This window comes from Dyadobacter sp. UC 10, from assembly GCF_008369915.1.
Classification (GTDB): domain Bacteria; phylum Bacteroidota; class Bacteroidia; order Cytophagales; family Spirosomataceae; genus Dyadobacter.
In genome coordinates this window covers 4,622,633-4,680,303 of the sequence record NZ_VSRN01000001.1, presented here as the reverse complement: position 1 = coordinate 4,680,303, position 57,671 = coordinate 4,622,633, and the positions used below count along the sequence as shown (strand labels likewise).

Below are 57,671 nucleotides of genomic sequence, written 5' to 3'. Positions count from 1 at the left end.
TGCGGAATGCGATTTTGAAGTAGTTTTGAAGCATAGGCTTTGACCATTGAGATTATTATCCAAAGTACCGTCTGTAAAAAATATACCATCGAACAAGACCATTGATTGACAGCATCTTAATACGAAAATCATTTTTTTATTTTGTTCAAAACTGAACGCGGCTGTCCACTTACAAGCCAGGCCAAACAGCTGTTTTATAGATCGAATCTCTATTAATTTTGACAATACCTGTAATTTTTTGCCTTTCCTCCGACTAATACATAAACTGTATTTAAATCACTTACATGGAAAAGCAATTCGTCAGTCTTCTCAACCAAAACCGGGCGGTCCTTTTCAAGATCTGTAAAATGTACTGTCCGGACGCAGAAGATCGCCGGGACCTTTTTCAGGAGATCGTTTTTCAGCTCTGGAAAGCATTTCCAACTTTTCGGCAGGAATCCAATGTAAATACCTGGGTGTACCGCGTGGGGATGAATACCGCCATTTCCAATTTTCGCAAAGAAAAAAGGCGACAGTCGCCCGCCGGATTTTCATTACCGGATATGGATTTCCCGGATTTTGAAGCAAACGAAAACGCCCCTTCCGAGACCGCATTGCTCTACCACGCGATCGACCAGCTTTCGGCCGTCGAAAAGGCGATGGTACTACTATACCTGGACGAAAAAAGCTACGACGAGATGGCCGGCATCCTGGGTATAAGCAAATCAAATGTGGGTGTAAAACTCAGCCGCATTAAAATGAAACTCGAAAAAATTATCAAATCTATTACACTTTAAACTATCAATACTATGAACCTGGACGACCTCAAAACCAGCTGGAACACCATCGACGCAAAACTGCAAAACTCCCAGCTGCTGAGCGAGCAGATGGTGCTTTCGATGATCAGGAGCCAATCCAACAGTACCGTTTCCCGCGCCACCCGGAAACTCAGGAATGTCACCTTGTTTTTTTCAGGGTTGCTGGTACTGTTTGGCGCAATTCTCTCGGGTAACCCGTTTGACTATACGCAGTGGTTTGAATATGTGCCCACGGCTTTGTATGCGCTCGTGGTTATTGCCGGCTTGAAAGTTGTGATATCCGCAAACAAAGCGATTACCGGCGTTCTCCTGGTGAAAAGTAACCTGCGGGAAAGCCTGCAAAAGGTCATTTACATTCAGCAGCGCTATCAGGATACGATGGATAACGTCTGGAAAATAAGTATGGTTGCCGGTTTTCTGATCGGCGTTTCCCTGCTGGTGCGCAATTTTGACAGTTACGGATTAACAAAATGGCTGCTGATCGTAGCGGCGCAGGCATTGACGGTACTGGTACTTTTCGGGATAGCGAAATTTATTTTCAGCCAGTTCCCCGACCGCACCTTGTCCGATCTTCAAATGCACCTGAGCGAGCTGGAAGAATTGGGCCAGTAACCGGCAAAAGCTTTTCCGTACGGATTTCAGGCAGTAGCCAGGCAGAGCTCAACGGCCGAAATGAATCAGTTTGAAGAGATGTACCAGAATCCGGCATTCATTGTCTTGTCTACCTACGCAGAAGTTTTGCCGATCGGCCTCGTGGTTGCCCTGATCAGCTCGCTGATTTTGAAAAGTAAGTCGGGACGCAGCGAGGTGGCGGCCAACTCCTGACCGGACGCTTCGAACCCTGTTTATTCTGAAATGTTTTTCAAAGCCCGGTTCAGGCTTCGGAGCGTAATTCCCAGGTAACTGGCCATATTCCCCTTCGATATTACAGTTTGCTGGCGTTCCTGGAATGCCAGCAATTTTTTTAATCCCTGCTCCAAAGTATACAGCTGCTGAGCGGACGACCGACTGCTGGTATTGATGATGCGCTCGGCCATTTCTTCCAAAAGTAACTGGTTAAACGCCGGATTTTGGGTTAATAAGTTCTTGAAATAGCCTACACTCAAAGAATAGGCCTGCACTTCGGTGATCGCTTCAATGTTGCAGAGGCAGGCAATCCCTTTAATCGCCTCAATCTCCCCGATGATCTCCCCTTCCGCCAGAAATTCAACGATATAATCCTTGCCGTTTTCCTCGCTGAAAAAACACTTTGTGATCCCGCTTTTTACCACAAAAACTTTCCTGCTTAACGCTCCGCGGCGCAGGATTGCCGTGCCTTTCGGAAACACTTCCAATGCCACCTCGCGTTCGTTCAATTGCTGCGCAAAAAGCGTTTCGGTAAAGGACAGAAAGGATAAATTGGTCCGTAGCATTTTTAAGTATTTGGGACAAATGTCCTTTTTCAGGGTAATGTTAAAAATGATTTTTGCGGGGTAAAATTAAAAATTCGAATGAAAAATCATATTAAAGTCATCGCCTTCGACGCCGACGACACTATGTGGGTCAACGAGCCATATTTCCAGGAGACGGAGGAAAAGTTCTGCCGGCTGCTCGAAGATTTTTTACCGCAGCATTCCGTTTCGCAGGAGCTTTACAAAACGCAGATCAAAAACCTGCCACTGTATGGTTATGGGGTCAAATGTTTTATGCTATGTATGGTTGAAACTGCTTACACGATCTCAAATGGCACTGCCAGCATGCATTTGATCAAGGAAATTATCGGGCTTGGGCAAGAGTTGCTCCAAAAACCGGTAGAGCTGCTGGAAGGTGTGGAGGAAGTTTTGAAAGCATTAAAGGGAAAATACCGCCTCGTAGTAGCAACCAAAGGGGATTTGCTCGACCAGGAAAGAAAGCTGCGCAAATCGGGTCTGCAGGAATATTTTCACCATATCGAGATCATGAGCGACAAGCAGACAGCCGATTACCGGAAACTGCTGAAACACCTGGACTGCCAGCCGGGGAATTTCCTGATGCTGGGCAATTCCATTAAATCCGACGTGCTGCCGGTCCTGGAACTGGAAGGTTACGCCGCACACATACCCTATCATGTCACCTGGCTGCACGAGCAGTACAGCCACACGCTCGAACACAACAATTTTATGCAATTGAACACCGTAGCCGATATTCTGGAATATTTGTGACGATACTTTTGCTTGATATTCCGGCCGCAACTTGCGTTCTTGGGCTCTCCAACGCAATCTGACCAACTTATTCCTATGATCCGGCAATATCTGTCCCTGAGCATTTGCTTTCTGCTTTCTCAATTTACTATTGCACAAAATACGCCCAAAGGCTTCACCGCCGATGCGATCAGTATTCTGAAAGTTTCCGATCACGTTTACCAGCATATTACCTACCTCAATACTGAGACTTTTGGAAAAGTACCCTGCAACGGGATGATCGTTTTTGATAAAGGCGAAGCAATTATTTTTGATACGCCCGTCAACGATTCTACCTCGGCAGTACTGATCGACTGGCTGGCCGACAGCCTGCATTGCAAGGTTAAAGCAGTGATTGCGACGCACTTTCATGAAGATTGTGTGGCCGGTCTAAATGAATTTCACCGCCGCGGCATTCCTTCTTACGGCAGCAATAAGACTATTGCGTCGGCGAAGGAGGCAAAATTTCCGGTACCTCAAAAGGGTTTTGACGGTACCCTGAGGCTCAAAGTCGGCAAGAGGAAAGTGCTCACCGGATTTTTCGGCGAAGGCCACACCAGGGATAATGTGATAGGCTATTTCCCAAGTGAAAAGGCCATGTTCGGCGGTTGTCTGATCAAGGAAGTTGATGCGACCAAAGGGTATCTCGGCGATGCGAATGTAGGTGCGTGGCCGGCTACGGTAGCCAAAATAAAAGCCAAATATCCCGATACCCAAATCGTGATCCCCGGCCACGGCGAAACGGGCGGTCCGGCTCTGCTCGATTATACCATCAGGCTTTTTGAGCAGAAATAAAACACGTATCTGCCTCGGACCACTAACCAATTGTTTAGCGGTTTCTCCGCACAGCGCACGCTTTTATTTTGTTTCAATAACGGACCGGCAACACAGCTTGCCGACCCGCTGTATAAACAAAATAAAGAGCCCGATTATGGAAACTACAATTTTGAAAAGAGAACTGATCAATATAAAAACAACTGTCGCCCACCAGGGATTTATGGGGCACGATCACACTGCCCGGTCGGTGATACAGGACGAATTCGCAAGCAGCGACCCTTTTATCCTGCTGATGGACGATTTTCTGGATAAAAAAGATACAGAGCCGGTTGGAGGTCCACATCCGCACGCGGGATTTGAAACGGTATCCCTGCTGCTGGAAGGCGAGATCGGTGATGAAACCCATATGATGCAGGCTGGTGATTTCCAGATTATGACGGCTGGAAGCGGCATTGTACATACCGAATCAATCGAAAAGAAGACGAAGCTACGCCTGTTGCAGATGTGGCTGAACCTGCCCAAAAAAGACAGGTGGGCTACACCGCGTGTGCAAGACCTGGCATTTGGCAGCGTTCCGAAAATCAGCGAAAATGGCTTGGAGCTCAGACTATATAGTGGAGAAATGGCTGGCCTGAAATCTCCGGTTCAAAACCACACGCCGCTGATCGTAGCAGAAATTCACCTTGAACCGGGCATTGTGACGCGCCAGCAACTGAATGCTTCCTACAATGCATTTCTTTACGTAGTCGACGGCAGTATTGAGGTGGGCGACTCACGGGAAATTCTAAACGAAAACCAGGTTGGCTGGCTTGGCCGATCTGCCGAAAAGGATGAAAGTGAACTCGTACTGACTGGCGGAAAATCCGGTGGGAAAGTGGTGTTATATGCCGCGGAGCCTCAAAATCACCCTATTGTATCGTACGGCCCTTTCATAGCGGATCAGGAAGAGGAGATCAAAGACCTGTACCGCGATTTTCGTCACGGTAAGATCGGGCATGTCTCCGCACTGCCGGCTGCGCAAAGATTCAGCTATTAATCTGAAATATGACAAAGCCCCTTGCCAGTATACGCAGGGGGCTTTCCATGTCAGGTCAGCGTGCTTTCAATAGCGCGTCCATTTCCTGCCATTCATAAATTTTCACTTTTCCGGAAGGGATTTTCGCAGCCGCAATCATCGCCCTGGCAATGTCCGCCCCCTCGATTCCCCTGAATTTCTTCATCGGACCAATCATGACCGGGTTAATGAGCGAAAAGAGTTTGATGAAGGATTTTTCCATCGGACGACTTTCTGTCCGGTTCCCCATGATCATCGACGGTCTGAAAATGTGGGTATGGTCAAGTCCAGCGGCAATAATATCCCGCTCGGTTTCACCTTTTGTCCTGATATAAAACACACCCGAGCCTGCGTCAGCACCAACGGCAGTGACAACAAAAACCGCCTTTGCTCCCCTCGCCCTGGCCAACTTTGCCGCCAGCACGGGATAATCGTGATCTACCTGGTAATAAACCTTTTGGTCGGGTGTATTTTTCTTTGTGGTACCCAGGGCGATGAACACTTCATCCGCCGCCAGATCCTCCTTCATAGCCGGCAGGGAATTGAAATCCCCTATCAGTGTTTTGAGCTTGGCATGACTGACGCCCAGATCTTTTCGGACCACAATGGTAACTTCTTGATAATCAGGATCACCTAAAAGTCCTTGAAGAAGATAAGATCCGATGAAACCGCTGGCTCCGAATAAAATGGCTTTTTTCTGTCCCATGAGGTTCAATAATCAGATCGATATCTGCGGTTACCGGTAATATTTATGACAGGCGAACAGAATACAGCGGCTTCATAATCCGTGGCCTTTTACCGGCCTTTTGCATGGAATTCGAAGTGCTGCTGCGCTGAAACGGATTCGTATTTTCCTCAAACAGATTTTGATCTTCAAAGAGGTCCTGGTGATTTTTTGCTGATGATTTCATGTCTGCTAATTGTTAGTTTTTGATGATATGTAACTGATGAGATAAAATCTGTGCCAGGGCGTGCGAAGACTGTTTTATTCCGCCTCCTTTTTCAACTGATCGTAGCGTGCCTGCATTTGCGCCAGTTTCTGTTTGTGTGCCGGATCTTTTGCCAGGTTGGTTGTCTCAAACCGGTCTTGCGCAGTATGATAAAGCTCCTCGTAATCATGTTCGATGTACTTCATATACTTAAAATCCGTCCCCACTACACCTTCCACTTTCGGCAGCCGCGGACTGCCCATAAAAGTATGCTCGTAGAAGAAATCCTTCCTCTGCGCTTCCTTTCCATTCAGCACACCCAGCAAATCTTTCCCCTGCATGGAGGCCGGTACCCTGGCACCGGCCAGCCTCAGCATAGTTGGCGCAACATCGACATTCAATGCAATCGCGTCCGACTTTTTACCTCTCAGGTTTTTCGGCAAAAGTGCCCCCGAGATAATCATCGGCACGCGTATGGATTCTTCAAAACCAAACCATTTCCCTTCCAGTCCGTGCTCGCCGAGGGAAAAACCATTGTCACCCATGAAAATGATGATCGTATTTTCCAGAATCCCCTCCTGTTTCAGCTGGGCTGTCAGGTTCCCAACTACTTCGTCTACGCCGGCGATCAGCCGGTAATAGTCGCGGGTAGTTTCCTGACGGAGTTCCTCCGTTGAAAAAAGTGGCTTCCAGCGCTCTCTGCCAATGTTTTTATCCGTTCTAAAAAAGTCAGGAAAGCTGTCCCAGTATTTCGGATCAGCTGTGACCGGTTTGGGGATGGCCACGCCACTGTACAGTTTTTTGAATCGCTCCTGAACAGGGTAAGTAGGCGGGTTACCGTCCAGCTCGTGCGGCGCTTTGAAACTAACCGACAGGCAAAAAGGACCTTTATCAGCAAACTGACCAATAAATTTTTTAATATCGGTATTCACACTGTCCGTGTGGTGCACCACTTTGCCGCTTTTATTGATCAGTTCATATTTCGGCTGGCCTTCTTTGGGGCTCGACCAATAGTCGAAAAGCGAGTCGGGCTGATTTTTTACATCAATACCCAGCTTACCGATAAACCCAAGTTTGTACCCTTCTTTTTTCAGCAATGCCGGATAAGTCTGCGCCAGTGCTTCGGCACTGAAATCGGTATTAAAATCATTGATTTTATGTCGGGATTCGTACTGGCCGCTCATAATACTGGCCCGGCTCACACAGCAGATCGCGGTGGTTACATAGGCTTTTTTGAAAAGAACCCCATTGGCTGCCAGCGCATCCAGATTCGGCGTTTTGATGATCTTATTGCCCGCCGCACCCAATGCATCCCACCGGTGATCGTCGGTAAGCAGGAAAATAATATTGGGCTTTGCTGCTTTGGGTTCGCTGTTTTCCGGCTTCCATGTGATCCACGCAGAAATGGCCGGAATAATGCCCAGCATAATCAGTATTGTCAGTACACGGGTTCTTTTCAAAAGTTGATAACGCATTGCTGTCGGTTCAGGATTGTTTCAAAATCAATTTTTCAGCTCGGCATAATAGGAAGCAGGACGCAGGCTATCCTTATTATCGTAATAATAATTCCACCGTTTCATATACACGTCGGCAGGCTGGAAATCGTCGCCTATCTCTTTGAGTTTTTCCGAAAGTCTGACTTCAAGCTCAGCCTGTATTTTCCTGTACTCAGGCTTGCCTATCAGGTTGTTCTGCTGGTAGGGATCGGCTTCATTATCATACAATAACCAGGGACCGTTGAGCCGCCTCGTATAGGTGTACCGCTCAGTTCGCAACCCTCTGTACTCTCTCCCGCCATTACTGAAATTGTATTCATGAAAAGGGACCGGCAGCATAATCAGCGCTGCATCAAGCGGGTATTTTTCGGGCTTCGTGATGTGAGCAGAAACGTCGGTACCCTGCACGCTGGCGGGTACTTTAATGCCGCTTAATCCGAGTAATGTCGGTAAAAGATCGGGGGTACCAATAGGCTTGGAGATCGTCAGCGCCTTTTTGCCCAGCTTTTCAGGGTACCGGATCAGCAGCGGCACCAGCGCCGATTCGTCCCAGGGCCGCTGCTTGCGGAATACACCGCGGGTCAGCAGCATATCACCGTGGTCGGACGTAAAAACGACGATGGTATTATCCGCAATACCTTGTTTATCAAGCGCTTCCATCAGGTTCCCCATCATATCGTCCAGTGCAGTGCAATGCGCGTAGTATTGTGCCAGCACTTTTCTGGCGCTGTCCTGCATTTCGGCCGGTACATTCGGGCGCACTTTCAATGTGGCGGGATCGTACATTTTTCGGTATTTCTCCGGAGCAGTCTCGTAAGGATTATGCGGCGGGCCCCACGAAAGCACAAGTAAAAACGGATTTTTGTCTGGTCTTTTGATAAAACCAATCGCACTATCCGTCTGCGGAAAAGCATCGTAGCCTTCCCAGAACACCTTTTTGTCGTTTTCGTCAAAATAAAACGATCCGTTGTAATCGTGCGTTACTTCGCGGGCTTTCCAGTAGTCAAAACCCTGCCTGCGCTCTCTCGGCACGGGCTTATCCCTCGCACTGAATGCTCCTTCGCCGTTTTTATGTCCATTCACATGCCATTTGCCAATATAGCCGGTCCGGTAGCCGTTTTCTTTGAAAATTTCCGCCATGGTGAGCGCTTCGTTTGCCAGCGGTTTATCATTGTAAAATAACCCGTGTTTCAAAGGATATTGGCCTGTCAGCAGCGAGGCGCGGTAGGGTGTACAAACCGGCATGGTCGAGACAGCTGTTTTAAAGTTTACGCTTTGGCCGGCCAGTCTGTCGATATGCGGCGTTTTCACATCTTTGTTACCTGCATAACCTACCGCCTCCGCCCGCCACTGATCGGCCAGGATGATGATTACATTGGGCTTGGCAGGCTTTTGCCGGCTCACACGTACCGCGAAAACCGAGGCAAATGCGATTGCAAGAAAGAAGCTTATCTGAATGATCTTTTTCATAAGGTCTGAAATTTAATACCCTGGATTTTGCTGGAGTTTGTTGATAAGGACCTGCTCTTCCGGTATCGGCGCGAGGAGTTTAAATGCACTCATTTCAAATGCAGCCGCGTACAGAAATGATTTTTTCGCCTTTTCCCGCGCACCGTGCGCAGTGAGTACTTCCAGGGCTTTCCCGGTCCGTTTCAGGTCGTACAACCGCTGGTTCTCGAAACAAAATTCCACCTGTCGCTCTTTGGCGATCTGGTCTGTTAATTGTGTTTTAGTCAAACCTGTAATTGCTTTCGTGAGTCCGGCCCGCGTGCGCACCTGCTGCACAAACGGGATTGCCTCGGTCGTTTTTCCTTGCTCGTTCAATGCCTCCGCGTACATCAGGAGAATATCGGAATAGCGGAGAATGGGAAAATTGTCGCCCGTACGGTCATCCGGCGCTGCCAGCGGCGCTTTGAATTTGTTGCAATAAGGAATTGAACGAATTGTCCCATCCCAATCTTTACCCGTCCAGAATGCAATTGAAACTTCTTTCCGTTTGTCACCCGCTTCGAATGCGGCCAGCAGATCATCGGTAGGCTGGTTCCAGCCGCCTCCCTGAAGTGTGATATTCGGTCGCTTTGTTACCTCCCCAGCCGACGACCAGGGCGCGAACCAGAACAGAAAACGGTTGGCCAGCTCCGCGGTGTTTTCCGAATATTGTACCGCAAAAATGGTTTCCTTAAAATCCTTTGCAGCAGGATTGAACACGTCGGCATAGGTGGGCAGCAAACTATACTTACCCAAATCAATCACTTCTTTCAACACACTGGCAGCCAATTCATATTGATGATTGGTAAGGTATACTTTACCCAAAAGCCCGAGAGCAGCCCCCTCGCCGGCCCTGCCGTTTTCCTCTACGTCCCGGGCAGCTTTAAAGTGGGTGACAGCCGCTTTGAGGTCGTCGATAATCGTACTGTAAATTTCTTCCTCGGTTGCCCTTTTAATGCCTACCGCTTCCTGGGCACTGATGGGTTTGAGCACCAGCGGCACGCCGCCGTACTGCCTTACCAAATTGAAATAATACAACGCACGCAAAAACTTCGCCTCGCCGGCAGTACGCTCCTTGTACGACATTTTAGCCCAGCTTACCTCGGGCCGGTCTATCTCGTTCAGCAGCTTATTTGTCCTGGTAATTCCGTTATAGGATGTATTCCAAAAATTTGCATATGCCACATTACTGGTAGACATAATGAACTGATCTATAACACCTTTCGACGCCTCTCCCGTCACCGTACTGTATTGAAAGCTCCCGTTGTCGGAAGGTAGTTCGGCCATTACCCAGTGTTCCACCCGTTCGAGATTGCGCAGCGGAACATAACAACCGTTGGCCAGTAGTATGAACTCCACTTCCGATTTATAAAAATTGCTTTCGTTCAATGTCGTTTCCGGATAAAGTTCCAGAAAATCGTTTTTGCAGCCTGTAACCAAAGCGAGCGTAAGCAGCAGGAATATCTTTTTCATTTCAATTGATTTTTAATCTTTTACAAAAATCCCCGTAACGTTAAAATGTCAGGTTAATACCCCCTGATACGGTCCTTGAAAGCGGGTATGCCGACATATCAATTCCCGGCGCGAGCGTATTGCTCACACTCGCATTCTGCGCCTCTGGATTTGCACCGCCATATTTGGTGAACATCGCCAGGTTTTGCACGGTCGCGTAAATGCGCGCACCTTTGATAAACCGCGTCGCTTTCATGAGCTGGTCGGGCAGCGAATAACCCAGCGTTACATTGCTGATCCGCAGGTAACTGGCATCTTCAACCCACAAGCTGGAAACACGGTGCCCCAGGCTCGGGGTAAGTTTCGGAATACCGTAATGCCTGCCGTCACCGGGATTTTCGGCGCTCTTCCATCGGTTGGTCCATTCCTGGCTCACATTGAAAAACCCCTGCAGGTTGTCTACCGTTTGCCTGAGCCCGTTCATCACCTGGCCGCCGCGCTGACCATTTACAATTACGTTCAGACTTAATCCTTTGTAAGAAAAACTGTTGGTAAAGCCGAAAATGAAGTCGGGCTGAGGATTGCCGATAATTGTGTAGTCCAGCATATCCGTAATTACCCCGTCGCCATTGATATCCCTGTAGCGGATATTTCCTTCGTAAACCTGCGGCGTTTTGATAATTTCCGGGTTAGCAATATCCTCGGCGGTATACAAGCCGTCGAACACATACCCAAAAAACTGGCCGATCGGCTTTCCGACCACCGTCACATTGGTTGCATTGTTGTCGTTGTTACCCGCCAAAATGCGGTCACCGTTGTCGTTGAGCGACAGTACCCTGTTGCGGTTGAAAGCGAGGTTCAGGTTCACATCCCAGTTGAAAGTGCCCGCCACCGGCGTGCCTCCCAGGGCAATCTCAATGCCCGTATTGCGGATATTTCCTTTGTTGACAGTTTGTGAATTGAAACCCGTAATCGCAGGGATCACATCGGGAAGCAGCATATTCATGCTTTTCCGGTAATAATAATCCACCGCGAGCGAAAGCCGGCTGTTGAACATTTCCAGGTCGGCACCTACGTCGATCTGGTTCGACTCTTCCCAGCCCAGGAAAGGATTTGAAAGCCCGACAGTAGCAGCCGTAACCTGATTATTACCAAATACATAAGCGCCCGCACTGATCGCGGCCAAATGGGAGTAGTTACCGATATTGTTATTTCCGCTTTTACCAAAACTGGCCCGCAGCTTGAGATTATTGATCAGCTTGTTCTCCTGAAAAAATGCCTCTTCCGACACGCGCCACGCGGCAGCGACTGAGGGAAAAAATGCAAACCGATTATTGGCCCCGAAGCGGGAAGAACCATCAGAACGGAATGTGGCGGTGAGCAAATAGCGGTTTTTAAACGCGTAGTTCAGTCTGCCCAGGTATGAGATCATGCTCCACTCGTTCACATCCTCCCCCCAGGCATTGATCGCCTGAGCCGCATTGATCGTCTGGATCAGGTCATTTGCGAACGGTTTGGCGGTAAGCGAAACACTTGTCCCCCTGAACTTCTGGGTAGTGTAGCCGAGCAGCGCATTGATGCGGTGGTCGCCGAATTCCTTTTCATAATTCAAGGTGTTTTCAACCAGCCAGTTAAAGCTTTGTCCGGTATTTTTTATGGCAGAACCTGTACCTGCCACCGGCGGTGTATTGGGCGAGCCGACCGTACTTGGAATGTATTGGCTGAATTTCGACGTTGACCAAATGGTATTGATAGAAGTTTTGAAACGCAGCTCTGGGGTAATGTCCCACTCCGCAAACGCAATGCCCAGATTTTGGAAGCTACGCTCCGACTGGACGGTTTCCCGCAAAACGAAAAGGGGGTTGGCAAAGCTCCACGCCGAATGGTACTTGCTTTGGGGTGAAACAATGTAGGGCACCAGCTCGCCATTTGCGTCATACGGCGACGTCACCGGATTGGCCCAGTTAGCAACCCCCAATATATCCCCCCGGTTGGAATTTGTCTGGGTTCTTTTCTGATTGATATAAGTTGGCTGCAGCGAAGCGCCGACTTTAAAGACCTTTCCGATTTTCGAATCAAACCCGATCCGGCTGCTGAAACGCTCCACGCCTGTGTATTTAACGGTGCCTTCCTGATTGAAGTAACCCAGGCTGAAAGACAACAGCGATTCTTTCGAGCCTTTCTGAATGCTCAGGTTATGATCCTGAACCGGAGCCGATTGCAGCAGCAGATCGTACCAGTCGGTACCGGGGCCTTGCAGTGCGTCGAGGTTGCGGTATGCTTCGGGATAGTCTTCAATAGTTGCCGCGCGGTTTTCCAGCCGCCTCACTGCAATCGCAATCCTGTCGCGCTGAAAGTCGGCAAATTCGCGCTGGTTCATCAGCTGCGGCCGGCCGCGTTGCGGTACGGTTTGCACCCCGCGCATGGACGAAAAACTTACATCTGTACGATCATAACCGGCTTTTTTGGTCGTGATCATAATCACCCCGTTCGCCCCGCGCGAACCGTAAATAGCAGTGGAAGATGCATCTTTCAGCACCGTCACCGACTCGATATCATTCGGATTAATAAAAAGAAGCGGGTTGGTATTGGCATTCAACCCCGAAGAATAAGGCATTCCGTCCACTACATAAAGCGGCTCGTTTCCAGCCCCCAGCGAGCCGCTACCCCGGATTTTAACGGAAGAACCGGCACCGGGAGCGCCGGATACCTGCTGGATCTGCACACCCGCCACCTGACCTATCATTTTCTGGTCGATCGTTGAAACAGGGAGTGAGCGGGTGGTAGTGGTATTGATCGAAGCCACCGAGCCTGTGAGATCCGCTACTTTCTGGGTACCGTATCCGATCACCACCACCTCGTTCAGCTGGCTGTTGTCCGGCACCAGTTTGATCTCAAATGCAGTCTGATCGCCGACCGTAACTTCCTGCCCCTGGTAACCGACGAAAGAGAAGACCAGCACACTGGTATTTCCGTCGACTACCAGTTTGAAATTCCCCTCCACATCCGTACTGGTACCTTTTGTGGTGCCTTTGATCGCAATATTGACACCCGGCAGGCCGGCACCTTTTTCATCAAGCACCTTGCCCGTTACCTCCGTTTCCGCCTGCGCGCTGGCTTTGCTTTTGATAGCAGGCAAATCAGGTTTGACAATGATGTACTCGCCTTCGAGCACATACTTCAATCTGGCCGGCGGCAGCAGGTTATCGAGTACGGTTTTTAATGTTTTGTTTTGAAAATCAGCGGTAACAGGTCTGGAAGCACGTATTGCTTCGGCCGAATAAAGGAATTTGACACCCGTGCGGTCCGATAGCTGATCGAGCGCATCGGTTAGCGGGGTATTCTGGATGCGAAGCGTGACTTTCTGGTCCAGGATCTTCTGCCCCAACGCGGTACCCGATATGGCGACGGTGCTGGTAAGGCCAACTACAACCATGACGATGGCCGATAGTTTCATGACATAGCCGTAAAATCGTTTGGTAAACGATATCGATTTCATACTTTTAGAATGAATTAAGTGTTTGTAACCGGTGAAGCGTATCTGGTTCCTAGGCCTTCGCTCACCAAAAATCCTGCATTTGAATTCATCTCCCTGTTCGCGCAGGGAGTTTTTTGATTTAGGGCGATTTAGCTGTTTTCATATCGATTGGGTTATTGACATTGTTTTCCTGAAAATCTGAATTCCTTGCCACCGCCGCTCAGTTTCGCCTGCATCAAAACCGTCAATGCTTCCAGCGCTTTTTCTACCGGGTCGTTTCCTATCTGCGCGTAAATGCGGCAATCTGCAATCGCCTGATCCACTTCTATTTTTACTGCATACCTGCGTTCCAGCGCCGCAGCGACGTTTTTAAAGGATTCGTTTTTAAAATTCAAATGTCCGTTTTGCCAGGCCAGCACTTCGCTTTCTGCTATACTGGTCTTGGTTAAAGATTGATTTTCAGCAACATAATCTGCTTTGTCGCCTGCGAGGAGTAGCAGCTTTTCATTCCTTTTCCGCACATCCTGAACGGCCACTTTCCCTTCTGCGACTGAAACCTGCGCGGTATGGTTCTCAGGAAATGCATTGACATTGAACCGGGTACCAAGTACCTGGACCTGTACATGCCGGGTGCTCACCAGAAACGGCTTCCCCGCCTGGTGGCTCACGTCGAAATAAGCTTCACCCTGCAGCCAGACTTCCCGCGAATCTGCATTGAAATGGCCGGGATATTTGAAACGGCTGCCCGCATTGAGGGTAACCAGGGTACCGTCTTCCAGTTTCAGCTTTTTGATCTTTCCATAAGGCACCTGGATTTCTGTGAATTGAGATACCTGTTTTTGCCCGGAAAAAAGCTGCGTTTTGATTACTAAAAACCAGCCGAGACCCAGGGTGAGTGCGATAAGTGCTGCCACTCTGAAAACCGGCCAAAGACTTTTTGTCCCACGGTCGCGGCCTGCCTGGATGTGCTGACGCAGGCGGTTTGCAATATCTTCTTCTATCAGGTTTGCCTTATCGTGGGATAAAAGCTCACCTGGCTCGCGGTCCAGCTTCCGGTCATACGCTTCCAGCCAGCGGTTTTCCGCTTCGGAAGTTTCCCCGCGAAGATATTTTTTAACCAGGTTTCTGAAAGATTTTTTATCCATTTTTCGAGCTTCTACCATACAGTAAAGCAAACCGGAAAATCTCCCACGCGGTTTTTGAAAAAAAATAATATAAAAGTGAAATAATATTATTGAAACAAGAAAAAGAACAAGGTCAGCAAAGTCGATTTAATGAAATGGACTGCTTTAACAAGCTGATTCTGAACTGTTTTTTGGGTAATATGCAGCTTTTCAGCAATGTGTTGGGTAGATAACCCCTCGTCGTATCGGAGCTTGTAAATTTCTTTTCGCTTATCAGGCATTTCCCGGAGAATGGTATCATACTGGCTTACCAGTTCATTGAAACAAAGGGGTTCATCCGCATCAGACGAAACGGGCTCGGTTTTGTCCAGCCTGCGAAAGTATTTATCGCTTACTTTTTTACGGGCTATAAGGTTGTATATCTGGTACTTGACAGCGGTGAGCAGATAAGCTTTCAGGTTCTCTGCGCAAAAGGTATCCCGCTGGTCCCACAAGCCGGCAAACACATCCTGCACAATATCCTTTGCCTGATCTTCGTCCTGGATCCTGCGCATGGCAGCTTCAAAAAGCAAACGCCAGTATCTCCGGTAAATTTGGTCGAACGCGGCTTCCTCACGCTGGTTCAAAGCAAGGATCAGTTCCTGTTCGCTCAGTTGTTCCCAATTCATCTCCGCCAAGTAAAGTCAGCCATATTCATCCGCAGGTTGCTATGACCGGTATTTTCATACCTTTCACAATAAAGTTTAAGTATTTTATAAAATACTCCAATAGCGTCCACAATGCTATTTGCAAATATAATAACCTACAAATTATATAGACTATATCAACTTTAAAAAATCAAGAAAAGGCTTCCAGCCGGGATGTTCAGGCTCTGCGGCATTAATCAGGGGAAGTCAGGGATGTCAACGCTTTTTATTCAAACTATGCACCAGACGGCGGGATACTTTAACAATCGTGCCATGCTTGTGGCCTTCCGGGACGGTGATCTCCTTGCTTATATTTTCAAATTGCCGGAAATCTTTCGTCCGCACAGCCCCGTAAGTCTTATCGCGGTATTGATCAAAATAAATGAGCCAGCTATCTTTTACCTTCACTACGCTTGGGCCTTCGGTTAAAAATCCGGTGAAAGGAGCAGACACATTTTGATACGGGCCCAGTACCTGGCTGGCTTCGGCCACTTTGATGTTTCGGTTGGGCCTGGTATTGTCTTTCAAAACAAGTGTGTAGGCATTTTTGTCCTTCTTTACGATCACCGCGTCGATCACACTAAAACCCGGATCCAGAAAAAGCGCTGCTTTCGAAAAAGTTTTAAAGTCGGTCGTGGTCGTATAATACATCCGATGGTTATTTTTTTCGTCCTCCTCTCCTCTCGGAAATTTGAACGGGATCGTCGACGCCCAGATAATGATATAGCGCTTTTGTTCATCGTCATAGAAAATTTCCGGCGCCCATACGTTCACTACCTCCGCCTCATGTTCCATTACAGGAATAAATTGCTGCGGCGACCATTTGACCAAATCCTTTGAAGAAGCGTAACCAAACCCCTTATCCCCTTTCCAGTTGGTTCTCCAAACCAGATGGAAAACCCCGTCGGGCCCCTGCACGATGGACGGATCGCGCATCAGTTTGCCACCCACTTCCGGTTTCAGATAAGGCCCGCCTGCATCTGCCCAGTTGTAACCGTCGCTGCTCGACAGCAGATACAGTCCATCGGTAGCCGGCTCGCGAAAGGAGGTGAACACGTATGCATCGCGACTACATCCTGAACAAATGGAGAAAACCGCGATCAGCAAGGGAAGGATTTTGCGTGTTTCTATAAAATGTTTAAAATATTTCATCATCATAAAGGTATCAGGCTTAAAAACTTTGGTAATAACCTTCCGGCGGTGATTTCTACTTTAAAAAATGAAAGGAATGCGGTGAGAAAATCAAAGGATGTAATAAATGACATGAAGTAAAAATCAAATATCATGCAACAGCCCGGCGGAAAAATACCGGGCTGTTGCATGAGCTGAACTAAGGCGCCAGTGCAATACGGATCGCCTGCTCAACCGGTGAATACCCGCTGTCGGAGCCCGCAATTGTCAACTGGTCTTTTAAAACCAATGGAGGCTGCGCCATAAACTTGGGATGAGTACCGCGATGCGCCTGCGCGGCGTGAACAAGAAATGGGTGGCAAAGGTAAACAGTGCCAGCCGGGCCAGTTGCCAGTGTTTCCTCTCTCGCCGGCAGCGAATCGAGCCGTGAAGCTACGTCCATAAAGGTTAATCCACGATAACCCTCAGGCTCTAAAATCCGTGCAATATCCAGGTGAGAGCCAATTCTGATGCGTGTAGGGGCATCGTTTTCAGCCACATCGGAGTACAAAAATAACATGAGCAGGCCCCGCCCCTTTGAAAATACATTGATACGCCAATCAAAAAAGCTCCCCGGATCGTCCCCGGCGAAGCTCGCGTCAACATGCCAGCCGTCGTCGCCAGGTTGTTCGTTTGAAGGAAACCTGACCGGAAATGTGCCCATACTGAGCTGTGGAAACCATTTCCCGGCACCTACCAGCTGATCGAATGCACTGATCAGTATTTCTGTGTTGGCCGATTTACGGAATGGTTCCTGGGCGTACATGCCCAGTCGGATTACCGGCTTTGTCCAGGTAGCCGGATCATTGGGGTCGCAGCCCAGTTCCTGCCACAAAATAGCCCTGGCCTCAGCGGCGAGTTCGCTTGAAAATGCGTTTTCAAGTTTAATAAAGCCTTCATTTATAAATGCTTCGATCTGATTTTGATTGAATGGTCCTTCCATGACATGATGGTTTATAGGAAGCCGAAAGAGCCCCGGAGTGTGGCGCGTTGCGGATCCTGGTTGTATAAAAAATAAGAAAGGGGATAACTGCTGCTCAATAGAAAAAGCAGGCTGTCGAAATATCGACGGAAGGAGCTATTATAATGTTGGAGTCATTCTCATGACTGCTAAAATAATCGGTATGCGTTAAAATCCCTTGCTGATGGAAAAAAATTTCCGCCAACCACAAGTTCTTTTCCAGGAAAAAATCAACTTGCTCCATTCCTTGATCTGGCAAAAAATTACAATTAATGCCGAAATAATACTTTTTCTGTTTCATTCATCGCGGATGGCAACGTTCCCGGTAACGTCTGCATAAAAAAATGCGGGGCTTCCATTGGTGATCTTCCGAATTGGCTTCAAATTAACTGTCGGCATCACAGTTAATACATGCCGGATCCCGGAATAGTAACATTCATTTCGCGCGTCTTCTAACCTGATGAAGTTTCAAACCGTACCTGACAAAATGCTTTTGCACCTGCTGTATGAAGGTGATGCAAATGCTTTTCGGGAGATTTATCAGCGGTTCTGGAAAAAGATGTATCTGATGGCGCTCAGTAAGATCAGCGACAGCGAGATCGTGGAGAGTATTGTGCAGGACGTTTTTCTGAAACTCTGGGAGCGCCGCGCCACCGCCCAGGTCGAAAATCTGGAAGCTTACCTGATCAGCGCGGTTAAATATGCGTGTATCAACCACATCAAGTCGGGCCTGGTGCATGAGAAATATGTAAGCTATGCATTTGCCGGGCATTCGGATCGCTTTTGCAGCACCGACGAACAGTTGAATGCCGAGGAACTGATGGTCAACATTGAAGAGCGGCTGCGCCGGTTTCCGGAAAAGGCTCAACGTGTATTCAGGCTGAACAAACTGGAAAACAAATCGACCAAAGAAATTTCCAGCCAAATGAATATACCGCAGCGGACTGTGGAGCATCATATTCAGCTCGTTGTCAAGGCCTTGCGCTTTTACTTAAAAGATTATTTTTAACCCCATAATCCGAGCTCTTTCCGTTCTCGTTTCTTTCCAAAAAATGCCCGCGCGAATACATGGACAAGATATACTTCATTGTATTTAAGCAAGAACTTCTGCAACAAACAAACTCTTTAATGGTATTTTATGAATATTAATTAAAAAGTTTTGCGGAAATGATGCTGCTCGCTGACTACTGTGCAAAGAATAACTTTGGCCAGCATGAGCAGGGAGCGTTTCGCCGCATTGATTGAAAAATACCAGGAAGGGACTTGTACCGACGAGGAAAAAAAGCTCGTGGAGTATTGGTTTGCTTTACTGGAAAGTGAAGTCGGAGAGAAGGTTTCGGGCAAGCAGCTCGATGATGCGAATGACCGGATGTGGTCGCAGCTGCAGCAGCGGGCCGGACTTGAAATCTCTGGTGATACCAAAGTCCGATACCCTGTTTTTAAATGGTTAAGTATTGCGGCCTCCCTGATTTTTGCCTGTTGGTTTCTCGCCGGCAAAATTTACAAAACCGAACAGCTGCCGGTTTCAGGCTGGATCGAGAGACGAAATGATGGTACCATGCCGGTTTTGATCCTGCTCGAAGACAGCAGTACCGTCGAACTCTCACCCGGAAGTAAGCTTCGGTACCCGGCACATTTTGAAGAACAACAACGCGTTGTCCTGCTTGAAGGAAAAGGCTTTTTCGATATTCATAAAAACCCGGCAAAACCATTCTACGTGCATTCGGGCAAAATGGTTACCCGCGTGCTGGGGACAAGTTTTTATGTAGATAATCTGAAAACTGCGGGCAAAACGAAAGTAGAAGTGGTAACGGGCCTGGTGCAGGTTTACACCCAGGCGGAGCCCCAGATGGAGCCCCAGGCAAAAAAAGCCCCCAATCAACTCCTTCGGCCAAACCATACTGCCACTTTCGATCCTGAATCGCGAACATTTGCATTAGGTCTGGCTGTCGAGCCGAAATTACTGAATGCCAAAGTTTCCTTTCAGTTCAAAAATGCGCGGCTTTACGAGGTATCACAACAATTAACACAGGCCTGGGGCATTCGCGTGGAGGGCGCAAATAAGCAGATCCTCAATTGCCCGATTACCGCCAACCTGAGCGGACAACCGCTTTTTACTCAGCTTGACATCATCTGCGCAGCCCTCAATGCCCGCTATACCATCAGGGGAAACACGATTCTTATCTCCGGCCCCGGCTGCAAATCTTCTTTCAGCAAAAAACAACTAAACAGACCTCCTATGCAGACATAGCCGCGAAAAAAAACGCTGGCCATGCGGCAAACATGGACCAGCGCCAGCAATTCTCATTTTATCAAATGTCCATTTAATAAAACATTTAAAGGTATGAAAAAACCAGAACCTTTACTTTCAAGCCTCTCCGGGCAGAATTTGTGGCGAAAACTGGTAACAGCTTTCGTGCTGATTCTGCTGGTAGCAGGTTACACAACGGTGTCAAAAGCTGACAACGAATATCAGCAGGAAGTGATGTCCCGGCTGGTGACGCTGAGGGTGCAGAACCAGCGATTTGAAAAAGTGATCAATACCATTGAAAAACAAACGAAGGCACGCATTGTTTACAGCTCCGAACGGGTAGATGTAGCGCGGAACGTGTCGCTCGACGTCACCAAAAAACGCCTTGACGATGTACTGGAAGATTTACTTTCGCCATTGAACCTGACTTACAGAATGGTAGGCGGGCAGATCGTGCTCGAAAACCTGCCGCAGGCCGAATCGTCCATTACACCAAAAATGGTGGCCGACCGCACGATCACGGGTGTTTTGACCGATGAAAAAAACGCGACGCTGCCAGGTGTGAGCGTGGTTTTGAAAGGAACCAACCGCGGTACCAGCACCGACGAAAATGGCAAATACAGCCTGCTCGTGCCGGACGATGCGCAGGCGGTACTTACATTTTCATTTGTGGGCTACCAGAGTCAGGACGTTGTGCTGGGTAACCAGACTTCAATCAATATTACATTGAAACCGGACATTGGCGCACTGGAAGAAGTAGTCGTGATCGGTTATGGGGCAGTTCGCAAGAGAGACCTGACCGGCTCGGTTGTCCAGCTGAAAAGCGAACAACTGAAAGAAGTACCTTCCAACAATGTACTCGATGCAGTGCAGGGGAAAATTGCCGGTGCCGACATTACCCGCAGCAGCGGGCAGGCTGGCGCGGGCGTAAACATTACCATTCGCGGTAACCGTTCGATCGGCGGAAACAACTCCCCGCTCATTATCGTCGACGGGGTACAGTACGGCGATCTGGCGGATATTAATTCCAATGACATTGAATCGATGGAAGTGTTGAAAGATGCTTCTTCTATCGCCATTTACGGTTCAAGAGGCGCCAACGGGGTTATTCTGATTACCACCAAAAAAGGAAAATCGGGTCGCCCGGATATTTCTTTCAACTCCTATGCCGGCGTTTCGCAGGTGACGATGTATCCCAAAGCGATGGATATCAATGGTTTTCGCGATTTTAAAAGAGAAGCGTGGCGGGCTGCCGGGGTGTGGAACAGTCCTGCCGACGATCCGGCGATTTTTACCAATGTAGCCGAATACGAAGCCTTGCAAAAAGGCCAGTGGACTGATTATCAGGAAGAATTGCTTCACCCTGGTTTTCAGCAGAATTACCAGCTCGGCTTCCGCGGTGGTTCCGATAAGCTGAAATCGTACGTTTCCGTCGATTATTTCAATGAAAGAGGCGTGCTGAAACTGGATGAAATGAAACGCTACACGGCCCGTCTGAATGTGGATTATACCCTGACAGATTGGGCGAAGATCGGTTTGCAGAGCCAGCTCACCTATTATAACCAAAGCGTGCGCCGCGACCCTCTGAACCAGGCGAACAAGATCAGTCCGCTTGGCTCGCTGTACGATGAGCAGGGCAACTTCGCTTTTCTGATGCTCGACGGCCAGACTGCGAATCCATTGTCCGACGAACAGCCAAATGTTTTTAAAAACAACATCCTGACCAACCGGATTCTTACAAACGGTTATGTGGAAATCACGCCGCTGAAAGGTTTGACTTTCCGCAGCACGCTGGGCGTGAACCTTTCCAATTCACGAAATGGCGCGTACTCCTCTCCCAAATCCATCGACCGCTCGCTGACCGGCAAGTCGCTGGCTACCTATAACATTTCCAACGGCCGCACCATCAACTGGGAAAACGTGGTGACGTACCAGAAAACGCTTGGTCTCCATGCTTTTACGCTCACGGGAATCGGAAGTACGCTTTCGACCAAATCGGACAATGCGTCGGCTTCGGGCGTGAACCAGCTGCTCCCATCGCAGCTTTTTTACGCGCTGGGGAGCGCGACCGAGGAGATCAAGATCAACTCTGCGTATTCGCAAAACAACCTCGTTTCGTTTGCGGCGCGTTTGAATTACGGTTTTAAAGAACGATACCTGTTCACATTAACTGCCCGCCGCGACGGTTCTTCTAAACTGGCAACCGGCAACAAATGGACGTTTTTCCCCTCTGCTGCATTTGCCTGGCGTCTGATCGACGAGGATTTTATGAAAAATGTGAAAGTGCTGAGCGACCTGAAACTCCGCGTCAGCTACGGTATTGCAGGAAACGACCCTTCCGGTCCCTATGCGACACAGACAACGTTGACACGCATTGCATTCGGATTTGACGAAGTGGCTTATCCTGCCTACACTTTTTCAAGAAACGTCGGCAACACCCTGCTGGGCTGGGAATTGTCGGCTACACAGAATCTGGGGGTCGATTTCGGGCTTTTCAACAGCCGGATCAATGCTTCGGTCGATTACTATGATACCCGCACATCCGACCTGCTGCTGGATCGCGGCCTGCCTCCTACTACGGGCGTAACCACTGTAAAACAGAACATTGGAAAAACCCGAAACCGGGGAATCGAGTTGGTTTTATCGACGACCAATGTGCGTACGAACGACTTTACCTGGTCATCCAACCTGACGTTTACCAGAAACCGCGAGCAGATCACCGAGCTGGTGACCGAGGGTAATGATATCGGAAACGGCTGGTTTATCGGACATCCGATCAATGTTTTTTACGATTATGAAAAACTGGGTATCTGGCAGACTTCCGAGGCCGAGGCCGCAAAGGCTGTTTCGCCTACGCAGTTGCCGGGTGAGATTAAAGTAAAAGATCAGAATGGTGATGGCAAAATTGATGCGGTCAATGACAGGATCATTTTGGGAACGCCCCGCCCGAGATGGAGCGGCGGTTTTGATAATACGGTTAAATACAAAGGCTTTGATCTGAATGTCATGATTTTTGCAAGAATTGGTGCGATGATCAATTCTGATCGCTATGCAAGATTTGACCAGCAGGGAGTCGGAAACAGCACAGCCGGCCTGGACTACTGGAGGCCCGAAAACCCGACCAATGCATATCCGCGCCCCAACAAAAATGCCGGTTTGAAATACCTTTCGACATTGGGTTACCAGGATGGATCCTACGCCCGCATTCGTAACGTGACGCTCGGCTATAACCTGCCTGTCAGCAACCTGAACTGGAAAGTGATCCGCGGCCTGCGTGTGTATGCAACGGCCAAAAACCTGGCGACATTCACCAGGCTGAACTACGACCCGGAACGCGGCGGCTCGGAAAACTTCCCGATGACGAAGCTTTTTGTCTTTGGATTGAATGTGAACCTGTAACCCTAAAACTGTAACAAGATGAACTCATTGATCAGGAAAGCAGGCATATGGACGATTTCCCTGCTGGCATTCAGCTCCTGCGAGGATGCCCTTGAAGAATATAACCCCTCCGGACTGACCGCCGAGACGGTTTATACAACACCGGAAGGTTTTGAAACACTGGTAAATGCAGCCTATTCGTACCAGAGATGGTGGTATGGAAAAGAAGAAGGCTACAACATTGCTGAAACGGGAACGGACATCTGGACGAGCGGCGCCGGCGAAGTGTACCGTGATTTAACCCAATACCTGAACCTGCAAGGCAGTAATGCTGCCTTAACGAACGAATGGCGGGAGCTATATGCAGCCGTCAATCTTTGCAACGGAGGTATCAATCGCATTGAAGGCGCTGGCTTGCCGGCGGCGATACGTCCGGTGCGCGAGGGAGAACTTCGCTTTTTGCGCGCATTCTATTACTGGCATATTGTCGAAACCTGGGGAGGCGTGCATTTCACGACGGACGAAACGGGCGGGATTGTCACCACGGCCAACAAAACGCCGGTGGAGACTTTCTACAACCAGATTTTTGAAGATCTGAAAACTGCGGTAGCAAACCTGCCGGCTACGCAGCCGCAATACGGACGCGTTACAAAAGGTGCTGCGCAGGCGTTTCTGGCGAGAATGTACCTTACCCGCGGCATGAACAAAGAGGCGCTGGATATGGCGGAGGCTGTTTTGAATGGAAATTACGGTTACCAGCTCGAAAGCAATTTTGCCAACCTGTGGAATATGGGCAACCTGAAATCGAAGGAAGTGATTTATACGGTTGATTACGCTGCGAATCTGGCGCTGAACGATCTGTCAAACTCGACCTTTAATCCATATGGTCATGGTCGCGGCAGCAACAATGCACATTTATTGTTTTTGATGAAATACGACGACCGTCCGGGTATGATCAGGGATTTGCCGAACGGCCGGCCATTCAACCGCTATATGCCGACCCGGTTCCTGCTGGACCTGTTTTCAGAAAACGACGCGCGTTACGAAAGTAGTTTTATGGAAACCTGGTACGCCAACTCGGCAACACTTCCAGCCGGTATTGCAAAAGGTGACACGGCGGTGTATGTTACGAGGAAAAACATTCCGGACGCTATTGAAAATTCGAAAAAATACCAGACTTACGACCGCGACGATGTTTACATGGCAGATGGTTTGGTAAAAGACAACCTGCGCTACCCTACACTTTCCAAGTTTATGGATCCGACGCGCGCAAGTCTGAACGAGGCGCAGAGTGCACGGGACGTGTTCGTGATCCGTCTGGCGGAAGTGTACCTGATCGCTGCGGAAGCACAATTGCAACTGGGTAATAAGGCGGAGGCAGCCAGACACATCAATATAATCCGTACGAGGGCTGCAAAGCCGGGCAAGGCAGCGGCCATGCAGATCACAGCCGCGGACGTCACCCTCGACTTCATTCTCGACGAACGCGCGCGGGAGCTGGCAGGCGAGCAGCTGCGCTGGTTTGACCTGAAAAGAACCGGGAAACTCGTGGAGCGCGTCAAAAAGTACGCTCCCGATAACGCGATCAACATTCAGGAACACCACGTACTACGCCCCATTCCGCAAACGCAGCTGGATGCAGTTGTGAACAAGGCAGAATTTAAACAGAATGAAGGTTATCAGTAGGTATTCTCTACCTTGTCACCCTGAGCGCAGTTTTTACCTTTGTGTCCCTGAGCGCAGCGGCTGCCGCGCAGTCAAAGGGAAACGTGCAGCCTCCCCTTCGACTGCGCTCAGGGCGACAAAAACACCAGCGAAAAAACAGGCTTAAAAGTCATCACATTTGTACAGACCCACATTTCATGATCTCAAAAAAACTAATCCCCTTACTGGCGCTGGCTGCTTTTGCTTTCAATCATGCGCAAGCCCAGAAAAAAACTGAAAATTACAGCTGGACAAACCTGCCTAAAATACAGCAGCCGGTCTTCAAAAAAGATACCCTGCGCATAACCGCATTTGGCGCGGTACCCGATGGTATTACACTTAATACCAAGGCGATCAACTCGGCAATCGACGCTTGCAGCAAGAAAGGCGGTGGTGTGGTGCTGGTACCTGCCGGACTCTGGATGACGGGGCCGGTGGTGATGAAAAGCAATGTAAACCTTCACCTCAGCCAGGCGGCTACCCTTCTTTTTACCCCCGACAAAACCCAGTATGCGCTAACGGAAGGGTTTTATGAAGGCAAAGCGGCCGCCCGGAACGAATCGCCGATATCCGGTAAAAATCTGGAACACATCGCGATCACCGGTAAAGGGATTATCGACGGAAATGGCGACGCCTGGCGGGCTGTACACCGTTCCCAATTGACGGAAAGCCAATGGAAAGAAAAAGTAGCTTCCGGCGGCGTTTTGAAAGATGACGGTAAGACCTGGTATCCGAGTGAGCAATTCAAAAAGGCCAGCGTGGAAGGTATGAGCATGCTTTTGACAACCGGTAAGCAGCCAAAGGATTTTGCAGAAATGAAGGATTTCCTCCGGCCGAATCTGGTGGTTTTGAACAATTGTAAAAAGGTGCTGCTGGAAGGCGTTACTTTCCAGAATTCTGCCGCCTGGTGCCTGCATCCGCTGATGTGCCAGGATCTGACGATCCGTAATGTGCGCACGAAAAATCCGGAATATGCGCACAATGGTGACGGAATGGACATCGAATCCTGCAAAAACTTCCTGATCGAAGGCTGTACGCTGGACGTGGGCGACGACGCGATCTGCATTAAATCCGGCAAGGATGAAGAAGGAAGAAAACGCGGTATACCTACTGAAAATGGCGTGATCCGGAATAATATGGTATATAATGGTCACGGCGGCTTTGTGGTAGGCAGTGAAATGAGCGGCGGTGCGCGCAATATCTTTGTGGAGAACTGTACGTTCATGGGTACAGATAAAGGGCTGCGCTTCAAGTCGGTACGCGGCCGCGGCGGGGTGGTGGAAAAGATTTACGCGAGAAACATTTACATGAAGGATATCCGTCAGGAAGCGGTATTTTTTGATCTGTATTATTTTGTGAAGTTTGCAACGGACGGTGAGCGTGATATGCGACCGGAAGTGAATGAAGGCACACCGGTTTTCAGGGATATGCATTTTGAGAATATCGTCTGCAATGGCGCAACGAAGGGTGTTTTTGTGCGGGGTTTGCCCGAAATGCCAGTCAGGAATATTGTAATGGAAAACATGGTACTGGCCTCAGAGACTGGCATGGAACTGACCGACGCTGATCAGATTAAATTCAAAAACGTAAAACTGATCACACAGAAAACCAAGCCGGTGATTATGATCGACAATGGTACCAACATCAGTTTTGATCAGTTGAAATACAATGATGCCAGCGAAATGCTGATTTCGGTACAGGGCGAGCGCAGCCGGCAAATTACAATAGAACATACCGACCTGACCAGGGCTCAAAAGACAAAAGAATTTCAGAAAGGTGCGAAAGAAAACAGCCTGGTAATTCAAGGTGGCAAATAATCTTTTACTTTTTCTTCCCAGATATTCCATGCTACTCCCGGATCGACTTCTCGCAATCTTGTTCACTTTCTTCCCGGGTGCTTTATGTGTGGCACAACAAGCGAACTTTGATTCTGCCGTTTCAACCGAACTTAAGCGCCTCAATATACCAGGCCTGGCAGTAGCAAAACTGGAATCAGGAAAAGTGGCCTGGACAGGTTATTATGGATATCAAAATTTAGAAAAACAAGTCCCTGTCACCGAAAACACGGTTTTTCAAATTGCCTCAGTTGCAAAAACTGTAACAGCAGCGGCCATTATGCAGTTGGTCGGACAGGGATATTTTTCGCTGGACGATGACATAAACGGCTTTTTACCATTCCCTGTCAGAAACGCATTCTTCCCTGAGAAGCCCATCACTATCAGGCACTTATTAAGACACCGATCTTCAATACGCGATAATCCCGACTACCTGCTCCCATTTTGGGAAGGAGATTACAAAGGTCCTGATATTGCGTTAGGTACTTTTTTACAGAATTATCTGGCAGCAGGCGGACCGACTTATCGAAAGGACAAGAATTTTATCCACACCGCACCGGGGGACAGCTTCGAATACTCGAATATGGGATATGCCCTCCTGGGTTATATTGTAGAAAGAACCGCGAAAATGCCTTTTGATGAATACTGTCAAAAGAAACTGTTTACCCCTCTTGAAATGCACAATACCAACTGGTTTCCTGATCGTATTGATCCTGACAAGCTGGCAACCGCCTACACATTTTCTGATTCGCTAAAAGTCTATCAACAGCGACACCAAAGCACTTTCCCAGATTACCCTTCGGGTCAATTAAGGACCAGTATTGGAGATCTTGCCAAATTTTTGGCCTGCTGGACGAATAATGGCAAATTCAATGGGAAGTCCATCATCGATAGCCTCGCCGTGCAAACACTTACACCCAGGAATTTAAGCCTTGGCTTTCACACATGGTTTTTGTATTTACTTAACACCGAAACCCCCATGTACAGTCACAACGGGCATAGTCCGGGCGTATCTACTTACATGCTTTACGACCCGTTTTCCAAAAACGGGCTGATTATTTTGATGAATGGCGAGGTAACTTCCTATGCGGATTGGCGGAAGCTAATTGGCCTTCTTTATCGCGGACGATAGTTTCGATTGCAGAAATAACGGGACCGGGCTTTCCGCTCAAGTTGTCAGTCTTCCAGCAAAAAGACGACTTCCGTCTGCCATTTTTCCGGATCTGGCTCAAAGTCAGGATCTACCAGATAAAACTCAGTGCGCCCGCCCCACGCTGTTCGTCCGTCTGTAATTTGCTTCTTTTCGGTAAGTCCCTGCTGTGATATCCAGTTTTCCAAAGCGACGTGCGCCTGCATCATGTCCTTAAAATCTCCGGTGTAAATGATGCTGGCGTAGTTGCCCGCCGGGAAAGACCCACCGATGACACGGCCGTTGCCTTCAATCTCCTCGCTGACGGGAAAGCCGGCCTCACAATCCAGTTCACCTTGCCCGTTCATGGATTTATAAAGAAAAAAATCCGGTCCGGAAGCCTTAACCCCCTGCCCTTCCATCCATTGCTTTACTTCCGGGATGAGCGGTGGCAAAACATCCGGGATATCGTTCATGTGAACAGTTTTTGCAATAGCCAGATATGGCCTTTCACTCCGGCGCTCCATTTTAGGTTCTGAAAGCATGCTGTTTCTGATTTGTTTTTGTACAAACTTACCCGTTCACTTTACATCCATCAAGGGTAGATTGCGACAAATAAGGGGGTGATTTGTGACAATTCAGCATGCCGATTTTACCGTGTCTCCGGTCAGTAGAAACCGAAGGTGTAACTTCCCCAGTAGCTCTGCCAGTCGGCTTCTGTAAGATTGCTATTTGCGGTCATATGCACTGTGCTGATCATCCATTTGCCTGTTTGATCGATCGGAAAGGCGACCTTACCATTTTCGTCGCTTCTGAGTGTCTCGTGGGTCGTTTTACCTTCCACCATATGCCACGCCAGCACGAATGCATTCCGCAAAGGTTTATTGTCGAACAGGATTTTGAAAGTGACCGGACCTTTCGATTTTTGGGCATACGGGTTTTTAGCCGGTATAATTTCCAGACGCATGCCCGTGTTGATCGCATAGGTATCATCGGTTTTAGTCCCGACCTGAACCAGCGTTTTGACGCAGCGCTGGTACAATTCTCTGCCCGATTTCAAAGTATCTTTGCTTTGTTCCCGGAGCTTTATCACATTATCGAGACCTTCCGTCCGGAGATATTCATTGAACTTCGAGGCTTCGAGCTCGATGAACTTGCTGGTATTGTTGAATGCAAGCAAATGACTGCCTTCCGTCGCAAATGAAAGATCGACACTGCTCAGACTATCGCCGTAAACCTTGCTGCGGACATCCTGCTTCTGACCATTTCCGTAATGGTCCAGTTTGGTGATCCTGTATTTATGACCGTTCGAATGTTCGCCCCGATAATCCTCACCGACCAGCAGGTCAATGCGGACTTTTTCATTCTTTTTAAGCCAGAATTTCACAGGCTCAAGCCAGAATTCATGCGCCAGCGCAATCGAGCAAAACAACAGTAAGCCGGTAAGGGAAAGTAAATTTTTCAATTTCATAAAATCACTTTTGATCCCGCAAATTAACAGATACCGCAGGATTTACTATATTTGCCGGCGATCCGATGCGAACAATTTTAGTCTACATATGGCTTATCACGACCATCCTGCCGACTTTCAGTCAGTGGGGGACCATCGCCTATTATCAGATCAACAAGGAGTATATCACGCGTATCCTCTGCGAGAACCGCGACAAGCCACAGCTGCATTGTAACGGAAAATGCTATCTGGCCAAAAAGCTGAATGAGCAGCAGGAAAAGAAGGACCAGCAAACCAGTAAAAGCATTCAAAACATCCCGGTACTCCAACTATTCGCCTCTGCAATAGCTTCTTTCGAGTTTCCGGCATCCCATTTTTTACCGCTCCGGGATCGGACTTTCACCTATCGGATGGCGTCCTATCAGGCCCCTCTTTCCATACTCGTCCCTCCTCCCTGCGCATAAACGCACTTCGCGTTTTTTAGTACGCAGCTTCTAATGCCGGCGAACCCGTTTGTTCATCCGGACACAATATCCTTTTATATCAATACATGTCGATTTGCTCATCCCGGACGGGATGAAGCACATCTGTAATTGCACCATACCAATGAATCTCAGATATTTATTCCTGTTGTTTTTTATAACAGACAACTGTTTCAATTCCATTGCTCAATCCGAACAGGGGACACTCAACGGACGTATTGTAAATGCGGAGCAAAAGGCGCTGGCAGGCGCGACAATCAGTTTACAAAATACTACTTTGGGAACTATTACCGACGCCAATGGTCAGTTCAGCCTGTCGGGCATCGTGCCCGGATCTTACATTCTTTCTGTTTCCAATATAGGTTATACTGCTTTCACACAAAGCATTCGCGTTTCAAAAGGCAAAAATCCGTTTCTTAACCTGCAACTTTCTGAAAGCCGGCAGGAGTTGGAAGAAGTCGTAGTGAGTACGGCCAAAAACCGCTACCAGGTGCTGACATCCAATGCTTCCACCCGTACCAATACGCCCTTGCTTTCCACGCCGCAATCGGTACAAGTAATGTCCTCCGAAGTGCTCCGCGACAGACAGGCATTTACTTTGAATGAGATCGCAGGCTCGTTCACGGGCATGAAGGCCAACAACGGCAACGGAAATTTTCAGATCCGCGGGTTTACAGCTTACTCTCCCAATGATGCCAGTTTTTTGCTTTACAATGGAATACGTGGAAACCTCTTCCTGTGGAGCCAGCAGCCTTTGCTCTACAATATTGAATCTGTGGAATTGCTCCGCGGTCCGTCAGGCGCCTTGTTTAGTGAAGGTTCTCCGGGGGGTGTGGTCAATTTTGTTACTAAAAAGCCTTTGCCTGAAAAACGGGCGAGCGCGGACCTTTCTCTTGGAAGCTGGGGCTTTGGCCGGGCGTCGGTGGATTTTACAGGGCCGGTTGGCAGCCAGAAAAAGCTTTTGTACCGCGCGATCATTGGTTATGACCGTTCGGAAAGTTTCAGGGATGACCAGAAAAAAAAGAGCCTGTTCGTTGCTCCGTCACTGACTTACCTTTTCAACGGCAAAACTTCATTGAACCTCGAACTGAATTACGCCTGGCAAAAGGCTGTCCACCAATATGATAACGGAAGCTTCATTTACACCCGGCCCGACGGTACTTTCGACTTTAACCATTACCCCAACAACCTGACGATCCAAAGCCCCACGGATTATGGTAAAACGCATAACGCATCGGCCACATTAACCTTTGACCACCAGATCAATGATAACCTGAAACTCACGATCGTGGAGCGGGCCGTGCGTAATGTGCTGGATTTTACGGATCATATTCCGGTGGGAAGGATCCGGAACGATTCCATCAGCCGGGGGTATCAGGACTGGCTGACAGACCGGTTTAGTCTGCAAACAGCCGCTTTTGCAACTTACACTACAAAAACAGGCCCGCTGGGGCATCAGATTATCGTCGGCGGAGATTACAACCGTTACGGCTGGACTCAAAACGATTACCAATACAAACCTTCGACCCGGATCTCGATCCTCAACCCGAATTATGCCGGCAGTATCCCCGATGCCTCCGTACCGGCCGACGAATCGGATGATAACAAGCGTGTGACAAACCTGATCGGCGCTTATGTTCAGGACCAGGTCAGTATTGGCAGTAAGTTGAAAGTGCTGGTTTCCCTTCGTTATGATAATTATAATGGCAAAGAGACGCCATTGTCAGACCGGGATAATAAGCAGGGTGACGAATTGCAGGCTTCCGGCTGGATTCCCAGGATCGGACTGGTTTATTTACCAGTTAAAAACGTATCGGTTTATGGTACCTATCTGAAATCATTCAATCCCCAAACCTCCAACAACGTGCTCGCCGGCGGTCCGTTCCCTACCCGGAAAGCTACTCAATATGAAGTAGGATCAAAAGCCGATCTGCTCGGGAACCGCTTGTCGGCCACATTATCGTTATATCAGATCAACTATGCCAATATCCTGACGGCGGCCCCTACTGACGAAAATTCTCACCGCCAGGCAGCCATCGACGGCACGCGCAGCCGGGGCGGGGAATTTTCCGTAACCGGTAATTTAAATTCGCTCAGTCTGATCGCGGGATATGCATTCAATGAGCACGAGCTGGTGAGTACCACCACTTATGGTAAAAAAGGCGACCGCTTTGCCAATGCACCGAAGCATCAGATCAATTTCTGGGGTAAATATGTGTTTCCCTCCCGTGTGCTGAAAGGTTTTGGCGTGGCAGCAGGCATTCGCTATGTAAGTGACCAGGTTGGTTTGCTGACGAACCAGAACTTCATTTTCCCCTCCTACACAGTTCTGGATGCGGCGCTTTCCTACCAGCGCAACCGGTTTCAGGTTCAGCTCAATGCTTACAACCTGGCCAACAAGCACTATTTTACAGGCAGTCGTTCCGGCGTCACCCTGGCCGGACTGGGCGACCCGTTCAATGTAAGAGTGGGAGTTAGCTATCAGCTCTGGTAGTTTATTATATTACTAATTATCAGACTTATAAATGAAAAAAGGATCGTTTCGCCGAAGCCTTTTCAAGCTGCACAGCTGGCTTGGCCTGGTAACAGGAATATTTTTGATCTTGCTCGGTTTGAGTGGTTCCGTTCTGGTTTTCAGAACGGAACTGGACAATCTCTTTAACCGGGATTTACTGCACATTTCAACATCGGAAAACAGGCTGCCGGATCAGGCGCTGAAGCGCTGCTATGACAACATTATCAACCGGTATCCGAATCTGGACGGTATTGCATGGGTTAATCCCGATGCGGAGCCCGGCGATGCCTATAATTTCCGGCTTTATTTCAACGACGCCCGGTTACTGACTTATGATCTGGCATTGATTTCCTTCAATCCTTATACCGGCGCCATTCTTCGGGAGGGGCCTTCAAGTCAGTTTACACTCAGCTTTATCGAGTGGCTGTTTCAATTTCATTTCAGTTTTCAACTGGGCGTTCCAGGTGCTGCCTTGACGGCCATTTTTGGCATTACCATGCTGCTGTCGCTACTTACCGGGGCGATCGTGTACCGGAAAATGCTCTGGAAAGTCCTGACATTCCGAGTGAAGATCAATCGAAAGAACTGGCGGACGGTTAGCTCCGACCTGCACCGCATGGTCGGAGTGTGGTCACTGCTTTTAAATGCAGTGATTTTCTTCACCGGATTCTGGATGAACCTCTTTGCCTTCAAGGCAAAAACCTGGCAGAATGAAATAGTAGCAACCAAACCAAACACACCTATTTCCATCCAGCCTGATCAGATGTACCGTCAGGCTTTATCTGCCATGCCTGACCTCGAACCTACCTATGTTTATCTGCCCACGCAGCCTGAGCGCAAGTTCGAGGTCAGAGGTTACACAAAGGGACAGTTGAAAGTATGGGGCAGCGGAAATTCGGTGAGAATCGATCAGTATACCGGGGAACTCGTTGAAATTGACCGGCTGGGTGAAAAGCCTTTGGGAGACCGCATCCAGGCAACTTTTTTCCCCTTACACGTCGGTAATTTCGGCGGTGTTGCCATAAAAATCCTGTATGTCATAGTAGGGCTTGCGCCGGGCCTGCTGGCTGTCACGGGCTTTCTGCTATGGTGGCGACGAGTTCGCGGATCTCATGCTCTCGCAAGTTCAAAGTAAAATGTGCTGCCCATTCCGATTTCACTGGTCACGCCGATGCTGCCGCCCTGTGCTTCGATAAACTCTTTACTGATCGCAAGTCCTAATCCGGTACCGGTTTTGGAACTGCCGGGCACCTGAAAGTAACGGTCGAATATTTTGCTGCGATATCGGCTGTCAATGCCTTTTCCTTCGTCCCGGACAAGGAATTTAACGCCGTACTCCGTACCCGTAAGCTGAATATGGATCTTGCTTTCCTGCTGCGAGTATCGGACTGCATTGGTTAAAAAATTGATCAGCACCCAGGCGGTTTTCTCCATATCCGCTTTTACATCGGCAAGCTGGTCGTCTGTACCGACAACCAACTCAATGTGCTTTTGCTCAACAGGTGTTTTGACCGCGTCGATTGCGTACTTTAAGATAGCATAAGGACTGCTTTGCTGGATATTCAACTGGATATTGCCCGTTTCCACCTGCGACATATTCAGCAGTTCCCCCGTGATTTTCAGCAGGCGGTCGCTGTCTTCCTTAATGCTTGACATCAGTTGCTTCTGCTCTTCATTCAAAGCCCCGGTCTGCTGGCTTTCCAGCAGCTGCAAGCTCATTTTGATCGAAGCAATAGGTGTTTTCAGCTCGTGTGAAACGGTTGCGATAAAATTGGTTTTGGCAAAATCAAGCTCTTTGAAAGGTGTAATGTTTTTCAAAAGAATAACCTGGCCAATGAATTTCCTGACGCGCTCGCCGGTAGGGACGATGGTAATGTCGACGATCTCTTTTTCGAAATAGCTTTCCTTGTTATCTGCATAAATTTTCAACGACGGCGTGGTCGTCTGCCCATTGCTTCCATTGGCTCCCGGCTTCTCTTGTATCAATGCGCGAATCAGGTCGTTCTGCTCCGCCAGCTCGGTAGCAGACTTCCCAAGCAGGTCGCTGACGGCAATACCGGAGATCTTGACGGCTTCTTCATTGGCAAACAATACCCTTTTATGCTCATCCAGCCCGATTACAGGCTCATGCATGTTATTGATCAGTGCTTCAATGCGTTTTTTTTCAACCAAAATCCGGGACAGGTTGCTATTATCATACTCTTCCAGCTTTTCGGCCATCGTGTTAAAGGAACTGGCCAGTTCGCCAAACTCGTCTTCGCCTGAGAAGTGCAGCCGCTCGGCGTATTTTTTAGCTGCAATCGCGCGAATACTTTCAGTCAGCTCCCTGATCGGATTACCAATATTCCCCGGCAGGTTGATCAGAAGGGTCAGTGCGATCAAAAAACAAACGGTACCCGCCAGTGCAATCCATATAAATGCAGCCTGCGCCGTTGCTAATGCCTTATCGCTTTTAGTGCGGATCGCTTCCATATTGATCCGGGTGAGCTCGGCCAGATCATTCCGGATCAAAACAGGCAGCTCTGCATGAAGTGTGTCCTTTTTCAGGGCACGGTAATGGGCTTCCATTTTACCGGTCACTTCCTCCTCCCCGGGTTCGGTCACGTTGACCTGTTGGTTTTTTAGGTTTTGCTCAAACCTCGCCCATGCTTTTGGGTCGGTACGGATTTGATCAATGGCTAAAAACATGCTCCTGCTGTAATCGAGCGTCTTGTAGTTGTCCTGCAAAATGTTCTCGGTATCTTCTTTCAAAACATACACATACCTGGCCGCGATCAGCGACAGTGCCAGGATCATTAAAAACAGGACTCCAAGTCCAAGCCGCAGTTTGGTTTTGATCTTCATATGTAATAATCGGCATTCCGGCTTTATTATGACAAGATAACAAGGTCTATGTCCGAAGATGACAGTTTTTTTAACAGATTATTAAAAAGGTTGGTAGCCAGTATTACCCTGAGCAGATTAATGTGAGGTTTACCCAAACAGATCGTTGTGATTTCACGCTGTTCGGCAACCTGGATGATGGCTTCCGAAATATTGGCATCCTGCACACGAATAATCTCCGCACCCATTTCAGTGGCAAGCTTAAAGTTATTGATCAAATGCCGCTGCTTGTCAAGGGCAATCTTGTCCTGGCTTTCTTTTGGCGTCTGTACGTAAAGTACAAACCATTTGCTGTTGTAATAGCTGGCCAGCCGCGCCGTTTTGCGGATCACGTGCCTGGCGGTATTTTCATTGCTGCTGATACAGGCCAGGAATTTTTCCCTTTTAGACGCAACCAGCTTGGGAATCTCGGATTCCACTTTACGTTCCACCTGACTGGCCACTTCTTTCAAAGCGAGCTCGCGGAGTTGCAGGATATGGTCGGCTTTGAAGAAATTATTAAGCGCGGTCTGGATTTTTTCCGGCTTGTAAATTTTGCCTTCTTTCAAGCGGGTTATCAACTCGTCGGCCGTCAGATCAATGTTAACTACTTCATCTGCCGCACTCAATACGCTATCCGGGATCCGCTCCTTTACCTCCACCCCGGTGATCGCTTTCACTTCTTCATTCAGCGATTCAATGTGCTGGATATTAACGGCGCTGATCACATTGATCCCGGCTTCCAGGATTTCCAGGACATCCTGCCAGCGTTTATCGTTTTTGCTTCCCTCTATGTTGGTATGGGCGAGCTCGTCGACCACCACCACCTCGGGCCTCAGGCTGATCACTGCCTGCACATCGAGCTCGTCCAGTTCTTTTCCCTTATAAAAAAGCTTGCGCCGCGGGATTATGGGCAGGCCATCAAGCAGATCGTGCGTTTCTTTGCGGTTGTGAGTTTCAATGTAGCCGATCTTAACGTCAATACCATTGCGCAGCAACGCATGTGCTTCCTGCAACATCCGGAATGTTTTGCCCACGCCAGCGCTCATACCCATGTAGATCTTGAACTTTCCGCGCCTGGATCTTTTGATCAGGTCCAGGAAATGCTGTGCGCCTGGATTGGTTTCGGACATTGGTTCAGGGGTTTGGGTGTAAAATTGGCAGTTGACGTTGCTTTTATTGTCAAAGTATGCGGACCGGGCCGCATACCCCTAAAACACAACGGATATCGAAGTAGTCAAAAAGAAGTTATCCTTCCTGGATATTCCCTCCGCACCACTGTCAGTCCGCTCCAAAAAAATCCGGTCTTTACTGTTAAGGTTTCTGGCTTCCACGCGCCAGAGTACGCCCGGGAAAACAGCGTAGTCAATATTGGCAGAGACGCCGAAAGTTTTAAAACCGCTCTCAGTTCCAGTGGCGATAATGACTCCGTTTTTATCCTGAAAATATTCTCCTCGGGCTGCAATGTTCACTTTTGGGGTCGGTGAATAGCGGGCGATCAATACCGGTACAAACCAGTTGTTGTATTGGCTGCTACCCTTCGCTTTTTGCTCTGTTCCGTAGTCAAAGCCAGTAGTTACCCCAAATTTTTCCGTCAATTGGAATACCCCGTAAAAGTTGTGATGATAGCGCATCAGCCTGAGGCTATCGGGCTTGTCCGAACCCATAAACGTGCTGTAATTGAACGTGATAGTAGCTGGCGGCTTGTAGGTAAGCTGCGTTCCGAAGGCTGGCGTGGAATTACCGTCCACCCTTTGGATCCGCTGCCAGCCGTTCAGATACATGGCCGCTACATATAGTTTTTCATCTTTGGTGGCAAATCCCAGCCTTACGCCTGATTCAAAATAGGGCGTATTTTCAGCGACCAGACTTCTTGTCAGCGCCCAGTTGTCCTTTCCGATCGCGCTTTCAAAGCCGATATGGGAAGGCATAATCCCCGCGTCAACCCACAAGTCGGCATTTTTTGAAATTTTCACACCTACGTTGGCCTCGAATACGTTTTTAAGGGGCTCGGCGGCGTAGTTGGCATGAATATATGTACCTGCCGCCAGTGCGAGATTGGCCCTGACGCGGTCGGTGGTGTAGTTTGCTTTAATAAACCCCAGGTTCAGGTTCACTTCCCCGGTGCGGTTGAAATTATAAAGAAAGCCCGGCGCCGTGTTGTCGGGCGCCCTGTTAAAATCGTACTGATAATAAGCTTCTGCATAGCCGCTGATCGTCAAGGGATTCTTCGTCTCGGTAGAATCCTGGGCCATTGCCGGTTTTAAAATCGCAAAGGCTAATGCAGTGAATAATAAACTTTTCATTGAAATGACACTGTAAATGAATGTAGCGGCGCTTTTTGAACTCCCTGACCCCGCGTCGCTGCCCGTAGGGACCAGGGTTTATTTTATAATTTTTCCAAAGCCAGGTTCAGGCTCAGCACATTCACTTTTTCAGGGCCAAACATGCCCAGAAGTGGTTTTTCAATGTGCGCGCTGACAAGCCGGGTAATTTTTTCTTCTGACATTTTCCTGGCAGCCGCCACCCTTTTTACCTGTACCAATGCGGCTTTGGGTGAAATGTCCGGATCAAGGCCACTGCCGCTCGCTGTAACCAGCTCTACCGGAATATCCTTTTTGTCGATTCCGGGGTTATGTACCAGAAAAGTATCAATCCTAGCCTGCACAACTTTCAGGTATTCCGGGTTAGATGGCCCTTTATTACTGCCACCGCTTCCTGCGGCATTATAATCCACAGCCGACGGGCGGCCATTGAAAAATTGGTCTTCTGTGAAGGTCTGGCCAATGTTCGCGTAGTACTTTTTACTATTCGCAGTGACCACTTCACCCTGTCCATGGTTAGGTGCCAGCCGGGCAATTGCCCAGATCACAGCCGGGTACACCACGCTGAAAAACAGCAGCGTTACGAAGGTTAATCTGATTGCGGGAAATATGTTCGTTTTCATGTTTTCTAACTTTTCAGCTTTGTTATTTTTGACTTTAAATCCAGATACTAACCACCAGATCAATGACTTTGATACCTGCAAAGGGTACCAGTATGCCGCCCAAACCGTAGATAAAAAGGTTTCTCCTCAACAACGCGCTGGCACCGATGGGTTTATAGGCTACTCCTTTCAAGGCGAGCGGGATCAGGAACGGGATAATCACCGCATTGAAAATCACCGCTGACAGAATCGCGCTTTCAGGACTGTTGAGCCGCATGATGTTCAGCCCCTGCAACGCCGGGATACTGGCAATAAACAAGGCCGGTATAATGGCAAAGTACTTGGCCACATCATTGGCAATCGAGAAGGTGGTCAACGTTCCGCGCGTCATCAAAAGCTGCTTCCCGATTTCGACAATCTCGATCAGTTTGGTCGGATCATTGTCCAGATCGACCATATTACCGGCCTCTTTGGCTGCCTGCGTACCGCTGTTCATCGCAACACCCACGTCGGCTTGCGCCAGGGCGGGCGCATCATTGGTACCGTCCCCCATCATGGCCACCAGCTTACCTGCTTCCTGCTCTTTTTTGATGTAGTTCATTTTATCTTCCGGCCTGGCTTCTGCGATAAAATCATCCACGCCAGCCTTTTCAGCGATAAACCTGGCTGTCAGCGGGTTGTCGCCGGTTACCATGACCGTTTTCACACCCATTTTACGGAGCCGTTCGAAACGTTCGTTGATACCGGGCTTGATGATATCCTGCAATTCAACGACACCCAGTACCCGCTCGTTTTCAGAAACCACCAGCGGCGTACCGCCATTGCTGGAAATCATTTTCACGCTCTCCTCAATCTCGGACGGAAATGCATTTCCAGCATTCGTGACCAGGTTACGGATCGAATCAAATGCGCCTTTACGAATGCGGGTATCGTCAAAATCAACCCCGGAGCTGCGGGTCTCGGCAGTGAATTTGATAAATGTTGGTTGCGAGATCTGGTAGGTTCCCGGCGTCGCATTGGCCAGTTCCAGAATTGATTTTCCTTCCGGCGTTTCATCCGCAATCGAGCTGAGTACCGCCGCTTTTATAAAATGGTTGTCGTTAACGCCTTTTGCCGCATGAAAATGTGTTGCCTTCCTGTTGCCAATGGTAATGGTACCCGTTTTATCCAGGAGCAGCACATCTATATCACCTGCCGTTTCCACTGCTTTACCCGATTTGGTGATCACATTGGCCCGCAGCGCCCGGTCCATTCCCGCAATACCGATCGCAGAAAGCAATCCGCCGATCGTGGTCGGGATCAGACAGACAAAAAGCGAGATGAATGCAGCGATGGTGATAGGGGTATTGGAAAAATCGGCAAACGGTTTCAGCGTCACGCACACGATCACAAACACCAGCGTAAAGCCCGCCAGAAGGATCGTCAGGGCGATTTCGTTCGGTGTTTTCTGCCGGCTGGCGCCTTCTACCAAAGCGATCATTTTGTCCAGAAAGCTTTCACCCGGCGCAGTGGTAACCATTACTTTGATCCTGTCGGACAAAACCTTTGTCCCGCCTGTCACACTGCTTTTATCCCCACCCGCTTCGCGGATCACCGGCGCGGATTCTCCCGTTATCGCACTCTCGTCAATAGTAGCCAGCCCTTCGATGATTTCTCCATCGGTAGCAATGTTGTCACCGGCTTCACAAATGAAGATATCCCCTTTTTTCATCCCCGCGGACATCACATTTTGGGTCGGTACCGCGAAACCCGGTTTATTTTCAATGACCAGTCTGGCAGGCGTTTCTTCACGGGTTTTACGCAGACTGTCCGCCTGGGCTTTCCCTCTCGCTTCGGCAATGGCTTCGGCGAAATTGGCAAACAATAGTGTCAGCAAAAGGATCAGCAAAATGACGAAGTTGTACCCGAAGCTACCCTGGGTCGTATTGCCAGACAAAATCCACAAACAGACCACAAACATGACGAATGTGCCTATTTCGACGGTAAACATCACCGGGTTGCGGAACAGGATTTTGGGGTTTAATTTAATAAAAGACTGTTTCAGAGCCTGGTTGACCAGATCCTTTTGGAACAGGGATGCATTTTGGTTTTTCATTTTCTTGGGAGCAGTTGGCTGTTAGCTATTAGCTTTTGGCTATTAGCTTTTAGCGATTAGCTTTTTGATTTTATTCGGTGTAATTAATGGATGCTGAAAAATTCGGCGATTGGCCCTAGTGTCAGTGCGGGAAAAAATGAGAGGGCGGTGATGATGACGATGACAGCCATGACCATCATTCCAAATGTGGCTGAATCGGTGCGTAGCGTACCTGCACTTTCCGGGATGTACTTTTTATTCGCCAAAATCCCTGCAATCGCCACCGGCCCGATGATCGGAATAAAGCGGGAAAGGATCAGCACAAAACCAGTCGTCATGTTCCACCAGGGGTTATTGTCACCCAGCCCTTCAAATCCACTACCATTGTTGGCTGCCGATGATGTGTACTCGTAAAGCATTTCGCTAAACCCGTGAAAGCCCGGGTTATTCAGATTAGCAGATGTGATGACAGGAAAAGCAGCTGCCAGCGCGGTTCCTGCGAGGATAAGCAGCGGGTGGAGCAATGCAACGATCATGGCAATCTTCATTTCGCGGCCTTCAATCTTTTTACCCAGAAACTCAGGCGTACGTCCCACCATTAACCCGCTGATAAAAACGGCCAGGATGATAAAGATGAAAAAGTTCAGGATCCCTACCCCGCAACCGCCGTAAAAGGCATTGGTCATCATCGCCAGCAACTGCATCATTCCGGAGAGCGGCATGCTGCTGTCGTGCATGGAGTTTACCGAGCCAGTCGAGATAACGGTAGTGGCTATACTCCAGAACCCGGAAGCGGCACTGCCCAGCCTGGTCTCCTTTCCTTCCATGGCACCCGAACCCATATCAATGCCCATCTGCGCGATGGCGGGGTTGCCTTGCACTTCCCAGATAACCACCGGAACACAGAGTAACAAAAACCCAAGGGTCATGACCCCGAAAATCATCCGGGCCATCTTTTTTCTCTTCAAAAAGAAGCCCAGGGCGAAGATCATTGCGAGCGGGATAATCATTTGAGAAAACATCTCTACCATATTGGTCAGGTAGTTAGGGTTTTCCAGCGGGTGCGCCGAGTTGGTCCCGTAGAATCCGCCCCCATTGGTTCCCAGATGCTTGATGGCGATAAAAGCAGCCGCCGGGCCTGTCGATACACCTACTGTATCGCCCTGCATGGTTACCATGCTGTCTTTGCCCTCAAAGGTCATTGGGGTACCGTTGAAAGCGAGGATGCTGGCCACTACAACGGATGCCGGCAACAGGATCCGCGTGCACGAGATCAGCATCAGGTTATAAAAGTTGCCGAGTTTATCGGCCGCTTTTTGTTTTAAAGCAATGAATAAAATAACCGCTGCCGCCATCCCTGTTGCTGCACTTACAAATTGTAAAAACATTAGGAAGAGCTGCGACAGATAGCTCACGCCGGTTTCTCCCGAATAGTGCTGCAAATTACAGTTGACAACAAAGGATATACTCGTGTTGAATGCCAGATCCGCAGTCTGGCCGGGATTTCCATCCGGGTTCAGTGGCAGCCAGCCCTGGTTCATCAACACCAGCATACCCAACAGGAACCATACAAGATTGATAATCAGCATGGCCACCAGGTGTTGCTTCCAGTTCATCTCAGCTTTCCTGTCGATTCCGCTGATGCGAAAAAATAAGTTTTCGAGGGGAGTCAGTAAGGTGTCCAGCAGCGTCTTTTCGCCTGCGTAGACTTTGGCAATATACTTACCAAACGGGATCGCCATCAGGATGGTAATGGTATACATCGCAATGACGCCCAAAATTTCTGTATTCATATTAATAAAAATTGATGGGGATCGGTTAAAACTTCTCGGGTTTGATAAGCACGTAGCACATGTAAACAAATACGCCGATGGAAACAATGAGTAATGCTGCCATGATTTTAGATCTTTTCAAAAAATGTGACAGATTGGTAAAAAAGCGCGAAGCATGCGCAGCCTGCCGCGACTAAGAGGATTGTAAGCATTGGAATCTATTATTTAAGTTAATGATTGGTAAATGATGCCCGAAACGGCGATCAGCGAGTAAAAAGCGACCAGCATATGAAACGGTTTAATATTTCGCCTGATGACCGCTAACCTTCTCTTTGATTGATATGTACGCTTCATTTGTTTTGACTTTTCCAAAATGGAATCCAAAGGCATACCAAACATTATCAATATTTCACAAACGGCTATTTACCAAATAGTTAACTACCAATTCTCATTTTTCAGGCAGAGCTTCGCCATATCATTTTGATAGGGTACCTATCAAAAAAATAGCGCACATGATGTGCGCTGCTACAAGCCTTTGCTCTATAAAATGATAAAGCCGCGCATCCGCTCAGCGGGTACGCGACCTTGTTATTTTCGTTTAACAATGCTTGTACTTAAGCCACTGAGGTTTGGCTGGGTGGGGAGAAAAGGCAACCAGGGCAATACCTACTGCAGCATCGCCGCCAGTACAAGCCCCCACTCGAGCGGATCCGCCTTCATCTGCCTAACAATACCCTGCGACAAATTAAAGAGGCAACCGCATTAAAAAAATCAATTCACCCCAAAATATCCCTGATCACCTTCCCCGATACATCCGTCAACCGAAACCTGCGACCTAAATGTTTGAATACCAGCTTCTCATGATCCAACCCAAGCTGGTTCATCACCGTTGCCTGAAAATCATGGACGTGCACGGGATCTTTGATTACATTATAACCGAACTCGTCGGTTTCGCCGTACACGATCCCGGGCTTTACACCACCGCCCGCCATCCAGATACTGAAACAGCGGGGATGGTGATCGCGGCCGTAATTATCCTTGGTAAGCGCACCCTGGCTAAAATTGGTCCGGCCAAATTCCCCGCCCCAGATCACCAGCGTTTCGTCCAGCAACCCGCGCTGTTTGAGATCCGTGACCAAAGCCGCCGAAGCCTGGTCGACGTCCTTCGCCTGCCAGCTGATATCACGGGGCAGGTCGGCGTGCTGGTCCCACCCCTGGTGATACAGCTGCACAAAACGGACGCCGTTTTCCGACAATTTCCGCGCGAGCAGGCAATTCGCTGCAAAAGTACCGGGGATCATGCATTCCGGGCCGTAAAGCCGGATAATATCGTCGGGCTCTTTGGAAATATCAAGCGTTTCCGGCACGGCGGTTTGCATCCGGTAAGCCATTTCGTACTGCCTGATCTTGCTGGTAATTTCCGGGTCTCCCAGCTCCTGGTGCGCCATTTCGTTCAGCGACGAAAGCTTGTCGAGCATGCGGCGGCGATCGGTTTTGTCCATTCCGTCGGGATCGTTCAGGTACAGCACCGGATTTTCACCTTTACTGAACTGCACGCCCTGGTGAATGGAATCGAGGAAGCCATTTGACCATAATTTTGAATATACCCCCTGGCTATTTCCTTTCCCCCTCGAAATCAGTACGGTGAACGCAGGTAAATTCTTGTTCTCGCTCCCTAATCCGTAACTCAGCCACGCGCCCATACTGGGCCGGTTTCCCTGCTGCGCGCCGGTTTGGAAAAATGTAATCGCCGGGTCGTGATTGATTGCTTCCGTATGCATGGAACGGACAATACAGATATCATCGACGATCTTCGCGGTATGCGGAAAAAGATCGCTGATCCACGCACGCGACTGCCCATATTGCTGAAAATCAACGAAAGAGCCGACCATCGGCAGCGAAGCTTGCGTGGCCGTAAAGCCAGTCAAACGCTGACCGCCGCGCACGGATTCGGGCAGGTCCTGACCATGCATTTCGCGCAGTTTCGGCTTGTAATCGAAGGATTCGAGTTGCGACGGGGCGCCGTTTTGAAAAAGATAGATCACACGTTTCGCTTTCGGTGCGAAATGCGGAATGCCGGGCGCAAAATCAGCTCCCGCTCCGTCGGCGTTTTTGCTGAACAGGTCTGGTATTAACAGTGAACCCAGGGCGGCGCTGCCGATACCCAGGCTGAGTTTAGACAGGAACCGTCGCCGGTTGAAATTCAGGCAATGTTCAATGATTTCATTCTGCATCTTGCTCATGTTTTTGTAATCGCCTCTTCCAGGTTATAGATGGTTGAAATAACGCGCGCCAGAATGGCCAGCTGTTTCCGGTCTATATTTGTCATAACCGGATATTCGCCTACCGCTATCAATTTCGCGGCCTTTGCATCGGTCATAATCTTTTGTTCTTCGGCATAATAACCTGCCAGTACCGACAGTTCCCCTTCTGTTGGCTTCCGGCAGACAATCCGCCTGAATGCTTTGATGATCTTTTGTTCGACTGAGGTTTTTTCCCGCATTAAACCGGAAGCCAGTACCCGCGAAGCTTCCAGCACGGCCGGATCGTTCATCATCACGAGGGCTTGCAGCGGCGTATTGGTTTTCTGACGGGAAACTTCGCACAAATCGCGGTTACTCGCGTCGAAGATCGCCATGGAAGGCGGAGGGACTGTGCGCTTTACAAATGTGTACATCCCGCGCCGGTACAGATCCGGCCCATGATCCTGCCGGTAAACCGACAATAACCCATCGCCCCCGGCGGTAGCGCCCTCCCAAAGACCTTCCGGCTGGTAAGGTTTTACGCTTGGTCCCCCAATCTGCCGGTTCAGCAGCCCGCTGCTTGCCAGCACTACATCTTTTACAAATTCTGCGGGAATACGGTAGCGGGGGGAGCGCGCCAGGTAAATGTTCTCCGGGTCGGCCTGCCTTTTCTCAGGACTTACAACGACCGATTGCCTGTAAGTAGCGGACATTACAATTTGTTTGACCAGTCGCTTCATATCCCAGTTATGTTCTGCGAAATCAACCGCCAGCCAGTCCAGCAGGGCGGGATGCGTAGGCAGCTCGCCCTGCATACCGAAGTCGCCCACCGTTTTTACAATTCCCCTGCCGAAAAATTCCTGCCACATTCTATTGACAAATACTCTGGCTGTCAACGGATTGCGCTTATCAAAAAGCCATTGTGTGAGTCCCAGGCGGTTCTTTGGAAAACTCGGGTCAAAAGGCAGGATTGAAAGCGGCGTACCGGCCTGAACTTCCTCTCCGTAGGAATTAAAAATACCTCTTTGCAGCACGTAAGTCTTTCGCAACGTGTCCAGATCGCCCATGACAGACACGATCAGGCGGGTAGTATCGGGTTTGTTAATAAAATCCAGGATCCCTTTTACATCCGCGTCGGTAATCTCCATCATCGGTTTTTTGGCATAGGATTCCGGCTTTCCTACTGACGGGTCAATAGCCGTGTAAACCGCCCGCATTTCGTTTACATTGTTAAAAAAAGAAAACATTTGAAAGTATTCCTTTTGTGTAAACGGATCGTATTTGTGATCGTGGCAGTGCGCGCATTCCATGGTAACGCCCAGCAAAGCTTTGCCAAAAGTATCGCTTCGGTCGGTAACGTAGCTGATCCGGTATTCCTCTTCGTCCACCGCGCCCTCTTCGGTAATTTTGTGGTTACGGTTAAAGCCTGTTGCCAGCAGTTGTTCCTTACCTCCTCCCGGCATCAGATCGCCGGCCAACTGCCAGGTAATGAAATCTTTGTAAGAAATATTCTCATTAAAAGCATGAATAACCCAGTCGCGCCACGGCCATTGTGTGCGGAAATTATCCATCTGATAACCGTAAGAATCTGAGTACCTCGCCACATCAAGCCACGGAAGGGCCATTCGCTCGCCGTATGCCGGACTGGCCAGCAGTTTGTCGACTACTTTTTCATAAGCCTTCGCACTCTGGTCAGCTAAAAAAGCGTCCATGGTAGCGATATCCGGCGGAAGGCCCGTCAGATCGAGGCTCAAACGCTTCAACAGGCGCTCGCGGTCTGCTTCTGGATTGGGAGAGAAGCCTTTCCGTTCCTGCATGGCCATAATGAAATAATCGATCTCATTTTTCGGCCAGTTTTCATCCTGCACTCCGGGCAGTTTCGCTTTCCGCGGCGCTACAAACGCCCAGTGTTTTTCGTACTTCGCGCCCTGTTTGATCCATTTTCCGATCAGCTCCACTTCCTGTTCGGTCAGCCGCAGGTTGGAAGATTTCGGCGGCATTTGCAGGCTGGTATCACTTGTGGTAATGCGTAAATAAACTTCCGACAGGGCAGGTTTTCCGGGAACAATACCATGCATTCCCGGATTTTCCTTCAAAGCCTTATAAGCATCTTCCGCGATATCCAGTCGCAGCCCGGCCTCGCGCTTATTCGCATCAGGACCGTGACAGGCGAGACATTTATCCGACAAAATCGGCCGGATATCAAAATTATAGCTTATTTCTCCATCAAACGAGCCAACCCCCTGGTCAGCAGTCTTTTCTCCACAACCAGCCAGCAACATGGTAACGCAGCTCAGGCAGAAAAACACCAGTCGACAGGCTACCTTCCTCATTCTTTTTCTCAATATCAAAAAGCGCATTTTTACCAATTTCGTTTTAATCAATAGCCAGGATTTTGTTCCAGGTCGCCGATCAGTATCTCGCGGTTTGGAATGGGGAAAAGCAATTTTTGCTCGGTGACCTGATAGCTGTTCGCAGGAATATAAGATTCTCCTGCGTGTGCCTTTTTAATGTATTCCCCGTTTTTTGTCATTACTTCAATAGCCTTTCCGGTACGTACAAGATCCAGCCAGCGTTTGTTTTCGAACGCGAATTCCACCCGGCGTTCGTGCAGGATAATGTCCCGCAGCTGGGCTTGATTTGTCGCGGTTGAAGCGGCCAGCCCTGCTCGTTGTCTTACCGTATTTAAGTGTTTCAAAGCATCCGCCGATTTCCCCTGCTCATTCAACGCCTCGGCAAGCGACAGCAATGCGTCGGAGTAGCGGTAGATCGGGAAATTATCATCCGTGTTTTGTTCGAGACTGTGGGTATGCAGGTATTTTTTGATAAACGGATATGCCCGCTTTCCGGCCGGCACTTTGTAACCCACGGGACTTTTAATCGCTGTGATCACCATATCCCCCACTACGCCGGTACCTTCTGCAATGGCAATAGAGGCATCCAGCCGCTTATCGCCAGCCTCGTAAGTTTCTATCATTTCAAATGTAGGAACGTTCCAGCCGCCACCCTGCCGGTTCTGCGACATGATACCCGTGATGATTTTAACGTCCGAAGAAAGCGGCAAAAAAGGGTATAGAAAGTCGCTCTGTTGCCCCTGGTTACCCTGCTGGTACTGTATCTCAAAAATGGATTCCCCGCTGTTCTTATTGGCCGGACTGAAAGCAGCTGCGTAGTCGGGCAACAGGGTATAACCCATTTCCAGGATAGCTTTGAGTTCTGTTTCCGCGCCTGCGAAGTTTTTCCGGGTCAGGTAAATGTCCGCCAGCAGCATACGCGCGGTACCTTTGTTGGCCCGACCGTTTTGCGGAAACGACGGAGCGGGCAGTTTGGCCACGGCTTCCGCTACATCGGCCAGGATCACCTGGTAAACCTCTTCCACGGAAGCCCTCGGAATGTAAGCCTCGCCAGCTGCTTTTACAGTTGTCAGATACAAAGGCACTCCCCCGAAATAGCGCACGAGTTCGAAGTAATAGACCGCACGCAGGAACTTCGCCTGGGCGACGATGTTGTCGACCGCGGCCTGGCTGAATGTGGCATTACTGATATTATCCAGGATTGCATTGGTTCTTGCGATGCCGACGTACAGGGTATTGTATTTGTCGGCCACAATGCCGCTTACATTTCTGTCCAGAAAAAAATCGGTATCCTCGCGTTCAATATATTGTCCGCCGCGGTTGGTATTATTGAATTCAAGGTGGGTGTTGTCCGACCGCATTTCGCCCATTGTCCAGGAGGCAATAGAGCCTTTCCCAGCCCGCAGTGAAGCATAAGCCCCTATCAGGGCCTGCTCGAACTGCGCTTCGGTTTCATAAAAATTACCGGATGTAACCGAGCTTTCAGGTACGCGGTTGAGGAATTCGTCGGAACACGAAGTGAGGAGTATCGTGAGCGAGAGGATGATATATGTAATATTTTTCATCTTGAAAGAGGTTAGCAGTTAGAAGCTTACATTCAAACCCAAAGCCGAAGTCCGGGGTACCGGGTACGGGCTCACATCCACACCTTCCCGGAGTCCGTTCAGGCCGTTGAGGCTCGCCTCGGGATTGGATCCTTTGTATTTGGTGAGTACAAATGCCTGCTGGATGCTGACGAAAATGCGCGCCTTGCTGACAAACCTCGTGAGGTGCGGTAAGGTGTACCCCAGCGTCACATTTTTTAGCGTCAGATAGGACGCGTCCAGTACCAGTCTGTTGGTATTGCTTCTTGGAAATGAAGTGGTACCCGACAGCGAACGTCCGATGATACCGGCCCCGGGGTCATCTTCCGAACGCCAGCGGTCTTTCATGTATTTTTCAACATTGAAAATCCCTTCCAGCGTTTCTGTCCATTCTGCCAAAGAGTAGTACATTTTGTTCCCAACCGCACCGGAGAAAACCAGATTCAAATCGAAGTTCCTGTAATTGAGGCTATTGTTGATCCCAAATAAAAACTTCGGACTGGGATTGCCGATATAAGTACGGTCCAGGGTATTGATCACGCCGTCGTTGTTCAGGTCTTTCATGCGGGCAGTACCCACCTGTGAAGTGCTGTGTTTGGCCTGGGAATCGAATTCTTCCTGGGTTTTGTAAATACCGTCGAAAATATATCCGTAAAACTGGCCCATCGGGCGGCCTACTTCTGTTTTCCAGATCTCGGAAGGATACTCACCAATGCCCCCGATCGGCGTATTGTTGGTACCCAGTTTCATCACGCGGTTCCTGTTTATAGATACATTGAAATCGGTCGTCCATTTCAGTGCGCCTACAAGGTTTCGCGTGGTCGCCCCTACCTCGTATCCCCAGAATTTAAACTCCCCGATATTATCCTGGATATTCGAAAACCCGGTACCGGCCGGAATGTCAACCTGGTACAGCATATTTTTAGTCCGCTTGGTATAATAGTCCAGTGTCACCGAAACCCTGTCATTGAACAGGCCAAGGTCCACACCGAAATCCATTCCACGGGTTGTTTCCCAGGTTAGCCGGTTGTTGCCGATACTGGAAGGGCTGCGGCCCTGTACCAGCGCCCCGCCAAACACGTAGTTGGTCGTGACGATATTGCCGAACTGGTTATAGTTTCCAATATTGAAATTACCCGCGTCGCCATATTCCGCGCGGAATTTCAGGTAGCTGACAGACTTCCATTTTTGTGCAAAAGCTTCGTCGGAAATGATCCAGCCCGCCGAAATCGACGGAAATGAGCCCCACCGGTTTTCAGACCCGAACCGGGACGAACCATCTCGGCGAATAGAGGCTGCGAGCAGGTATTTACCTTTATAATTGTAATTCAAACGGGTAAACATCGATAGCAGAGACCATTCCGTAGAATTGCTGCCGCCGTTTTTAATAGCAGCAGCATCGATCCAACTTACCGCATCGTCGGGGAAGCTGGTTCCGGTCAGCAGATTATTCTCCTGCCTGAAAAGCTGGGCCGAATACCCTACCAGCGCTTCCACATTGTGATCGGCAGCGATTGTTTTGGTATAGTTCAGGGTGTTTTCAGTCAACCAGGAAGTGTATTGACTGGTGCGGTAAGAGCCGGTCGCCAGCTTGGGCGCATTGGCGAAAATCGTTCCTACGGTCGACGGACTGAACGTGCGCTGCCTGCGATCCTGCAAATCAATGGATACCGAACTTTTAAATCGAAAATCCTTCAAAAAATCAACTTCGGCGTAGGCATTTCCAAGTACCCGGGTGGAGGAGCTTTTGTTTGTCGTTTCTTCCAGTGACCTTTTCCAGTTTGGAAATGTGAATAAGCCGGGACCGGAAAAACTTACCTTCTTTGTTCCGTCGGGATTCGTTTCGTAGGGTGAAAAAATGGGGGGCGTGATGATCGCCGAATAAATCAGACTGTAAAACCCGTCACCGTTAGAAAAATCATCACTGGAATTCGTCGGGTTATTGCTCACCTGGTACGTAGGGGCAATGTTGACGCCTACCCTGATGGCTTTATTGACCTTGTATTCATTGTTGGAACGAAAAGAAAAACGCTGGAAATCACTATTGATCACCGCACCTTTTTCCTTGTAATAGCCGACAGTCGTAGCTGAGCTGAAATTGTCCTTATTGGTCATCAAAGACAGATTATAGCTGTTTTGGCCAGCGGGCTGCAGCAATTCTTCATACCAATCAGTATCCGGCCCCGTCCAGGCTTCGGGATTTTGGTAGAGTTCAGGAATACCTCCTGTGTAGCCTTCGTATTTGATCTTATCTTCAAATATCGCTTTCCTGTCCTGCAGGAATTCCTTTGAATTCATCAGCTTGGCGCGTCCTTTCTGCGGCACCTGCGCCACGCCGAAAGTAGCGCTGAACTGGATCGCAGTCTTTCCGGGCTTTGCCTGCTTGGTGGTGATCAGTACCACACCGTTTGCCGCACGCGAACCGTACAATGCGGCGGCAGAAGCGCCTTTCAGGATGGAGAATGTTTCAATTTCGTTGGGATTGATATTGTTGATATCCCCGACAATAGGAAAACCATCCACTACATAAAGCGGCGAGTTACCGGCATTGATCGACGCCGCGCCGCGGATCCGGATCGTCATTCCGCTTCCCGGCACGCCCGTAGCCTGGTTGATCTGCACACCCGCGATCCGCCCCTGTAACTTTTGCGCAAACTGGCCTACCGGCTGATCTTCCAGCTGCGCCGCCTGCAAGGTGGCGATGGAGCCGGTTACTTCCCGCTGCTTTTGTGTTCCGTAACCTACTACCACAATTTCCTGCAACGCGCGGTCCTCGGCAACTAGACTAACAGAAATATCAGAACGCGTTCCCACTGTTACCTCCTGACTTTTATATCCCACAAAACTGAATACCAGAATCGCGTCCGGTTGCACGTCAATGGAATACTGCCCCTCTGTATCAGTGGTTGTACCGATCTGCGTACCCTTCACAACCACATTCACCCCTGCTAATCCCAGCCCTTTCTCGTCCGTCACCTTACCCGTTGTGACCCGTGCAGTTTCAACCTCCCCGGCGTCTTCGCTGAGGTCGATACCTGCGTCCGACTGGCGGTTGTCGCGGATTTTATTGGACAATACGATCTTTTTACCAACGAGTTCGTAGTTGATTTGCAGCGGCGTCAAAAGCTGCTGCAGAACTTGCCTCAGCGTAACATTTTGCTGCCGGATCGTAATCATGCGGCCAGGTTCGATTACCTGAGAACTGTATACGAACCGGACGTCAGTCGACTTTTCGATATCGGTCAAGACCTTCTTAAAGTGAACATTCTGCGCATCAATACTCAGCCTGCGGTCGAGGTATTGCTGCGCCTTCGAGTCGTGAGCAAACGAAATGCCGATGACTGTCAGCATGATCAGGAACTGTATCAGAGAGAATGTCATTAGTCTAGCCGCAAATTGCCGGGCAGCATTTTTTTTCATAGTTTTGTTCAAGGTTAAAGGTTCGATTTAGCGGATTTTTCACTGAATAATAACTTTGGCGAGGGACATTCAGTGGAGGTTAACCTGTCGGCAGTGGCACTTCCATTGCCGATTTTTTTGTGGGAGGATCAAGTCATTTTATCAAAGGTTTAGGAATAGTCATACTCAATTACTGACAGCCGGGGCCTGATATCGTAATCTGCCCGTCGACAATCTCATAGGTCGCACTGACAGTCTTGCAAAGCAGGTCCAGTTTTTCAAAAAGGGTTTCGTTCGATAGGTTTGCGGTGATGCGGCACTTCTGGAAAGTTTCCTGGTCAAACTGAATAGCGATCCCATACCCCTTTTCCAGTTCCTTCAAAATCACAGGCAGCGACACTTCGTCATAGTCCTGGTTGATGACTTTAATATCCTTTGCGATCAATACCGGGTTGGCTACCAATGTCTTGGACACCAGATTTTGCTCTTTCTCAAAAATAGCGGCCTGATTTGCAGTGAGTATTACGCCGCTGCGTTCGCGCACATTCGCAGAAGCAGCCTGTTTGGTAGAGTACACCGACACTTTTCCGGACTGTACCTGTACGCTGATCTTCTTATCCTTCTCGAAAGCACGCACCACGAAGCGCGTACCGAGCACCTTGGTAACCATATCACCCGTGCACACCATGAAAGGGCGGGAGGAATGCCTGACAGAGAATACAGCTTCTCCTTTCAGATACACTTTCCGCTCCGCGCCCTTGAACTCGGAAGGATAACCAATGCTGCTTTTCGGACTCAGCACAACCGTAGAACCGTCTTCCAGCACGACGCTAATAGGTTTGTCGGTATCATTGGCGGTTTGTACCAGGCGGGGCTTTTCCAGTGTCTGGCCCGCTTTGGATATGACATTCGTATCCCGGAAAAATAACTGCCACCCGGCTAAAAGCGCGACAGCGAGCACGGCCGCGACAGCGAGCAGGGTTTTAAAGTTAATCCCTTTGTTATCAGATTGCTGGTCGCGATTTGCTGTTTCCAGGAAACGATCAACTTCCCGCCTGATCTCGAACCCCGAGAGTTCTTCTTCGGGAACGTCCGCCGCGCGAATAATTTGCTCGGCTCTGCGCATCACTTCGGCTTTTCCGGGATATTGTTCCAAAAAGGCTTTCCAAAAATCTTCTTTTTGCCGGTCTCCATGTACCCAATCGCGGAAATCATCGTCTCCCGCGAAATCTTCCATTAAATAGGCAGCGTAATTCTTCATCGTCTTCCCTGATTGATTATTTATTGGAATCACACGCCAAAAAGCAAAGACATCAGCGCTAAAACCGGCCAGTTCTTGCGGAGGCTGTTCAATGATTTCTGAAACAGATTATAAGCCGACTGCCTCCCGAGGTTCATGACGGCAGCAATTTCTTCAAAGCTCAGGTTCTGATAAAACCGCAGATAGATCAGTTCTTTTTGTCGCTGCGGCAGTGTGTTAAGCACTTTTTCCAGTGTGCGAAACTGGTAAATCTCATTTTCCTCCTCGATCATCCGGAGGTCGGCGGAAAACTCGACTGCGAATGTATAGTCATCGTCGATACTCGCCTGCAGCATCTGGTGCTTATTGGAAAGTTCACGCAGCATGTGGCTTTTGAGAACCATCAGCAGATAGCCTTTCACGTTTTCCACTTCGCCGATGGTACCATGCTGTTTCCATAGGTTCAGGAACACCTCCTGAATGCAGTCCTTCACGAATTCCTTTTCACCATACAACCGCATTCCCCAGTGAAACAGATCCTTGTACGAGGATTGCATGATATTACTCAATGCGAGGATATTCCCGGCCCTGTAATCCTGCCAAAGACATTTTTCCTCCATTCCCGCCAGGCGTTTTTTCATCAGCGACTCTTTTTATAACGAGCGTTTTATAGTGAAAACCTAACCTAAGAATTCAATATTTTTTTAATATTTTTTCATTGAATAGTATTAGAATTTTTTGTGGAAGGGGCCGGCCGCCTTTTCCTGTTTAGCCTTTCCGTAGTTTTACAAAGTTTTACATACCTTTTACTATCCAAAAACTCAGAGGGGGATGATGCGCAATATCTTTACTGTAATCGTTTCACCAAATCAATTATAGTCATGAATAGCTACGCCATTGCCCTGTTGCTCATTTTCCATTTCTCGCCCGCCTTTGATCAGACGTTGAAATTTCCAAAGTCATTCTCTCGGCAGGATAGTTTGAAAACACAGAAAACAGAAGGGAGCTTAGCTGCAAACATTATTTTTAAGTCTGATGACGGCGGGCTTACCTGGCAGGATATAAGCGAAGGATTGCCTGCAAATCAGCAGGCCGAGGGTTTTGTTGAAAAAAATAGCGAGCTATATGTGCGCTCCGGAAAGGGACTATATCGCGGTCATGCAAATTCGGCTGCTCCTTTTTGGGAAAAAGAGATTTTTCCTGACGGAAACAGCAGTATTGCCGCTGGAAAGACGGGGCTGGTCGCATTCAATTACGGTGGCCGGTTTTTGCAAAGAGAAAAAGGGACGGGTTTATGGTCGCCAATGTTCACGGACTTTTTAGGGCAAGACGTTCGCAATGTTTTTGAAGCTAAAGGCAAGATTTTCATCGGTTGCGACAAAGGTCTTTTTAAATCCACCGACAATGGGAAAGAATGGAGACGCGTGTATGACGGAGGCTGGGTAATAAAAATGGTAGAGTCAGACGGTATACTGATGGCGACCAGCCAGACCGGCATATTGCGGTCGACCGATGATGGTGAAAACTGGGATTGTGTACTCAGCGAGGGAGGTGTCGGCATCGCAATAGAGCGCATCAAAGGGGGATTTGCTGCCATAACCTGCAATACCGAATCAGAAACCAGAAGGGTGCGAACATCTTACGACGGCGGCAAAAGCTGGCAGCCCATCGACGCCGGCCTCCCCGCAAGCCTGTACATCGCCTCCATCACCGAGGTTGGCGAATCTTTCTTCTGCGGCCATCCCAACGGCATTTACAGGTCATCAGACAAGGGGAAAACATGGAAATTACTATTTCCCGCAATAAAAGATAAGGTATTTAACTTGTCTGTTTCCGGCAATGTGATTTACGCCATGCCTAAAAGCGGAGGATGTTGAAAACCCAGCGTCGCCAGGGAGTTGCTTCGGAAACAATAAATACCTTTTTTGCCAGGTGATTTCAATTTTCAAAGCACAATGCGCCTGAGTTTACCTTTTGTCCTGTGGACGCCGTTATTAATTGCCCTTTTCATTTTTATTTTTCCATCACAATGCTTTTCACAAGGCCTGTACAGTCGTTCGTTCGGGGATACAAAGGATCATCCCATCATATTTCTGCACGGTGGTCCTGGCAGCAGCAGCGTATTTTTTGAGGCGACAACCGCTGAATTGCTGGCAAGAAACGGTTTTTTTGTTGTGATTTATGACCGTCGGGGCGAAGGCAGGTCCGCGGACAAGAACGCCAGAATGGACTTCGATGAAGCTTTCAGGGATTTGAAAAGCATTTATGACCATTACGGTCTGAAAAGAGCTTCTCTGCTCGCGTTCAGCTTCGGAGGTTTGATCGCAGCGCAATTTGCCGAAAAGAATCCCGACATGGTTAAAACCCTTGTTTTGTGCAGTGCCCTGATTTCACAACAGCAATCTTATTACACAATTCTACGGTCTGCCCGGACTATTTATGAAGATCAAAAGGATTCCCTCCGGTTAAGTAAGCTTGCATCTATTGCGCAGATGGACACCAATTCACTGGCATATCGGACACTGGTTTTCAGCCACGCATCGGCAAATGGTTTCTTTACTTTAAGAATGCCAAACGATCGAGCGAAAGCGATTTACGATACTTATAAAACTGACTCGCTGATTGTTGGTTATGTGAAAAATGAGCGGGCGGTTGCCACATTTTGGGAACACGAACCTCGTCATAACATTGACGTTACACCGCAATTGCAATTTCTGCGCAAAAGATCGGTACCGGTTTACGCTTTGTACGGAAAACAGGACGGTCTTTATTCCAGCAAGCAAATTGCCGACCTCAGGCATTTGATTGGGAAAGACCATGTTGAATACCTGGATAATTGCTCACATACCTTGTTTATCGACCAGCAGCAAATGTTTTTATCAGCACTAAAGACCTGGCTGATAAAAGCCAGGTAAGTCTATTTTTCTATTTGTAGTTTGTCAGAACAATATGGATGATAAAATTTTAATCAGACCAGCTCTCAACGAGGATTCGGACCGGATTTTTCACCTCGCAAAACAACTGAGCGACACATTAATCATATCAGAATCCTATGTAATGACCGAGCTTCCAAAACTGCTTGCTGATGAGCTGTATTGTTCGCTTGTCGCAGTCAGAAATGAAATGGTTGTAGGTTATGCATCGGGCTATTTTCATCATGCCATTTATGCTGGCGGACTGGTTGCTTATGTCGATGAGATTGTCGTGGATGTTTCCTGCAGGTCATTGAAAATCGGATCCATGTTAATGGATCGGTTTGAAAAAGTGGCCAGGGAAAAAGATTACCGACTTGTTTCCCTGGCAACATATGGCGCAAAAAGCTTTTACGAAAAGCTCGGCTATGAGACGAAGGCGGGCTATTTCAAAAAGTATCTGACGTAGTTTCGCTATTTCGAAATGACTATCCTTTCTGTTCTGACCGATCCGTCTTGTGATATCAATTGAATGAGATAGTTACCCGCATTTACATTACTCACATCTATTATTTTGGCCGGTCGTTTTTCCGAGGTATAGACAACTGATCCTACCAGATTGTAGATTTTCACCGATTTCACCAATTCCCAGCCGGGCGTGTTGATGGTGATCTGGCCAGACGTTGGGTTTGGGAAAATGATGACATCAACCACGCGCTCAAAAGTTACGGTCTGGATTTTGCTGTATGCGAAGCTCAGGTCTCTGTCGACCATTTTCAGCCGATACAAATTTGCTCCGTTTGCGGGGTTCACGTGTAAATAAGAATATCTGTTTTCTGCATCGCTATCTCCGCCAGACGAGACTATGTCGAGTTTTTGCCAATTTTTACCATTCCTGCTATGCTGAACTTCATAGTAATCACTGTTGACCTCAGAAGTACTTATCCAGGTTAACTTGGCAGTATGTTCCTGTTTTTCTACCTTGAAAGAAGCGAGTGTAACTGGAAGAGCAGTCGCCTCCGCCGCAATGGAAAAGGTGCTGAAATGCGTTATGCTGAACGCAATTTCCCAGCGCGTCGCTGCGGCATTCCAGGTAATAGTTGTCGGGTCGATCAGCTCACTTGGAGACCCCATTCCACTAAAATGCAAAATGCGCAGATTGGCTTTGCCGGAAATATCGGTCGGGTTTTTGGGTACACGAACTGAGTTTTTAAAATTGAACGCATCGAAATCCTGCTGCGTGAAATAAAGTACGACGCTTGCAGGCTGGTTAAAATCTCCATAAGGTGATACACGAATGACAGTCGATCCGTTTTCCAGCCAGACAGCAGCATCGAAATAGGGATATTCAGAATTGTAAATTGAAGCACTCTCAAGCGTCCCGACGATGGAACAGTCTGATATCAGGTTATTTACACCTTCTGTCATTACCTGGTATCCTTCGAAACGGGTTACTGAGTTGTCAGGCGATTCCACGGAAAGGACTTGTGTGGTGGTCAACGTCCCGCATTCGGGAGAAGTAACCGTGTAGGAAATGATGGTTGTTCCGGCCGAAACAGGTACAAATGTGCCGTATTCATCAATAGTCGCGACAGCCGGATTGCTGGAAGCCCAGGTGCCGTTATCAGTATATTCAATTAGATAATACTGATTCATGTAGGATGGAGAGTTAATACACACAGCTCTCGGCCCCTGAAGTAATCCAGCCGACATAATTACGACCGTTTTCTGCGCGGTCCGGTTACCCACTTTGTAATAAACAAAAAACAACCCGACAGCCTGTGGTGTAACTACACCGTTCTGGTCTATGGTCGCTATGTCCGGTGAAGTGGTTGACCAGATGCCACCCGCAGTACCGTTTTCTATTTCGAACTGAAATACGGTTCCGTTATTACAGATCACACTGGAACCCGTAATCTGTCCGGGCGTTAATATGGTCACCGTTTTTGACG

The 57,671-nt window shown here is 48.8% G+C and carries 46 protein-coding genes (2 of these 46 running past the window's edge); 18 read left to right on the top strand and 28 right to left on the bottom strand.

What is annotated here, in order from left to right:
- A protein-coding gene (locus tag FXO21_RS19385; RefSeq protein WP_149641636.1) for an ABC transporter permease crosses the window boundary here: on the bottom strand, nucleotides 1-34 show its 5' end (the start). It extends 2,339 nt beyond the left edge of the window; 34 of the gene's 2,373 nt are visible here — the first part of the coding sequence; its start codon is at nucleotides 32-34; its stop codon lies off the left edge, out of view.
- A gap of 250 nt (nucleotides 35-284) precedes the next feature.
- On the opposite strand from FXO21_RS19385, the gene FXO21_RS19380 reads away from it, so the two are divergent.
- Genes FXO21_RS19380 through FXO21_RS28810 form a run of 3 tightly spaced genes read left to right on the top strand, consistent with a single transcriptional unit; the run spans nucleotide 285 to nucleotide 1,622 of the window.
- The gene (locus FXO21_RS19380) at nucleotides 285-776 is read left to right on the top strand and encodes an RNA polymerase sigma factor (protein WP_149641635.1); all 492 of its coding nucleotides are present in this window, start codon (nucleotides 285-287) and stop codon (nucleotides 774-776) included.
- Nucleotides 777-788: 12 nt separating this feature from the next.
- Complete coding sequence (locus tag FXO21_RS19375) at nucleotides 789-1,409, top strand: hypothetical protein (RefSeq protein WP_149641634.1); 621 nt, start codon at nucleotides 789-791, stop codon at nucleotides 1,407-1,409.
- A 60-nt stretch (nucleotides 1,410-1,469) separates the two neighbouring features.
- Entirely contained in the window at nucleotides 1,470-1,622 is a 153-nt protein-coding gene (locus FXO21_RS28810) for a hypothetical protein (RefSeq protein WP_192579259.1), read from the top strand.
- 20 nt (nucleotides 1,623-1,642) lie between these two features.
- Here FXO21_RS28810 and FXO21_RS19365 read toward each other — a convergent pair whose 3' ends face one another.
- Entirely contained in the window at nucleotides 1,643-2,209 is a 567-nt protein-coding gene (locus FXO21_RS19365; protein WP_149641633.1) for a Crp/Fnr family transcriptional regulator, read from the bottom strand.
- A gap of 78 nt (nucleotides 2,210-2,287) precedes the next feature.
- Between FXO21_RS19365 and FXO21_RS19360 the strand changes: the two genes are divergently transcribed.
- From FXO21_RS19360 to FXO21_RS19350, 3 genes are all read left to right on the top strand, one after another.
- On the top strand, nucleotides 2,288-2,977 hold the full coding sequence (locus FXO21_RS19360) for an HAD family hydrolase (RefSeq protein ID WP_149641632.1): 690 nt from the start codon (nucleotides 2,288-2,290) through the stop codon (nucleotides 2,975-2,977).
- A 69-nt stretch (nucleotides 2,978-3,046) separates the two neighbouring features.
- A complete protein-coding gene (bla, locus tag FXO21_RS19355; protein ID WP_409014841.1) occupies nucleotides 3,047-3,790 on the top strand; it encodes a subclass B1 metallo-beta-lactamase in 744 nt (247 codons plus the stop codon).
- A gap of 136 nt (nucleotides 3,791-3,926) precedes the next feature.
- A complete protein-coding gene (locus FXO21_RS19350; RefSeq protein WP_149641630.1) occupies nucleotides 3,927-4,808 on the top strand; it encodes a pirin family protein in 882 nt (293 codons plus the stop codon).
- Between the two features lie 55 nt (nucleotides 4,809-4,863).
- Here FXO21_RS19350 and FXO21_RS19345 read toward each other — a convergent pair whose 3' ends face one another.
- From FXO21_RS19345 to FXO21_RS19305, 10 genes are all read right to left on the bottom strand, one after another.
- On the bottom strand, nucleotides 4,864-5,532 hold the full coding sequence (locus FXO21_RS19345) for an NAD(P)H-binding protein (RefSeq protein WP_149641629.1): 669 nt from the start codon (nucleotides 5,530-5,532) through the stop codon (nucleotides 4,864-4,866).
- A 43-nt stretch (nucleotides 5,533-5,575) separates the two neighbouring features.
- Nucleotides 5,576-5,737, bottom strand: coding sequence for a hypothetical protein (locus FXO21_RS28805; protein ID WP_192579258.1), 162 nt, complete (start codon nucleotides 5,735-5,737; stop codon nucleotides 5,576-5,578).
- Between the two features lie 74 nt (nucleotides 5,738-5,811).
- Nucleotides 5,812-7,215 (bottom strand): sulfatase family protein, encoded by a 1,404-nt coding sequence (locus FXO21_RS19340; RefSeq protein WP_225865759.1) that lies wholly within the window; start codon nucleotides 7,213-7,215, stop codon nucleotides 5,812-5,814.
- 42 nt (nucleotides 7,216-7,257) lie between these two features.
- Nucleotides 7,258-8,721, bottom strand: a complete 1,464-nt coding sequence (locus FXO21_RS19335) for a sulfatase family protein (protein ID WP_149641627.1) — start codon at nucleotides 8,719-8,721, stop codon at nucleotides 7,258-7,260.
- A 12-nt stretch (nucleotides 8,722-8,733) separates the two neighbouring features.
- A complete protein-coding gene (locus FXO21_RS19330; RefSeq protein ID WP_149641626.1) occupies nucleotides 8,734-10,212 on the bottom strand; it encodes a RagB/SusD family nutrient uptake outer membrane protein in 1,479 nt (492 codons plus the stop codon).
- A gap of 40 nt (nucleotides 10,213-10,252) precedes the next feature.
- Nucleotides 10,253-13,690, bottom strand: coding sequence for a TonB-dependent receptor (locus FXO21_RS19325; protein ID WP_149641625.1), 3,438 nt, complete (start codon nucleotides 13,688-13,690; stop codon nucleotides 10,253-10,255).
- A gap of 152 nt (nucleotides 13,691-13,842) precedes the next feature.
- Nucleotides 13,843-14,814 carry a FecR family protein gene (locus FXO21_RS19320; protein WP_192579257.1) on the bottom strand — a complete coding sequence of 324 codons (972 nt, stop codon included), beginning with the start codon at nucleotides 14,812-14,814 and terminating at the stop codon, nucleotides 13,843-13,845.
- Nucleotides 14,815-14,900: 86 nt separating this feature from the next.
- Entirely contained in the window at nucleotides 14,901-15,461 is a 561-nt protein-coding gene (locus FXO21_RS19315; RefSeq protein WP_149641623.1) for an RNA polymerase sigma-70 factor, read from the bottom strand.
- A gap of 234 nt (nucleotides 15,462-15,695) precedes the next feature.
- The gene (locus tag FXO21_RS19310; protein WP_225865758.1) at nucleotides 15,696-16,637 is read right to left on the bottom strand and encodes a glycoside hydrolase family 43 protein; all 942 of its coding nucleotides are present in this window, start codon (nucleotides 16,635-16,637) and stop codon (nucleotides 15,696-15,698) included.
- A 172-nt stretch (nucleotides 16,638-16,809) separates the two neighbouring features.
- The gene (locus FXO21_RS19305) at nucleotides 16,810-17,592 is read right to left on the bottom strand and encodes a phytanoyl-CoA dioxygenase family protein (protein WP_149641622.1); all 783 of its coding nucleotides are present in this window, start codon (nucleotides 17,590-17,592) and stop codon (nucleotides 16,810-16,812) included.
- Between the two features lie 478 nt (nucleotides 17,593-18,070).
- On the opposite strand from FXO21_RS19305, the gene FXO21_RS19300 reads away from it, so the two are divergent.
- From FXO21_RS19300 to FXO21_RS19275, 6 genes are all read left to right on the top strand, one after another.
- A complete protein-coding gene (locus tag FXO21_RS19300; RefSeq protein ID WP_149641621.1) occupies nucleotides 18,071-18,619 on the top strand; it encodes an RNA polymerase sigma-70 factor in 549 nt (182 codons plus the stop codon).
- A gap of 204 nt (nucleotides 18,620-18,823) precedes the next feature.
- Nucleotides 18,824-19,861 (top strand): FecR family protein, encoded by a 1,038-nt coding sequence (locus tag FXO21_RS19295; protein ID WP_149641620.1) that lies wholly within the window; start codon nucleotides 18,824-18,826, stop codon nucleotides 19,859-19,861.
- Nucleotides 19,862-19,954: 93 nt separating this feature from the next.
- Entirely contained in the window at nucleotides 19,955-23,260 is a 3,306-nt protein-coding gene (locus FXO21_RS19290) for a TonB-dependent receptor (protein ID WP_149641619.1), read from the top strand.
- Nucleotides 23,261-23,278: 18 nt separating this feature from the next.
- Nucleotides 23,279-24,925: a RagB/SusD family nutrient uptake outer membrane protein gene (locus FXO21_RS19285; protein WP_149641618.1), complete on the top strand. Its 1,647-nt coding sequence runs from the start codon at nucleotides 23,279-23,281 to the stop codon at nucleotides 24,923-24,925.
- Between the two features lie 176 nt (nucleotides 24,926-25,101).
- Nucleotides 25,102-26,760: a glycoside hydrolase family 28 protein gene (locus FXO21_RS19280; protein WP_149641617.1), complete on the top strand. Its 1,659-nt coding sequence runs from the start codon at nucleotides 25,102-25,104 to the stop codon at nucleotides 26,758-26,760.
- A gap of 88 nt (nucleotides 26,761-26,848) precedes the next feature.
- Complete coding sequence (locus tag FXO21_RS19275; RefSeq protein ID WP_192579255.1) at nucleotides 26,849-27,910, top strand: serine hydrolase domain-containing protein; 1,062 nt, start codon at nucleotides 26,849-26,851, stop codon at nucleotides 27,908-27,910.
- A gap of 44 nt (nucleotides 27,911-27,954) precedes the next feature.
- Here FXO21_RS19275 and FXO21_RS19270 read toward each other — a convergent pair whose 3' ends face one another.
- Entirely contained in the window at nucleotides 27,955-28,452 is a 498-nt protein-coding gene (locus tag FXO21_RS19270) for a GyrI-like domain-containing protein (protein ID WP_149641615.1), read from the bottom strand.
- A 122-nt stretch (nucleotides 28,453-28,574) separates the two neighbouring features.
- On the bottom strand, nucleotides 28,575-29,378 hold the full coding sequence (locus FXO21_RS19265; RefSeq protein WP_149641614.1) for a DUF4198 domain-containing protein: 804 nt from the start codon (nucleotides 29,376-29,378) through the stop codon (nucleotides 28,575-28,577).
- 65 nt (nucleotides 29,379-29,443) lie between these two features.
- Here FXO21_RS19265 and FXO21_RS19260 point away from each other — a divergent pair, with 65 nt between their 5' ends.
- The 3 genes from FXO21_RS19260 to FXO21_RS19250 all read left to right on the top strand — a co-directional run bounded on the left by FXO21_RS19260 (nucleotide 29,444) and on the right by FXO21_RS19250 (nucleotide 33,489).
- Nucleotides 29,444-29,821 carry a hypothetical protein gene (locus FXO21_RS19260; protein ID WP_149641613.1) on the top strand — a complete coding sequence of 126 codons (378 nt, stop codon included), beginning with the start codon at nucleotides 29,444-29,446 and terminating at the stop codon, nucleotides 29,819-29,821.
- Nucleotides 29,822-29,963: 142 nt separating this feature from the next.
- Nucleotides 29,964-32,333 carry a TonB-dependent receptor gene (locus tag FXO21_RS19255; protein ID WP_149641612.1) on the top strand — a complete coding sequence of 790 codons (2,370 nt, stop codon included), beginning with the start codon at nucleotides 29,964-29,966 and terminating at the stop codon, nucleotides 32,331-32,333.
- 31 nt (nucleotides 32,334-32,364) lie between these two features.
- Nucleotides 32,365-33,489: a PepSY-associated TM helix domain-containing protein gene (locus FXO21_RS19250; protein ID WP_149641611.1), complete on the top strand. Its 1,125-nt coding sequence runs from the start codon at nucleotides 32,365-32,367 to the stop codon at nucleotides 33,487-33,489.
- Here the strand turns inward: FXO21_RS19250 and FXO21_RS19245 are convergent.
- The 13 genes from FXO21_RS19245 to FXO21_RS19185 all read right to left on the bottom strand — a co-directional run bounded on the left by FXO21_RS19245 (nucleotide 33,465) and on the right by FXO21_RS19185 (nucleotide 53,448).
- Nucleotides 33,465-35,198 (bottom strand): ATP-binding protein, encoded by a 1,734-nt coding sequence (locus tag FXO21_RS19245; RefSeq protein WP_149641610.1) that lies wholly within the window; start codon nucleotides 35,196-35,198, stop codon nucleotides 33,465-33,467. The two genes, FXO21_RS19250 and FXO21_RS19245, sit on opposite strands and share 25 nt — an antisense overlap.
- A 26-nt stretch (nucleotides 35,199-35,224) precedes the next feature.
- Entirely contained in the window at nucleotides 35,225-36,349 is a 1,125-nt protein-coding gene (locus tag FXO21_RS19240) for a universal stress protein (protein WP_149641609.1), read from the bottom strand.
- Between the two features lie 78 nt (nucleotides 36,350-36,427).
- On the bottom strand, nucleotides 36,428-37,522 hold the full coding sequence (locus FXO21_RS19235; RefSeq protein WP_149641608.1) for a porin: 1,095 nt from the start codon (nucleotides 37,520-37,522) through the stop codon (nucleotides 36,428-36,430).
- An 83-nt stretch (nucleotides 37,523-37,605) separates the two neighbouring features.
- Nucleotides 37,606-38,163, bottom strand: a complete 558-nt coding sequence (locus FXO21_RS19230; protein ID WP_149641607.1) for a K(+)-transporting ATPase subunit C — start codon at nucleotides 38,161-38,163, stop codon at nucleotides 37,606-37,608.
- 34 nt (nucleotides 38,164-38,197) lie between these two features.
- Nucleotides 38,198-40,237 carry a potassium-transporting ATPase subunit KdpB gene (kdpB, locus tag FXO21_RS19225; RefSeq protein ID WP_149641606.1) on the bottom strand — a complete coding sequence of 680 codons (2,040 nt, stop codon included), beginning with the start codon at nucleotides 40,235-40,237 and terminating at the stop codon, nucleotides 38,198-38,200.
- 83 nt (nucleotides 40,238-40,320) lie between these two features.
- On the bottom strand, nucleotides 40,321-42,009 hold the full coding sequence (kdpA, locus tag FXO21_RS19220) for a potassium-transporting ATPase subunit KdpA (protein ID WP_149641605.1): 1,689 nt from the start codon (nucleotides 42,007-42,009) through the stop codon (nucleotides 40,321-40,323).
- Nucleotides 42,010-42,034: 25 nt separating this feature from the next.
- The gene (gene kdpF / locus FXO21_RS29235; RefSeq protein ID WP_225865919.1) at nucleotides 42,035-42,112 is read right to left on the bottom strand and encodes a K(+)-transporting ATPase subunit F; all 78 of its coding nucleotides are present in this window, start codon (nucleotides 42,110-42,112) and stop codon (nucleotides 42,035-42,037) included.
- 652 nt (nucleotides 42,113-42,764) lie between these two features.
- Entirely contained in the window at nucleotides 42,765-44,222 is a 1,458-nt protein-coding gene (locus FXO21_RS19210; protein ID WP_149643548.1) for a DUF1501 domain-containing protein, read from the bottom strand.
- Between the two features lie 5 nt (nucleotides 44,223-44,227).
- Nucleotides 44,228-46,591 (bottom strand): PSD1 and planctomycete cytochrome C domain-containing protein, encoded by a 2,364-nt coding sequence (locus FXO21_RS19205; protein ID WP_409014764.1) that lies wholly within the window; start codon nucleotides 46,589-46,591, stop codon nucleotides 44,228-44,230.
- A gap of 20 nt (nucleotides 46,592-46,611) precedes the next feature.
- On the bottom strand, nucleotides 46,612-48,150 hold the full coding sequence (locus FXO21_RS19200) for a RagB/SusD family nutrient uptake outer membrane protein (protein ID WP_149641604.1): 1,539 nt from the start codon (nucleotides 48,148-48,150) through the stop codon (nucleotides 46,612-46,614).
- Between the two features lie 18 nt (nucleotides 48,151-48,168).
- On the bottom strand, nucleotides 48,169-51,588 hold the full coding sequence (locus FXO21_RS19195) for a TonB-dependent receptor (protein ID WP_149641603.1): 3,420 nt from the start codon (nucleotides 51,586-51,588) through the stop codon (nucleotides 48,169-48,171).
- Nucleotides 51,589-51,757: 169 nt separating this feature from the next.
- Nucleotides 51,758-52,828: a FecR family protein gene (locus tag FXO21_RS19190; protein ID WP_149641602.1), complete on the bottom strand. Its 1,071-nt coding sequence runs from the start codon at nucleotides 52,826-52,828 to the stop codon at nucleotides 51,758-51,760.
- 29 nt (nucleotides 52,829-52,857) lie between these two features.
- Entirely contained in the window at nucleotides 52,858-53,448 is a 591-nt protein-coding gene (locus FXO21_RS19185; protein ID WP_149641601.1) for an RNA polymerase sigma factor, read from the bottom strand.
- A 240-nt stretch (nucleotides 53,449-53,688) separates the two neighbouring features.
- Here FXO21_RS19185 and FXO21_RS19180 point away from each other — a divergent pair, with 240 nt between their 5' ends.
- The 3 genes from FXO21_RS19180 (at nucleotide 53,689) to FXO21_RS19170 (ending at nucleotide 56,188) form a co-directional block, all read left to right on the top strand.
- Entirely contained in the window at nucleotides 53,689-54,684 is a 996-nt protein-coding gene (locus FXO21_RS19180; protein WP_149641600.1) for a beta propeller repeat protein, read from the top strand.
- 78 nt (nucleotides 54,685-54,762) lie between these two features.
- Entirely contained in the window at nucleotides 54,763-55,722 is a 960-nt protein-coding gene (locus FXO21_RS19175; RefSeq protein WP_149641599.1) for an alpha/beta fold hydrolase, read from the top strand.
- Nucleotides 55,723-55,756: 34 nt separating this feature from the next.
- Nucleotides 55,757-56,188 carry a GNAT family N-acetyltransferase gene (locus FXO21_RS19170; protein ID WP_149641598.1) on the top strand — a complete coding sequence of 144 codons (432 nt, stop codon included), beginning with the start codon at nucleotides 55,757-55,759 and terminating at the stop codon, nucleotides 56,186-56,188.
- Between the two features lie 5 nt (nucleotides 56,189-56,193).
- Here the strand turns inward: FXO21_RS19170 and FXO21_RS19165 are convergent, their stop codons facing one another.
- Nucleotides 56,194-57,671 carry the 3' portion of an Ig-like domain-containing protein gene (locus FXO21_RS19165; protein WP_149641597.1) on the bottom strand. Its footprint extends 1,129 nt past the window's final position, so only the last 1,478 of its 2,607 coding nucleotides appear in the window; its start codon lies off the right edge, out of view; its stop codon occupies nucleotides 56,194-56,196.

What these genes read in the sequence shown, in the direction of transcription:
- FXO21_RS19380 (WP_149641635.1), top strand. Translation starts at nt 285, where the DNA reads ATGGAAAAGCAATTCGTCAGTCTTCTCAACCAAAACCGGGCGGTCCTT.
- FXO21_RS19375 (WP_149641634.1), top strand. Translation starts at nt 789, where the DNA reads ATGAACCTGGACGACCTCAAAACCAGCTGGAACACCATCGACGCAAAA.
- FXO21_RS28810 (WP_192579259.1), top strand. Translation starts at nt 1,470, where the DNA reads ATGAATCAGTTTGAAGAGATGTACCAGAATCCGGCATTCATTGTCTTG.
- FXO21_RS19365 (WP_149641633.1), bottom strand. Translation starts at nt 2,209, where the DNA reads ATGCTACGGACCAATTTATCCTTTCTGTCCTTTACCGAAACGCTTTTT.
- FXO21_RS19360 (WP_149641632.1), top strand. Translation starts at nt 2,288, where the DNA reads ATGAAAAATCATATTAAAGTCATCGCCTTCGACGCCGACGACACTATG.
- FXO21_RS19350 (WP_149641630.1), top strand. Translation starts at nt 3,927, where the DNA reads ATGGAAACTACAATTTTGAAAAGAGAACTGATCAATATAAAAACAACT.
- FXO21_RS19345 (WP_149641629.1), bottom strand. Translation starts at nt 5,532, where the DNA reads ATGGGACAGAAAAAAGCCATTTTATTCGGAGCCAGCGGTTTCATCGGA.
- FXO21_RS28805 (WP_192579258.1), bottom strand. Translation starts at nt 5,737, where the DNA reads ATGAAATCATCAGCAAAAAATCACCAGGACCTCTTTGAAGATCAAAAT.
- FXO21_RS19335 (WP_149641627.1), bottom strand. Translation starts at nt 8,721, where the DNA reads ATGAAAAAGATCATTCAGATAAGCTTCTTTCTTGCAATCGCATTTGCC.
- FXO21_RS19330 (WP_149641626.1), bottom strand. Translation starts at nt 10,212, where the DNA reads ATGAAAAAGATATTCCTGCTGCTTACGCTCGCTTTGGTTACAGGCTGC.
- FXO21_RS19325 (WP_149641625.1), bottom strand. Translation starts at nt 13,690, where the DNA reads ATGAAATCGATATCGTTTACCAAACGATTTTACGGCTATGTCATGAAA.
- FXO21_RS19320 (WP_192579257.1), bottom strand. Translation starts at nt 14,814, where the DNA reads ATGGATAAAAAATCTTTCAGAAACCTGGTTAAAAAATATCTTCGCGGG.
- FXO21_RS19315 (WP_149641623.1), bottom strand. Translation starts at nt 15,461, where the DNA reads ATGAATTGGGAACAACTGAGCGAACAGGAACTGATCCTTGCTTTGAAC.
- FXO21_RS19310 (WP_225865758.1), bottom strand. Translation starts at nt 16,637, where the DNA reads ATGATGATGAAATATTTTAAACATTTTATAGAAACACGCAAAATCCTT.
- FXO21_RS19305 (WP_149641622.1), bottom strand. Translation starts at nt 17,592, where the DNA reads ATGGAAGGACCATTCAATCAAAATCAGATCGAAGCATTTATAAATGAA.
- FXO21_RS19300 (WP_149641621.1), top strand. Translation starts at nt 18,071, where the DNA reads ATGAAGTTTCAAACCGTACCTGACAAAATGCTTTTGCACCTGCTGTAT.
- FXO21_RS19295 (WP_149641620.1), top strand. Translation starts at nt 18,824, where the DNA reads ATGAGCAGGGAGCGTTTCGCCGCATTGATTGAAAAATACCAGGAAGGG.
- FXO21_RS19290 (WP_149641619.1), top strand. Translation starts at nt 19,955, where the DNA reads ATGAAAAAACCAGAACCTTTACTTTCAAGCCTCTCCGGGCAGAATTTG.
- FXO21_RS19285 (WP_149641618.1), top strand. Translation starts at nt 23,279, where the DNA reads ATGAACTCATTGATCAGGAAAGCAGGCATATGGACGATTTCCCTGCTG.
- FXO21_RS19280 (WP_149641617.1), top strand. Translation starts at nt 25,102, where the DNA reads ATGATCTCAAAAAAACTAATCCCCTTACTGGCGCTGGCTGCTTTTGCT.
- FXO21_RS19270 (WP_149641615.1), bottom strand. Translation starts at nt 28,452, where the DNA reads ATGCTTTCAGAACCTAAAATGGAGCGCCGGAGTGAAAGGCCATATCTG.
- FXO21_RS19265 (WP_149641614.1), bottom strand. Translation starts at nt 29,378, where the DNA reads ATGAAATTGAAAAATTTACTTTCCCTTACCGGCTTACTGTTGTTTTGC.
- FXO21_RS19260 (WP_149641613.1), top strand. Translation starts at nt 29,444, where the DNA reads ATGCGAACAATTTTAGTCTACATATGGCTTATCACGACCATCCTGCCG.
- FXO21_RS19255 (WP_149641612.1), top strand. Translation starts at nt 29,964, where the DNA reads ATGAATCTCAGATATTTATTCCTGTTGTTTTTTATAACAGACAACTGT.
- FXO21_RS19250 (WP_149641611.1), top strand. Translation starts at nt 32,365, where the DNA reads ATGAAAAAAGGATCGTTTCGCCGAAGCCTTTTCAAGCTGCACAGCTGG.
- FXO21_RS19245 (WP_149641610.1), bottom strand. Translation starts at nt 35,198, where the DNA reads ATGAAGATCAAAACCAAACTGCGGCTTGGACTTGGAGTCCTGTTTTTA.
- FXO21_RS19240 (WP_149641609.1), bottom strand. Translation starts at nt 36,349, where the DNA reads ATGTCCGAAACCAATCCAGGCGCACAGCATTTCCTGGACCTGATCAAA.
- FXO21_RS19235 (WP_149641608.1), bottom strand. Translation starts at nt 37,522, where the DNA reads ATGAAAAGTTTATTATTCACTGCATTAGCCTTTGCGATTTTAAAACCG.
- FXO21_RS19230 (WP_149641607.1), bottom strand. Translation starts at nt 38,163, where the DNA reads ATGAAAACGAACATATTTCCCGCAATCAGATTAACCTTCGTAACGCTG.
- kdpB (WP_149641606.1), bottom strand. Translation starts at nt 40,237, where the DNA reads ATGAAAAACCAAAATGCATCCCTGTTCCAAAAGGATCTGGTCAACCAG.
- kdpA (WP_149641605.1), bottom strand. Translation starts at nt 42,009, where the DNA reads ATGAATACAGAAATTTTGGGCGTCATTGCGATGTATACCATTACCATC.
- kdpF (WP_225865919.1), bottom strand. Translation starts at nt 42,112, where the DNA reads ATGGCAGCATTACTCATTGTTTCCATCGGCGTATTTGTTTACATGTGC.
- FXO21_RS19210 (WP_149643548.1), bottom strand. Translation starts at nt 44,222, where the DNA reads ATGCAGAATGAAATCATTGAACATTGCCTGAATTTCAACCGGCGACGG.
- FXO21_RS19205 (WP_409014764.1), bottom strand. Translation starts at nt 46,591, where the DNA reads ATGCGCTTTTTGATATTGAGAAAAAGAATGAGGAAGGTAGCCTGTCGA.
- FXO21_RS19200 (WP_149641604.1), bottom strand. Translation starts at nt 48,150, where the DNA reads ATGAAAAATATTACATATATCATCCTCTCGCTCACGATACTCCTCACT.
- FXO21_RS19195 (WP_149641603.1), bottom strand. Translation starts at nt 51,588, where the DNA reads ATGAAAAAAAATGCTGCCCGGCAATTTGCGGCTAGACTAATGACATTC.
- FXO21_RS19190 (WP_149641602.1), bottom strand. Translation starts at nt 52,828, where the DNA reads ATGAAGAATTACGCTGCCTATTTAATGGAAGATTTCGCGGGAGACGAT.
- FXO21_RS19185 (WP_149641601.1), bottom strand. Translation starts at nt 53,448, where the DNA reads ATGAAAAAACGCCTGGCGGGAATGGAGGAAAAATGTCTTTGGCAGGAT.
- FXO21_RS19180 (WP_149641600.1), top strand. Translation starts at nt 53,689, where the DNA reads ATGAATAGCTACGCCATTGCCCTGTTGCTCATTTTCCATTTCTCGCCC.
- FXO21_RS19175 (WP_149641599.1), top strand. Translation starts at nt 54,763, where the DNA reads ATGCGCCTGAGTTTACCTTTTGTCCTGTGGACGCCGTTATTAATTGCC.
- FXO21_RS19170 (WP_149641598.1), top strand. Translation starts at nt 55,757, where the DNA reads ATGGATGATAAAATTTTAATCAGACCAGCTCTCAACGAGGATTCGGAC.